General features: G+C 63.7%; 52 protein-coding genes (1 of these 52 running past the window's edge). 30 read left to right on the plus strand and 22 right to left on the minus strand.

All coding sequences use genetic code 11. The features are described 5' to 3' along the window. From purD to E5221_RS25080, 3 genes are all read left to right on the plus strand, one after another. A protein-coding gene (gene purD / locus E5221_RS25070; RefSeq protein ID WP_075046492.1) for a phosphoribosylamine--glycine ligase crosses the window boundary here: on the plus strand, positions 1 to 935 show its 3' portion. It extends 361 nt beyond the left edge of the window; the window shows 935 of its 1,296 coding nt (coding positions 362-1,296); the start codon falls outside the window, past its left edge; the stop codon is at positions 933 to 935. Positions 936 to 1,079: 144 nt separating this feature from the next. Beyond that, positions 1,080 to 3,851, plus strand: a complete 2,772-nt coding sequence (locus E5221_RS25075) for a hybrid sensor histidine kinase/response regulator (protein ID WP_247846601.1) — start codon at positions 1,080 to 1,082, stop codon at positions 3,849 to 3,851. 177 nt (positions 3,852 to 4,028) lie between these two features. Further along, positions 4,029 to 4,625, plus strand: coding sequence for a MarC family protein (locus tag E5221_RS25080; RefSeq protein ID WP_013974374.1), 597 nt, complete (start codon positions 4,029 to 4,031; stop codon positions 4,623 to 4,625). 7 nt (positions 4,626 to 4,632) lie between these two features. Here the strand turns inward: E5221_RS25080 and E5221_RS25085 are convergent, their stop codons facing one another. The 6 genes from E5221_RS25085 to cobG form a co-directional block, all read right to left on the minus strand. Then, positions 4,633 to 5,286, minus strand: a complete 654-nt coding sequence (locus tag E5221_RS25085; protein WP_247846602.1) for a hypothetical protein — start codon at positions 5,284 to 5,286, stop codon at positions 4,633 to 4,635. Between the two features lie 59 nt (positions 5,287 to 5,345). After that, complete coding sequence (locus E5221_RS25090) at positions 5,346 to 6,026, minus strand: hypothetical protein (RefSeq protein ID WP_023662437.1); 681 nt, start codon at positions 6,024 to 6,026, stop codon at positions 5,346 to 5,348. A gap of 93 nt (positions 6,027 to 6,119) precedes the next feature. Further along, positions 6,120 to 7,817, minus strand: a complete 1,698-nt coding sequence (cobJ, locus tag E5221_RS25095; protein WP_247846603.1) for a precorrin-3B C(17)-methyltransferase — start codon at positions 7,815 to 7,817, stop codon at positions 6,120 to 6,122. Continuing rightward, a complete protein-coding gene (locus E5221_RS25100) occupies positions 7,805 to 8,539 on the minus strand; it encodes a precorrin-2 C(20)-methyltransferase (protein WP_247846604.1) in 735 nt (244 codons plus the stop codon). Before E5221_RS25100 ends, cobJ begins: the two co-directional genes overlap by 13 nt. Continuing rightward, positions 8,536 to 9,162, minus strand: a complete 627-nt coding sequence (locus tag E5221_RS25105; RefSeq protein WP_039613543.1) for a precorrin-8X methylmutase — start codon at positions 9,160 to 9,162, stop codon at positions 8,536 to 8,538. The genes E5221_RS25100 and E5221_RS25105 overlap by 4 nt, the downstream gene beginning before the upstream one ends. Beyond that, positions 9,155 to 10,486, minus strand: coding sequence for a precorrin-3B synthase (gene cobG / locus E5221_RS25110; protein ID WP_282189719.1), 1,332 nt, complete (start codon positions 10,484 to 10,486; stop codon positions 9,155 to 9,157). Before cobG ends, E5221_RS25105 begins: the two co-directional genes overlap by 8 nt. Before the next feature lie 245 nt (positions 10,487 to 10,731). Here cobG and E5221_RS25115 point away from each other — a divergent pair, with 245 nt between their 5' ends. The 17 genes from E5221_RS25115 (at position 10,732) to E5221_RS25195 (ending at position 28,802) form a co-directional block, all read left to right on the plus strand. Continuing rightward, entirely contained in the window at positions 10,732 to 11,943 is a 1,212-nt protein-coding gene (locus E5221_RS25115; protein ID WP_039613541.1) for a bifunctional cobalt-precorrin-7 (C(5))-methyltransferase/cobalt-precorrin-6B (C(15))-methyltransferase, read from the plus strand. Beyond that, positions 11,936 to 13,030 (plus strand): cobalt-precorrin-5B (C(1))-methyltransferase, encoded by a 1,095-nt coding sequence (locus E5221_RS25120; protein WP_013974382.1) that lies wholly within the window; start codon positions 11,936 to 11,938, stop codon positions 13,028 to 13,030. Before E5221_RS25115 ends, E5221_RS25120 begins: the two co-directional genes overlap by 8 nt. Further along, positions 13,027 to 13,752, plus strand: a complete 726-nt coding sequence (locus E5221_RS25125) for a cobalt-precorrin-6A reductase (protein WP_123084733.1) — start codon at positions 13,027 to 13,029, stop codon at positions 13,750 to 13,752. Before E5221_RS25120 ends, E5221_RS25125 begins: the two co-directional genes overlap by 4 nt. A 253-nt stretch (positions 13,753 to 14,005) precedes the next feature. Continuing rightward, positions 14,006 to 14,443 carry an NfeD family protein gene (locus tag E5221_RS25130; protein ID WP_085720934.1) on the plus strand — a complete coding sequence of 146 codons (438 nt, stop codon included), beginning with the start codon at positions 14,006 to 14,008 and terminating at the stop codon, positions 14,441 to 14,443. Positions 14,444 to 14,469: 26 nt separating this feature from the next. Next, positions 14,470 to 15,324 carry an SPFH domain-containing protein gene (locus E5221_RS25135; protein ID WP_085720933.1) on the plus strand — a complete coding sequence of 285 codons (855 nt, stop codon included), beginning with the start codon at positions 14,470 to 14,472 and terminating at the stop codon, positions 15,322 to 15,324. A 213-nt stretch (positions 15,325 to 15,537) separates the two neighbouring features. Next, complete coding sequence (locus E5221_RS25140; RefSeq protein WP_024087799.1) at positions 15,538 to 15,927, plus strand: DUF2946 domain-containing protein; 390 nt, start codon at positions 15,538 to 15,540, stop codon at positions 15,925 to 15,927. Between the two features lie 47 nt (positions 15,928 to 15,974). Next, a complete protein-coding gene (locus E5221_RS25145; protein WP_003257539.1) occupies positions 15,975 to 16,460 on the plus strand; it encodes a copper chaperone PCu(A)C in 486 nt (161 codons plus the stop codon). Positions 16,461 to 16,483: 23 nt separating this feature from the next. Further along, on the plus strand, positions 16,484 to 16,915 hold the full coding sequence (locus E5221_RS25150; RefSeq protein ID WP_061550627.1) for a DUF2946 domain-containing protein: 432 nt from the start codon (positions 16,484 to 16,486) through the stop codon (positions 16,913 to 16,915). 68 nt (positions 16,916 to 16,983) lie between these two features. After that, complete coding sequence (locus E5221_RS25155) at positions 16,984 to 19,035, plus strand: TonB-dependent copper receptor (protein ID WP_123084734.1); 2,052 nt, start codon at positions 16,984 to 16,986, stop codon at positions 19,033 to 19,035. Between the two features lie 58 nt (positions 19,036 to 19,093). Further along, positions 19,094 to 20,461 carry a PepSY domain-containing protein gene (locus E5221_RS25160; protein ID WP_247846606.1) on the plus strand — a complete coding sequence of 456 codons (1,368 nt, stop codon included), beginning with the start codon at positions 19,094 to 19,096 and terminating at the stop codon, positions 20,459 to 20,461. A 237-nt stretch (positions 20,462 to 20,698) separates the two neighbouring features. Continuing rightward, a complete protein-coding gene (gene cycA, locus E5221_RS25165; protein WP_247846607.1) occupies positions 20,699 to 22,105 on the plus strand; it encodes a D-serine/D-alanine/glycine transporter in 1,407 nt (468 codons plus the stop codon). Between the two features lie 487 nt (positions 22,106 to 22,592). After that, on the plus strand, positions 22,593 to 23,858 hold the full coding sequence (gene urtA / locus E5221_RS25170; protein ID WP_013974390.1) for an urea ABC transporter substrate-binding protein: 1,266 nt from the start codon (positions 22,593 to 22,595) through the stop codon (positions 23,856 to 23,858). A 173-nt stretch (positions 23,859 to 24,031) separates the two neighbouring features. Then, positions 24,032 to 25,486 (plus strand): urea ABC transporter permease subunit UrtB, encoded by a 1,455-nt coding sequence (urtB, locus tag E5221_RS25175; protein WP_247847766.1) that lies wholly within the window; start codon positions 24,032 to 24,034, stop codon positions 25,484 to 25,486. Continuing rightward, positions 25,486 to 26,565 carry an urea ABC transporter permease subunit UrtC gene (gene urtC, locus E5221_RS25180; RefSeq protein WP_025340800.1) on the plus strand — a complete coding sequence of 360 codons (1,080 nt, stop codon included), beginning with the start codon at positions 25,486 to 25,488 and terminating at the stop codon, positions 26,563 to 26,565. The genes urtB and urtC overlap by 1 nt, the downstream gene beginning before the upstream one ends. Continuing rightward, positions 26,562 to 27,419 (plus strand): urea ABC transporter ATP-binding protein UrtD, encoded by an 858-nt coding sequence (gene urtD, locus E5221_RS25185; RefSeq protein ID WP_023660839.1) that lies wholly within the window; start codon positions 26,562 to 26,564, stop codon positions 27,417 to 27,419. Before urtC ends, urtD begins: the two co-directional genes overlap by 4 nt. Positions 27,420 to 27,556: 137 nt before the next feature. Continuing rightward, the gene (gene urtE, locus E5221_RS25190; RefSeq protein ID WP_023660838.1) at positions 27,557 to 28,255 is read left to right on the plus strand and encodes an urea ABC transporter ATP-binding subunit UrtE; all 699 of its coding nucleotides are present in this window, start codon (positions 27,557 to 27,559) and stop codon (positions 28,253 to 28,255) included. A gap of 31 nt (positions 28,256 to 28,286) precedes the next feature. Further along, entirely contained in the window at positions 28,287 to 28,802 is a 516-nt protein-coding gene (locus E5221_RS25195) for a GNAT family N-acetyltransferase (RefSeq protein ID WP_247846608.1), read from the plus strand. Positions 28,803 to 28,928: 126 nt separating this feature from the next. Here the strand turns inward: E5221_RS25195 and E5221_RS25200 are convergent, their stop codons facing one another. Both E5221_RS25200 and cbpA read right to left on the minus strand, forming a co-directional pair. Then, on the minus strand, positions 28,929 to 29,234 hold the full coding sequence (locus tag E5221_RS25200; protein ID WP_015271974.1) for a chaperone modulator CbpM: 306 nt from the start codon (positions 29,232 to 29,234) through the stop codon (positions 28,929 to 28,931). A 2-nt stretch (positions 29,235 to 29,236) separates the two neighbouring features. Further along, positions 29,237 to 30,190, minus strand: coding sequence for a curved DNA-binding protein (gene cbpA, locus E5221_RS25205; protein WP_013974397.1), 954 nt, complete (start codon positions 30,188 to 30,190; stop codon positions 29,237 to 29,239). Between the two features lie 164 nt (positions 30,191 to 30,354). On the opposite strand from cbpA, the gene E5221_RS25210 reads away from it, so the two are divergent. After that, positions 30,355 to 31,626 (plus strand): Hsp70 family protein, encoded by a 1,272-nt coding sequence (locus E5221_RS25210; protein WP_013974398.1) that lies wholly within the window; start codon positions 30,355 to 30,357, stop codon positions 31,624 to 31,626. Between the two features lie 134 nt (positions 31,627 to 31,760). Here the strand turns inward: E5221_RS25210 and E5221_RS25215 are convergent, their stop codons facing one another. The 3 genes from E5221_RS25215 to E5221_RS25225 all read right to left on the minus strand — a co-directional run bounded on the left by E5221_RS25215 (position 31,761) and on the right by E5221_RS25225 (position 33,978). Next, a complete protein-coding gene (locus E5221_RS25215; RefSeq protein WP_015271976.1) occupies positions 31,761 to 32,768 on the minus strand; it encodes a hypothetical protein in 1,008 nt (335 codons plus the stop codon). Positions 32,769 to 32,839: 71 nt separating this feature from the next. Continuing rightward, positions 32,840 to 33,127, minus strand: coding sequence for a PsiF family protein (locus tag E5221_RS25220; protein ID WP_003258250.1), 288 nt, complete (start codon positions 33,125 to 33,127; stop codon positions 32,840 to 32,842). A gap of 62 nt (positions 33,128 to 33,189) precedes the next feature. Further along, on the minus strand, positions 33,190 to 33,978 hold the full coding sequence (locus E5221_RS25225) for a helix-turn-helix transcriptional regulator (protein ID WP_013974400.1): 789 nt from the start codon (positions 33,976 to 33,978) through the stop codon (positions 33,190 to 33,192). Positions 33,979 to 34,192: 214 nt separating this feature from the next. Between E5221_RS25225 and E5221_RS25230 the strand changes: the two genes are divergently transcribed. Further along, on the plus strand, positions 34,193 to 35,065 hold the full coding sequence (locus tag E5221_RS25230; RefSeq protein ID WP_039613530.1) for a DMT family transporter: 873 nt from the start codon (positions 34,193 to 34,195) through the stop codon (positions 35,063 to 35,065). Here the strand turns inward: E5221_RS25230 and E5221_RS25235 are convergent. Then, a complete protein-coding gene (locus E5221_RS25235) occupies positions 35,062 to 35,952 on the minus strand; it encodes a triacylglycerol lipase (RefSeq protein WP_015271979.1) in 891 nt (296 codons plus the stop codon). The two genes, E5221_RS25230 and E5221_RS25235, sit on opposite strands and share 4 nt — an antisense overlap. 123 nt (positions 35,953 to 36,075) lie before the next feature. Between E5221_RS25235 and osmE the strand changes: the two genes are divergently transcribed. Next, the gene (gene osmE, locus E5221_RS25240) at positions 36,076 to 36,417 is read left to right on the plus strand and encodes an osmotically-inducible lipoprotein OsmE (protein WP_003258245.1); all 342 of its coding nucleotides are present in this window, start codon (positions 36,076 to 36,078) and stop codon (positions 36,415 to 36,417) included. Between the two features lie 48 nt (positions 36,418 to 36,465). Next, entirely contained in the window at positions 36,466 to 36,996 is a 531-nt protein-coding gene (locus tag E5221_RS25245; RefSeq protein ID WP_015271981.1) for a ferritin-like domain-containing protein, read from the plus strand. 26 nt (positions 36,997 to 37,022) lie between these two features. Here E5221_RS25245 and E5221_RS25250 read toward each other — a convergent pair whose 3' ends face one another. Next, a complete protein-coding gene (locus E5221_RS25250; protein ID WP_247846609.1) occupies positions 37,023 to 39,089 on the minus strand; it encodes an AsmA family protein in 2,067 nt (688 codons plus the stop codon). 341 nt (positions 39,090 to 39,430) lie between these two features. On the opposite strand from E5221_RS25250, the gene E5221_RS25255 reads away from it, so the two are divergent. The 3 genes from E5221_RS25255 to E5221_RS25265 all read left to right on the plus strand — a co-directional run bounded on the left by E5221_RS25255 (position 39,431) and on the right by E5221_RS25265 (position 42,001). Continuing rightward, a complete protein-coding gene (locus E5221_RS25255; RefSeq protein ID WP_247846610.1) occupies positions 39,431 to 39,973 on the plus strand; it encodes a phage infection protein in 543 nt (180 codons plus the stop codon). A gap of 122 nt (positions 39,974 to 40,095) precedes the next feature. Further along, positions 40,096 to 40,728, plus strand: coding sequence for a TetR family transcriptional regulator (locus E5221_RS25260; RefSeq protein WP_247846611.1), 633 nt, complete (start codon positions 40,096 to 40,098; stop codon positions 40,726 to 40,728). Between the two features lie 175 nt (positions 40,729 to 40,903). Then, on the plus strand, positions 40,904 to 42,001 hold the full coding sequence (locus E5221_RS25265; RefSeq protein WP_247846612.1) for an AGE family epimerase/isomerase: 1,098 nt from the start codon (positions 40,904 to 40,906) through the stop codon (positions 41,999 to 42,001). 116 nt (positions 42,002 to 42,117) lie between these two features. On the opposite strand, the gene E5221_RS25270 is transcribed toward E5221_RS25265, so the two are convergent. From E5221_RS25270 to E5221_RS25295, 6 genes are all read right to left on the minus strand, one after another. After that, complete coding sequence (locus E5221_RS25270) at positions 42,118 to 42,885, minus strand: SDR family oxidoreductase (protein ID WP_061550614.1); 768 nt, start codon at positions 42,883 to 42,885, stop codon at positions 42,118 to 42,120. A gap of 595 nt (positions 42,886 to 43,480) precedes the next feature. Further along, complete coding sequence (locus E5221_RS25275; protein ID WP_015271986.1) at positions 43,481 to 44,197, minus strand: ABC transporter ATP-binding protein; 717 nt, start codon at positions 44,195 to 44,197, stop codon at positions 43,481 to 43,483. After that, the gene (locus tag E5221_RS25280) at positions 44,194 to 45,069 is read right to left on the minus strand and encodes an ATP-binding cassette domain-containing protein (RefSeq protein WP_010955466.1); all 876 of its coding nucleotides are present in this window, start codon (positions 45,067 to 45,069) and stop codon (positions 44,194 to 44,196) included. Before E5221_RS25280 ends, E5221_RS25275 begins: the two co-directional genes overlap by 4 nt. After that, entirely contained in the window at positions 45,066 to 46,367 is a 1,302-nt protein-coding gene (gene livM, locus E5221_RS25285; RefSeq protein WP_061550613.1) for a high-affinity branched-chain amino acid ABC transporter permease LivM, read from the minus strand. The genes E5221_RS25280 and livM overlap by 4 nt, the downstream gene beginning before the upstream one ends. Positions 46,368 to 46,369: 2 nt before the next feature. Beyond that, complete coding sequence (locus E5221_RS25290) at positions 46,370 to 47,284, minus strand: branched-chain amino acid ABC transporter permease (RefSeq protein ID WP_013974411.1); 915 nt, start codon at positions 47,282 to 47,284, stop codon at positions 46,370 to 46,372. Between the two features lie 156 nt (positions 47,285 to 47,440). Beyond that, positions 47,441 to 48,577: a branched-chain amino acid ABC transporter substrate-binding protein gene (locus E5221_RS25295; RefSeq protein ID WP_013974412.1), complete on the minus strand. Its 1,137-nt coding sequence runs from the start codon at positions 48,575 to 48,577 to the stop codon at positions 47,441 to 47,443. 468 nt (positions 48,578 to 49,045) lie between these two features. On the opposite strand from E5221_RS25295, the gene pncB reads away from it, so the two are divergent. Further along, positions 49,046 to 50,251: a nicotinate phosphoribosyltransferase gene (gene pncB / locus E5221_RS25300; protein ID WP_013974413.1), complete on the plus strand. Its 1,206-nt coding sequence runs from the start codon at positions 49,046 to 49,048 to the stop codon at positions 50,249 to 50,251. Positions 50,252 to 50,254: 3 nt separating this feature from the next. Next, positions 50,255 to 51,082, plus strand: a complete 828-nt coding sequence (gene nadE, locus E5221_RS25305) for an ammonia-dependent NAD(+) synthetase (RefSeq protein WP_013974414.1) — start codon at positions 50,255 to 50,257, stop codon at positions 51,080 to 51,082. 141 nt (positions 51,083 to 51,223) lie between these two features. Here nadE and azu read toward each other — a convergent pair whose 3' ends face one another. Continuing rightward, positions 51,224 to 51,673 (minus strand): azurin, encoded by a 450-nt coding sequence (gene azu / locus E5221_RS25310; protein WP_015271990.1) that lies wholly within the window; start codon positions 51,671 to 51,673, stop codon positions 51,224 to 51,226. Positions 51,674 to 52,022: 349 nt separating this feature from the next. Here azu and E5221_RS25315 point away from each other — a divergent pair, with 349 nt between their 5' ends. Continuing rightward, complete coding sequence (locus E5221_RS25315; RefSeq protein ID WP_023660590.1) at positions 52,023 to 52,610, plus strand: TIGR00730 family Rossman fold protein; 588 nt, start codon at positions 52,023 to 52,025, stop codon at positions 52,608 to 52,610. Between the two features lie 135 nt (positions 52,611 to 52,745). Here E5221_RS25315 and E5221_RS25320 read toward each other — a convergent pair whose 3' ends face one another. Both E5221_RS25320 and dnaB read right to left on the minus strand, forming a co-directional pair. After that, complete coding sequence (locus E5221_RS25320) at positions 52,746 to 55,046, minus strand: YgiQ family radical SAM protein (protein ID WP_013974417.1); 2,301 nt, start codon at positions 55,044 to 55,046, stop codon at positions 52,746 to 52,748. A gap of 116 nt (positions 55,047 to 55,162) precedes the next feature. Continuing rightward, the gene (dnaB, locus tag E5221_RS25325; protein WP_247846613.1) at positions 55,163 to 56,560 is read right to left on the minus strand and encodes a replicative DNA helicase; all 1,398 of its coding nucleotides are present in this window, start codon (positions 56,558 to 56,560) and stop codon (positions 55,163 to 55,165) included. Between the last annotated feature and the right edge of the window lie 17 nt (positions 56,561 to 56,577).

Consider the following 56,577-nt stretch of genomic DNA (forward strand, 5'->3'; position numbering starts at 1 on the left):
ACCAGAACTTCACCGAAATCGAGCCGGCGCTGGCCTACCTGCAGGAAAAAGGCGCGCCGATCGTGATCAAGGCCGACGGCCTGGCCGCGGGCAAGGGCGTGATCGTCGCCATGACCCTGGAAGAAGCCGAAGCCGCCGTGCGTGACATGCTGGCCGGCAACGCCTTCGGCGATGCGGGCTCCCGCGTGGTGATCGAGGAGTTCCTCGACGGCGAGGAGGCCAGCTTCATCGTCATGGTCGACGGCCAGAACGTGCTGCCCATGGCCACCAGCCAGGACCACAAGCGCGTCGGCGACCAGGACACCGGCCCGAACACCGGCGGCATGGGTGCCTACTCCCCTGCCCCGGTAGTCACCGCCGAAGTTCACCAGCGCGTGATGGACCAGGTGATCTGGCCGACCGTGCGCGGCATGGCCGAGGAAGGCAACGTCTACACCGGTTTCCTCTACGCCGGCCTGATGATCGACAAGGCGGGCAACCCCAAGGTCATCGAGTTCAACTGCCGCTTCGGCGACCCAGAAACCCAGCCGGTCATGCTGCGCCTGGAGTCGAGCCTGGTACTGCTGGTAGAGGCCGCCTTCGCCAAGGCGCTGGACAAGGTAGAAGCACAGTGGGATCCGCGCCCGAGCCTGGGCGTGGTACTGGCTGCCGGCGGCTACCCGGGCGACTACGCCAAGGGTGACGTGATCAACGGCCTGGACGCTGCCGCGAAGATCGAAGGCAAGGTGTTCCACGCCGGTACCGCACTCAAGGATGGCAAGGTGACCACCAACGGCGGGCGCGTGCTGTGTGCCACCGCCATGGGCAGCACCGTTGCCGACGCGCAGCAGCAGGCTTACCGCCTGGCCAAGGAAGTAAGCTGGAACGGCAGTTTCTACCGCACCGATATCGGCTACCGGGCCATCGCCCGCGAACGCGGTGAGCACCAGCAGTAAGTTGTACCGGACGTCCGCAGCGCGCCCCAGCACCTTGCGCCTGCGGCATCCGGCTCGTCGACAGGGCCCCAAGGGGCCTTGCCTTCGACTTGGCGCGCCGCGCATAGTTAATACCCGGCACCTAGGCTAAGAAGGGATTTCGTAGTGCGTCGGCTTCGGATTGCCTCAGCTCTGATCGTCAGCTTGCTGACCTTGCTCTGCATGTTCCCGGCGGCGGCCGAACATGACGGAGGCTGGGCCGTTATGCTCGACGAACAGGCCAACCTGCAACTGAGCGACGTGCGCTCCGAACGTTACCGCAACCAGTTCAGCCCGCTGGTACTTGCCGACCTGGATGCCGCTCCTGCGGAACAGGCCCTGTGGCTGCACTACCGCCTGGAGCCCGGCGAGCAGGAAAAACTGCTGCGGGTTTTCGCCCCAGACCTTTCTGGCCTGGACCTCTACGCCCTCGAGGGCGACAAGCTTCTGCGTCAGCTGCACCACGGGCGCCAGGCAGGCAATGCCAGCCCGACCCTACGTGGCAGCGACCATGTACTACCCCTGCCCAACAGCAAGCAACCCCTGGATATCTACCTGCGCCTGGTTTCCGAGCACCAGTTGCGCCCGGCCATCAGCCTGGAGCCTGCGGCCGTGGCAGCCTCCGACCAGCGCCAGCCACTGCTGTTCGGCATGCTGTTCGGCGGCTTGGTGATGCTGATCATGCACAACCTGATCCGCTTCATCTACAGCCGCTCCAGCACTACCCTGATCCTGGCGCTGTACCACGGCCTGATGCTGCTCAGCGGCCTGATCCTGCTGAACCTCAGCGGCCCCTGGTGGCACGTTTGGCATAGCGCGCAAACACCCGCCGCATACCTGACGCTGGTCCTGGCCGGCCTGGCGGGGCTGGGTTTCACCCAGCATTTCTTCTCGCCATGCAACTCGCCACGGCTAAACCGCCTGCTGCAGGGCGAGATGCTGCTGGTCGGGGTGAGCGGGTTGGTGCTGCTGTTCGTCGACACCCTGCCCCTCAACCTGATGACCTACGCCCTGATGGCCCTGGGCAGCGTGAGCATGCTGCTGGTCAGCAGCTACCATTGGTACAAGGGCTATGCGCCCGCACGTCTGTTCAGCCTGGCCATGGTGGTGTTCAACCTCGGTGGCCTGGTGCTGCTGCCAGCGCTACTGGGCCTGACCCGTACCTCGACGCCCTGGCTGCTGTGCATCCTGCTGGGCCTGACCGTGGCCAGCGGCCTGCTGCTCAACCTGGCCGTCAGTGAACGCCTGCGGCGCATTAGCGAGGAGCGCTTCAGCGCCAGCCGCGCACTGGCCGCCAGCGATGCCGAAATCAACGCCAAGGCCGAGTTCCTGGCCAAGATCAGCCACGAAATCCGTACCCCCATGAACGGTGTGCTGGGCATGACCGAGCTGCTTCTGGGCACGCCGCTGTCGGTCAAGCAACGCGACTACGTGCAGACCATTCACAGCGCCGGCAACGAACTGCTGACGCTGATCAACGAGATTCTCGACATTTCCAAGCTGGAATCCCGGCAGATCGAACTCGATGACGTGCAGTTCGACCTCAACGCGCTGATCGAAGATTGCCTGAACATCTTCCGCGCCAAGGCCGAACAGCAGAACATCGAACTGATCAGCTTCACCCAACCACAGGTACCACGGGTGATCAGCGGCGACCCGACGCGCCTGCGCCAGGCCTTGTCGAGCCTGTTGGAGAATGCCCTGAAAAACACCGACCAGGGCGAGATCCTGCTGGTAGTGGCGCTGGACCAGCGCGGCGAGGTACCGCGCCTGCGCATCGCCGTTCAGGACAGCGGCGAACCGTTGCCGGCCGCTGACCGCGAAGCCTTGCTGCAGGCCGAGTTGCACAGCCACCACTTCCTGTCCAGCAACAAGCTGGGCGGCCACCTGGGGCTGGTCATCGCCAAGCAGCTGATCGGGCTGATGCAGGGCGAGTTCGGCATCAAGAGCAGCACCGGCATGGGCAATACCCTGTGGCTGACCCTGCCGCTGGACCCTTCGCGCCTGGAACAGCCACCGGCCGACCTCGACAGCCCGCTGCGTGATGCTCGCGTACTGGTGGTGGACGACAACGACACCTGCCGCAAGGTGCTGGTACAGCAGTGCAGCGCCTGGGGCATGAACGTCAGCGCGGTCCCGTCGGGCAAGGAAGCACTGGCCCTGCTGCGCACCAAGGCCCACCTGCGCGACTACTTCGATGCCGTGCTGCTGGACCAGAACATGCCAGGCATGACCGGCATGCAGCTGGCCGCCAAGATCAAGGAAGACCCGAGCCTGAACCACGACATCCTGGTGGTGATGCTCACCGGCATCAGCAACGCGCCGAGCAAGGTCATTGCGCGCAACGCCGGGGTCAAGCGGATCCTCGCCAAGCCGGTGGCCGGCTACACGCTGAAAACCACCCTGGCCGAAGAACTGGCCCAGCGCGGCCGCGAGCAAGCCGTACCAGCCAGTTTGCCCGGCATCCCCCAGGCACTGGACCTGCCCGGCGATTTCCGCGTGCTGGTCGCCGAGGACAACAGCATCTCGACCAAGGTGATCCGCGGTATGCTTGGCAAGCTCAACCTCGAGCCCGACACCGCCAGCAATGGTGAAGAGGCCTTGCAGGCGATGAAGGCGCAGCGCTATGACCTGGTGCTGATGGACTGCGAAATGCCGATACTTGACGGTTTCTCGGCCACCCAGCAGCTGCGCGCCTGGGAAGCCGCCAACCAGCGCCAGCGCACCCCGGTGGTGGCGCTGACCGCGCACATACTTGCCGAACACAAGGAACGCGCCCGCCTGGCGGGCATGGACGGGCACATGGCCAAACCGGTGGAACTGTCGCAGTTGCGAGAGCTGATCCAGTACTGGGCCAACCCCCGGGAAGCCAAGGTGGATCCGGTGCATAGTTCCTGATCTGAGGCGCCTGTGCCCGCCTTTTCGCGGGTGAACCCGCTCCCACAGGTACTGCATAAGGCCTGAAGGCAATGCTATCCCTGTGGGAGCGGGTTCACCCGCGAAAAGGCCGGTACAGGCTATCAACAGAATCTGCTGATAAACTCTGCCCAGCCATAACTGCCTGGACTAGCCCCCATGCTCCATGAGTTGTTCAGCGTCTACCTGAAAATGCTCGTGCTCTACAGCCCGTTCTTCGTGCTGTCGTGCTTCATCAGCCTTACCCGCGGCCACTCCAGCAAGGAGCGCAAGCAGCTGGCATGGAAGGTGGCCATCGCCGCACTCATCGCCAGTGTCCTGCTGTACCTGTTCGGTCGGGCGATCTTCGGCATCTTCGGCATCACCGCCGATGCCTTCCGCATCGGCGCTGGGAGTGTGCTGTTCATTTCGGCACTGGGCATGGCCCAAGGCAAGTCTGCGGTACAGGCCGACAACGTGCAGCAGGATGTCACCATCGTGCCGCTGACCATCCCGCTCACCGTCGGCCCGGGCACCATCGGTGCACTGCTGGTAATGGGCGTCGGCCACCCGCACTGGGACGACAAGCTGTTGGCCATCATCAGCATCGCCCTGGCCAGTTTTACCGTCGGCCTGGTGCTGTACCTGTCACACCGTATCGAGCGCATCCTCGGCGACCAGGGCCTGCAGATCGTCAGCCGGCTGATGGGGCTGTTCGTCTGCGCCCTGGCTGCGCAAATCATCTTTACCGGTATCAAAGGCTACCTGGCGCCATAGCCATTGCCTAATGCAGGTCGAACCGATACTCCCCTTGTGCATCCTTGGTTTTCATCAATGCCTCCAGCTCATCTCGCTGGTGTTGGAAACGCCCGTTATCCAGCTGCAAGGAAACGCCATTGAACCCGGCTTCACCCTCCAGCGCCTTTTCGACCAGCAGCATGTCCTGGGGTATGCCGGCGATCGGTGCGTCGAATTGGAAGGTGATACTGCAAAGATCGAGGGTCGGGCCCGGCTTGAGCAAGCCAAGCTCGATCACCAGTTGCGAACCCTGCGTGCTGAACTTCAGCTGGTGACGAAAACCTTCGATCGATCGGCCCAGGCCACTTCTTACTGCAGCCAGCACAGCCTCATGACGGATCGAGCGCATCTTCAGCCACGCCTCGAGTGGCTGTATCTGCGCGCTGCGCGCGGGCTGCCCCAGCTGTTTCAAGTCATGCGTACTGGCCAGCTTGATCCAGCCCAGTTGCCGGTATGCCTCGCGATAGGCGTCATACCAGGCTTCATAGTTGTCAAAGCGTGACCCCGCATTCCTGTTGGCCACCAACTGGGCGTAAAGGATGGAGTCGAAAGCAGCCTGGCGTTGAATCTGGCCAGCGTCCGCGCGATACAGTAATGCAGTCCCGCCAATCAACATCAGTTGTTCAGCTGTTCTGTCCATTGCATTGCCTCGTCACAAAGAGCCGAACAAGGCGGCGTTGCAACAACGCCGCCCTGCAATCAGAAGTCGTACTGGAGAACGTTCTCGACGCTGCGCACGCCGAGTTTGTTTTCCACGGTTTCGCGGACCTTGTCGTAGACGAAAGTGTTGAGGGTGAGCACAGCCATGCCGGCGTAGTACTCGGTCTTTTCCAGCTTCCACTGGATACCCAGGATGTCATCCTCCAGTTTGGGGGCAGAGGCCTGGATGCAGCTCACCACCATGACCACATCGTTGTTGTCGGTTTCGACGCAGGCGGCCATCCCGACCATGCCCCTGACCTTGTTCTTGCGCTTGTGATCGACCACCTTGACGTCATTTTCGACGGTGGTGAGTTTGTCGAAAGCCGCCTTGGCCAGCACACCCAACTTGGTACCACCCAGCACTGCATTGCCGACCGCACCGATCGCCCGTATAGCGACAGCGCCCACGGTGACAGACAACTCGGCAGAGGTTTCCAGCTCGAAGGTGCGACGAGGGATGGTAAAGCCAAGATCACGCATGACATCGATGAACCGGTCGTACCACTCCCTGCTCTGTTTTTCGGCATCGAAGGACTTGTCAGCCACCAAGGTGGCAAAGTGGAAGGCGTTCTTTACGTCATGACGGCTTTGCGAAGACATGCCTGCGCCGCAGGCCAGCAGGTTGCCTTCGACCAGGATGGCTGTGTCGGTCGCAGTGACTTGTGTTTCTGTGGACATGTGGAAACTCCTAGATGGTTGCCCCCCGAGTCAGGGGCGACCACCTTAGCCAGCACGCCCAGGATGCAGCGCGCTGAAGGGTTTCCGGTGCAACTAGTCAGCCGACGGGTACCAACGCGGGGTGTAGGCCCACACCCCGCCCGACAAGCGAGGAAACACGCAGGTTGTAGATGAGCCGACAAGCACCATGGTGCGCATGTCGACCATTTCCGGCAGCAGCTCGGCCAATGTGACGACCGTCAGCGTCTGCCCCGGCCTACCGATGTCACGGCCAAGGACTACAGGCGTGTTACCCTCGCGGTGCCGACGCACGACCTCCAGCGCTACCCCAAGCTGGTGCGGCCTGGACTTGGAAATCGGGTTGTAGAATGCCAGCACCAGGTCGGCCTGGGCCGCCAGGTCCAGGCGCTTTTCAATGATCGACCACGGCTTGAGGTTGTCGGACAGCGACATCACACAGAAGTCATGCCCCAGCGGCGCGCCCGCCTGGGCGGCCGTCGCGAGCGAGGCCGACACCCCTGGCAGGATCTCGAGATCCACCCGGTGCCAAGCCGGGTCCGTGGACTCGTGCAGCGCTTCAAGTACCGCAGCCGCCATGGCGAACACCCCCGGGTCGCCCGACGAAACCACCACCACCGAACGGCCCTGAGCCGCGAGTTCGAAGGCATGCCGGGCACGCTGCATCTCTTCACGGTTGTCGGTGCAGTGCAGTACCTGGTCGTCACGGAACGGGCCGGCCATGCGCACGTAGGTTTCGTAACCGAGCACATCCTCGGCCCGCGCAAGCTCGGCCTTGACCGCCGGCACCATCAGCTCGGCTGCACCCGGCCCCAGGCCGATGACCGCCAAACGACCCCGACGACGACCGATCTGCGCCACTTCGACCGGGGCAGGCGCCACCGCGATGACCACGTCTGCCACCTCGATCAGCTGCGCAGCAGGCAATGCCGCGGCAACCATGCTGGCGAGATCATGCGTCCTGGCAGCAAAGCGCAAGGCAACCCCCAGGGCCTGTGCGGCCTCGTACAGGGCGCTATCGGCCATGGCTTGCTCGTCGGCCAGCAGGCAGGCCACTGCCGGCTCGGCGATGCCGGCCTGCTGCAATGCCGACCGGATACTGGCCAGGCTACCGCCAGCAACACCCACCACCACCGAACGCGGGTGGATCAGCAGCTCGTCGCGGCTGGCCGGGCGCGCCTGGTGCCCCACATGGATGGTACGCCGGGCCGCCTCGCTGGCAGGCAGCTGCGCCTGCTGCAGCCACGGCGCGTCACCTTCGATGCGCACCGCCTCGCCAGCCAGCAGGTCGGAGACGAAGCGCTTGCCTTGCTCGATATCCGCCAACGCGTAACCTTGCGGTGGGTTCAGCAGACAGGTGCCGAAACGCAACTCGCCGCTGGTGGTAATCGCCGCAGCAACGCCCAGTGCTTCAGCGATTTCGCGCGCCATCACGTTCACACCGCCAAGGCCACCGAGCAACGGCACTACCGCGCTGCCGTCTTCGGCCACGGCCAGTACCGGCGGCTCGACACCTTTCTCGCTGAGCAGGCTGGCGAGGCTGCGGATGACGATACCCGCCGCGCACAAGGCAATGATCGGAGTGTTCTGCTGGTACAGCCCACGCAGGGTATCGCCGAACGCGGTGTAGCAAAGGTCGGCACCCTCGACCCGTCCTTCCAGCCCATGGATCGATGCTTGTGGATAACACTGCTGGATACGCTGCGCCGTGGCCAGGCTGCCCTGGCCAAGGATGACGATCGCCGGTGCCTGGTGCATGTTCAGCCCTGCCATTTTTCACCCGGCACGATAATCAGCGAGAAGTACGGCGACGACTGTGGGTCGACCTGGTCCAGCGGCACGATTTTCTGGTTGGCCATGGTCGCCCGCTCCACATACAGCGCGCGCCCGTCCAGGCCCAGTTCGGCCAGCACTTCGCGCACCTTGGGGAAGTTGCGGCCAAGCTTCATGATCACCGCCGCGTCGGCATCGGCCAGGCGACGCTTGAGCTCTTCGGCCGGCAACACGCCAGACAGCACCGACAGACTCTGGTTGCGGTACACCAGCGGCGCGCCCAGTACCGAGGCGCCACCGAGCATCGAGCAGACGCCGGGGATCACTTCGGCCTCGTAGCGCTGCGCCAGGCGGTCGTGCAGGTACATGTAGGAACCATAGAAGAACGGGTCGCCTTCACAGATAACCGCCACGTCGCGGCCGGCATCCAGGTGCTCGGCCACCTGCACGCTGGCCTCGTCGTAGAAGTCGCTGATCACCTGTTCATAGGACAGCGGCGCTGGCAGCGCTTCGGTGGTTACCGGGTAGACCAGCGGCAGCAGGATCTGCTCGGGCTGCAGGTGCGCCTCGATGATGCCGAAGGCGTTGCCGCGCTTGCCCTTGGCCACGAAGTAGCCAACCACAGGCGCTTCACGCAGCAGGCGCAGGGCCTTGAGGGTAATCAGTTCTGGGTCGCCAGGGCCCACACCCAGGCCCAGCAGACGTCCACGCGGCGCCATCATTCCACCTCCGTGGCCAAGGCGTTGACCGCAGCTGCGGCCATCGCGCTACCGCCCAGGCGGCCCTGCATGATCACGAACGGCACGCCACGGCTGTCGGCGGCGAGCATCGCCTTGGACTCGGCGGCACCGACAAAGCCGACCGGGAAGCCGAGGATAAGTGCTGGTTTCGGGGCGCCGGCGTCGAGCATTTCCAGCAGGTAGAACAGTGCGGTAGGCGCATTGCCGATCACCACCACACTGCCTTCCAGGTACGGTCGCCACAGCTCCAGGGCCACGGCGGAACGGGTGTTGCCGGCGTCTTTCGCCAGGCCCGGTACGCTCGGGTCGCGCAGGGTGCAGATGACCTTGTTGTCGGCGGGCAGGCGGGCGCGGGTAATGCCTTCGGCGACCATGTGCGCATCGCACAGAATCGGCGCGCCGTTCAGCAACGCCTCGCGCCCGGCCCGGCCGGCGCCTTCGGAGAACTGCAGGCCATCGATGGCGTCGACCATGCCACAGGCGTGGATCACGCGCACGGCGAGCTTTTCGAGGTCTGCGGGGATCCGCTCGAGTCGGGCTTCCTCGCGGATGATCCGGAAGGAATTGCGATAGATCTCCTGACCATCGCGGATGTAGTCAATCATCAAGGTGCTCCGTCGGCAGGTCGAGCATGGCGCCTGCTTCATTCAAGGTAAGGTCGGTGGCGCGCAGGGCGCCGAAGCCCGGCTGGCGCGCATCACGCAGGTACAGGTCGTAACGGCCCGGCGCGCGCGCCAGCAGGGTGGCCGGGGCAACATGGGCCACGGCGCAGGATCGGGGGCAACCGGAGAGGTGCACGCTGCCGGGCACGCCAGGGCCGAGCAGTGCAGCCAGGGTGACGGCGTCGGCCTTGGTCTCGCCCAGGGCCTTGGCACAGCCACTGGCGCCGGTACAGGCGCTTATGCGGGCCAGTGGCTCATGGTCATGGCATAGCAGGCCCAGTGCGGACAACCCGGCCTGGGCGTGATCGATGTGTTGCGCTTGCAGGTTGGTCAGCACCAGGCTTTGCCAGGGGCTCAGGCGCAGGCTGCCATCGCCATGTTCACGGGCAACGCGCGCAGCGCCACGCAGCATGGCCGGGGTCAGGCGCCCCTGCGGCGGGGCAACGCCCAAGGCGATGCCCTGCGCCTGGGGCAGAACGCCCAGCCACGAGGCGCTGCGCGGTTCACGTCGCCATGCGAGCACGGCGGCATCGCGGCGGATGGCCAGGCCGAGCCCGTCGATGAAATCGGTTGCCGAACATACCTCGAGCAACTGGCGCATGCGCGACTGTGCCGGGGTGGTCAGGTCGAGAAAGCGCTCCAGCACCGCACGCACCAGCACCAGGCCTTGGTCCGCCGGCACCGCGCCGAGCACCTGGCCGTCTGCCGGGCAACCTGCCAGGCCAAACGCCAGCCAGGTCTGCTGCCCCAGGCGCAGGGCAGACAGCCACAGGTCATGGGGGTGTTCGAGCATGGCCAGGTTTTCGCCGGCATCCAGCTGCACGGCGAACTTGGCCGACAACTGGTGAAAACGCGGGGTGCCCTCCAGCAGGTCGAGGATCTGCCCGGCCAACGGTCGAGCGTCCAGCAGCATCGCCGGGTCATGCCCGGCCAGCGGGCTGAGCATCAGGTTGCGTACATCGTCACCGGCGGCATCACGTGGGCCCAGGCCGGCAGCGAGCAGTGTCTCGACCAGGCCGCGATGGTCGCTGCCGATGCCGCGAATCTGCAGGTTGCCGCGGTTGGTGGCCTCGATCACGCCACCGGCGAAACGCTCGGCAGCCGCCGCCACTGCGTCGGCCTGGTCGGCCAGCAGCAGGCCGCCCGGCAGCTTGATGCGGCAGATGCCGCCATCACGGGCACTGACGATGCGCCACAACCCCGGGCAGGCCGAGGGACGGGGCGATACATGGGAGGCATGGGCCTGGGTCAAAGGGGCGTCCGGCAATCTGTGAAAATGCGCTTGAGTGTAGAAGGCGCGGTATTATGCCTGCTTTGTCCGGCGGCATGAAAAGCCGGTGGTCGAGCATCATCGACGATCGAGTAGAAATTAAGGACCGCGTCGCCTTCCTTCGCGGGCATACCCGCTCCCACAGGATCACCGCTGCCCTCAACGGCTGCGCTGTACCTGTGGGAGCGGGCGAGCCCGCGAAGGGGGGCGCAGCGGCCCCAAAAAATGGCGGAATGGAATACATGGCACCCTGGCTGACAGTAGTAGGTATCGGCGAAGACGGCTTCAGCGGCCTGGGCAAGCAGGCCCGGCGCGCGCTGCTGGGCGCTGCGCGGATCTTCGGCAGCCCGCGCCAGCTGGCCTTGCTGCCACGCTGCGTGGCCGGCGAACGGCTGGGCTGGCCAAGCCCGTTCTCGCTGGCCCCGGTCCTGGCCCTGCGCGGTGAGCCAGTATGCGTGCTGGCCAGCGGCGACCCGATGTTCTACGGCGTCGGCGCCAGCCTGGCGCGCCAACTGCCGGCTGCTGAAATACGCGTGCTGTCGATGCCCTCCTCCTGCGCCCTGGCCGCCGCCCGCCTGGGCTGGCCACTGCAGGACGTGCAGGTGGTATCGCTGGTCGCTCGGCCCCTGGCAGCGCTCAATGCCCATCTGCACAGCGGTGTGCGCCTGCTGGTGCTGAGCAACGACGGCGACAGCCCGGCAGCAATTGCTACGCAGCTGCGCGAGCGGGGCTTCGGGCCAAGCCGCCTGCGAGTCTTCGAACACTTGGGTGGCGTGGACGAACGTGAGTTGGCCGGCACCGCCCAGGACTGGCCGCACAGCGACGTCGCCGCGCTCAACCTGGTAGCCATCGAGTGCCTGGCCACGCCCGAGGCGCCGCGCCTGCACCGGCTGGCCGGGCTGCCGGACAGCGCCTTCCGGCATGACGGCCAGCTGACCAAGCGCGACGTCCGCGCCATTACCCTGGCCCGCCTGGCACCACAGCCCGGCGAACTGCTGTGGGACGTGGGCGCCGGCTGCGGCTCGATCGGCATCGAATGGATGCGCGCCCACCCGGCCTGCCGCGCCTTGGCCATCGAGGCCGACGAAGGCCGCCAGGGCTTCATCGAACACAACCGCGATGCGTTGGGTGTACCCGGCCTGCAACTGGTCCGCGGCAAGGCACCAGCGGCGCTGGAGGGCCTGGAGCAACCGGATGCTGTCTTCATCGGTGGCGGCGTCACCCGCGAAGGTGTGCTCGACCTGTGCTGGGCAAACCTGCGCCCCGGCGGCCGGCTGGTAGCCAATGCGGTGACCCTGCAAAGCGAACTGGCCCTGGCGCATTTCCGTGAACGCCACGGCGGCGAGCTGACCCGCATCCATGTCGCCCATGCCCAGCCATTGGGCGCGTTCGACACTTGGCGCCAGGCGCTGCCGATCACCTTGCTGGACGTGGTGAAACCCGCCGATGCGTGAAGAAACCCGCGAACAGCCCGCCCCCCTGCGCAGCGGCCTGACCACCGGCAGCTGCGCCACTGCCACCAGCCTGGCGGCAGCACGCTTGCTGCTCGGTGGCGAGAGCAACGACGCCGTCAGCATCACCCTGCCCAAGGGCAAGGTGGTGCAGATGCGCCTGGAGTTCTGCCGCCTAACCAGCCAAGGTGCCGAAGCGGGCACGCTCAAGGACGCCGGCGACGACCCGGACGTGACCCACGGCGCCCTGCTCTATAGCCAGGTTCGCCTGCTGGCCGAACCTGGCATCCGTTTTGTCGCCGGCACCGGCGTCGGCACCGTGACCCGCCCGGGGCTGGTGCTGGCGGTGGGTGAGCCGGCCATCAACCCGGTGCCACGGCGCATGATCAGCGAACACCTGCAACGCCTGGCGGACGAATGCAGCTATCCCGGCGGCTTCGAGGTGACGGTCAATGTGCAGGGCGGCGAGCAACTGGCCCTGAAGACCATGAACCCGCGCCTGGGCATTCTCGGCGGTCTGTCGATCCTCGGCACCAGCGGCATCGTGCGGCCGTTTTCCTGCGCGGCCTACATTGCCTCGATCCACCAAGGCATCGATGTCGCCCACACCAACGGCTACACGCATATCGCTGCATGCACCGGCAACGCCAGCGAAGACACCATGCGCCGCGTCTATGGCCTGCCGGAAATAGCCCTGATCGAAATGGGCGACTTCGTCGGTGCGGTGCTCAAGCACCTGCGCAAAGTACCGGTGCCACGCCTGACCCTGTGCGGCGGTTTCGGCAAGATCAGCAAGCTGGCTGCCGGGCACATGGACCTGCACAGCCGTCATTCCAGCATCGACCTGCCGCAACTGGCCGGCTGGGCGGCGGACATCGGCGCCGACGCTGCGCTGCAGGCATCGATCATTACTGCCAACACCAGCCAACAGGCCCTGGCACTGGCCCATGCAGCCGGCATTCCCTTGGGTGACGCGGTGTGCGCCCACGCCCTGGCCTTCGCCCGCAGCGTGGTGCCGGCGCAGGTGCAGGTGGAGGTGTTCGCCATCGATCGCCAGGGTGGCATCGTCGGCCGGGCGGGTGTGCAATGAACGGGCGCATCCTGCTGCTGGGCGGCGTCACCGAAGCCCTGGCCATCGCTCGCCGCCTGGGCCCGCAGCATGTCTACAGCCTGGCGGGCATCGGCCGGGTGCCGCAGGACCTGCAATGCCAGGTTCGGGTCGGCGGCTTTGGCGGCACCGAGGGCCTGGCCGACTACCTGCTCGAGGCGGGTATCACGTTGCTGATCGACGCCACCCATCCCTATGCCGCACAGATCAGCCGCAATGCGGCCAACGCCGCACGCATGGCTGGTATCCCGTGCTGGGCCTTGCACCGCCCGGCCTGGCAGACACAAGCGGGGGACGACTGGCGCGAGGTCGAGGACTGGGCGGGGTTGATCGAGGCACTCAAGCCGTTTCGCAGGCCATTGTTCACGCTGGGGCGTGAGCCGCTGCAACATCTGGACGAGATACCGCTGGAGCAGTTCTGGACCTTGCGTGCGTTGGAAACGTGCCCTGGCAACGATCGCTGCGAAGTGATTGGCGCGCGCGGGCCGTTCCATATCGAGGATGAGCGGGCGTTGTTCCAGCGCCGCAAGATCGATGTGCTGATCAGCAAGAACAGCGGCAGCGTAGCGACCGAACCGAAGCTGGAGGTGGCGCGGGAGCTGGGGATACCTGTGCTGATCCTGAAGCGACCGGCTTTGCCGGATGTGGACCGGACATTCGATTCGCCAGCCGACCTGGCTGCAGCACTCGACCTGCGCGGATGACAAACTCCGCAAGCGCACCGCAGATTCCTGTGGGAGCGGGTTTACCCGCGAAGAAATCAACGCGGTGCATGGCACCGGCTTCGCCGGTGTTCGCGGGTGAACCCGCTCCCACAGGGGACGCGGCAACTTTCATGTATTTGCACAAGACAGTTGCTCCTACAGCCATTTCGGACTTTTCTTGCAAACCATGAAGTGGCCATGTGCCGCACTGCTACCTTAAACTCGGCACTCCCCCCCGGAAGGCGCTACCCATATGGAAATGCAATGGTGGATCTGGCTGGTCTTCGGCATCGCGCTGATCCTGCTCGAACTGGTCCTGCCGACGTTCTTCATCCTCTGGTTCGGCATCGGCGCCGTGCTGGTGTCGCTCATTTCACTGGCCGCCCCCAGCCTGCAACTGGACATGCAGGTGCTGCTGTGGGTGCTGATGTCGTCAGTCACCACGGCACTGTGGTTCAAGCTGTTCCGGCGCAAGCAACCAGACGTGCGCTGGACCGCCGAAAGCGTGATCGGTGAAATGGGGCTGCTGACTGCTGGTGTATCGGAGTTCCAGAAAGGCCGTGTGCGCTTCCAGAAGCCTATCCTCGGCAACGAGGAATGGACCTGCATCGCCGACAGCGAGATCGCGGCCGGCGAGCGGGTACGCCTGACCGCCATCGAAGGGAACATCGCCCGGGTCATCCGGGCCTGAGTCCGCACTAAAAGGAATTTCGCACCATGACCAGCCTCATCGTCGTCGCCGCCATTGCCCTGTTCGTCCTGATCACCGTGTTCAAGGGGGTACGCATCGTGCCCCAGGGCGAGGAATGGATCGTCGAGCGCCTGGGCCGCTACCACAGCACGCTCAAGCCCGGCCTGAACATCGTCATCCCGTACATGGATGTGGTCGCCTACCGCCTGCCGACCAAGGACATCATCCTCGATGTACAGCAGCAGGAAATCATCACCAGGGACAACGCGGTGATCGTGGCCAACGCCCTGTGCTTCGCCAAGGTGGTCGACCCGCAGAAAGCCTCCTACGGTGTGCAGGACTTCTCGTTCGCCGTCACCAGCCTGACCATGACCTCGCTGCGCGCCATCGTCGGCGCCATGGACCTTGACGAAGCGCTGTCCAGCCGCGAGCAGATCAAGGCGCGCCTGCGCGAGGCGATGTCCGAGCAGACCGAAGACTGGGGCGTGACCGTACGCTCGGTGGAAATCCAGGACATCAAACCCTCGGAGAACATGCAACTGGCCATGGAGCGCCAGGCTGCAGCAGAGCGTGAACGAAAGGCCGATGTGACCCGTGCCGAAGGGGCCAAGCAGGCGGCGATCCTGGAAGCAGAAGCACGCTTGCAGGCTGCCAGGCTGGATGCCGAAGCGCAGATCAGCCTGGCCGAGGCCTCGGCACGGGCGATTTCGCTGGTCAAGGACGCGGTCGGCAACGAGACCGTGCCGGCGATGTACCTGTTGGGCGAGCGCTATGTGGGGGCCATGGAGAACCTGGCGGGCAGCAGCAATGCCAAGGTGGTGGTGCTGCCGGCGGACCTGCAGGAGACCGTGCGAGGGTTGATGGGCCGCAACAAGGCTTGAGGGTACTTTGATCTTCATCGCCGGCAAGCCAGCTCCCACAGGTTTACCACAGGTCCTGAAATCTGTGCGGTCCCCGTGGGAGCTGGCTTGCCGGCGATTGGGCTGCAAAGCTGCCCCTCGAAGGGCCCGGCCTGCGTCACTTCACCGCACCCCGCCATTTTTACCTATACTCCGCCTTACAATACCCACCACGATTCCTGACCGGATCTCTCCATGCCCCCACGTCGGCACATCGCCTGGATAGCCTGCCTTGCAGTGCTGTTCAACCTGCTGGCCATGCCGCTGTCTTCCGCCGCGCCCAAGGGCCCGGCCGAGCAGCTGCTGTGGGGGGCCTTCTGTTCCAGCATGGCCAACAAGGCCAAGGTCGACGTCCAGGCCCTGGCCAAGATCGACCTCGGCCCGCAAAGCGACGACAGCGCCAGCATGATGAATTGCTGGTGCTGCTCCGGTGCCGCGCCACTGCTGGCCTTGCCCGGCTACCCGCCGCAGCTGCACAACCCGCCGATACTGCTGGCCGGCCTGCTGCCGCCACCCGCCGACTACCACGCCACGCCGCGCCAACTCTGGCCGGCGCTCAACCCCCGTGCCTCTCCGCTGGCCTGAGTTCATCACGCTGTCTGCCTGAACCTGAACAGAAACGGAGATTCACCATGCTCAAGCACGCCCTCGTCATGGCCGCCCTGTTGCTGCCCGGCGCCTTTGCCAATGCCCATGAATACAGCGTGGGTGACCTGCACATCGCCCACCCCTGGTCACTGCAGCTGCCCCCCAACGCCCCCAACGTCGCGGCGTATTTCGTGGTGCACAACAATGGCCAGGCCGACGACCGCCTGCTCGGTGTCGACAGCCCCATCAGCGATGACGCACAACTGCACGAGCATGCCATGAGCGCCAGCGGTGCCATGAAGATGCAGCAGGTACCCAGCGTGGTGGTGCCCGCCGGCAAGGACCTGACCTTCGCCCCCAGCGCCTACCATGTGATGCTGATGCAGCCCAAGGACCGCAGCCTGCTCAGCGACGGCAAGCGCTTCCCGTTGACCCTGCACTTCGAAAAGGCCGGCGATATCACCGTCGATGTGGCCGTGCAGAAGCAGGCGCCGACGGACCAGCCGCAAGCCCACGAACACGCGCACTGATCACCCGCTGAAAGGCACTCGTCATGAGCCTGCCGCGCAACAGCATCAGCCGTACCACCCGCCCTGACCGCAGGCGCGCCGGTGGCGGATGGCTGAGCCTGTTCGCCATGTGGATGATCTTCATCGGCCCGCTGATTTCCCAGTCGATGCCGATGGACCACCACGCCGGCATGAGCATGCCGATGGACATGCCGATGGCCACCGCCCATCAGCATGGCGGCGACGCCCATCACGGCCAGACTGGCGATGGCCAGCTGCATGTGATGTGGGAAAAGTGCGGTTACTGCAGCCTGTTGTTCAACTGCCCGGCCCTGCCCCAGGCCCTCAGCCCGCTCAGTGCCAGCAGCGTCGTACCCACCACCCACCTGTTCGCACCCACGCGCCAGGGCCATGCCCGGCAGGCTGTATTCCCCGGCGCGCGCAGCCGCGCCCCACCTTCCTCGATCAACGTCTGAACCCACATTTTTTGCGCACGGAGCCAGGAGGCTTCGCGCTGACCCATGACTGATCGACTGGAATCATTATGTCCGGCTGCACCCCTGTTTTTGCCTTGTCCCTGCGTGGGACCATCGCCGCCGTGTGCGGCTCGCTGCTCGCGCCCGTGGCCCTGGCCACCGACCCAGGCCATGAAGGCCATGCACACGACGCCCCCGAGCTGAGCCCGACGGTGATCACCGCCGTGGCCCCGAGCTCGCCGCTGACCGTGGTCACCAACCCGAAAGACCCGCGCCAGCCGGTGCCGGCCAGCGATGGCGCCGACTACCTGAAGACCATCCCCGGCTTCTCGGCCATCCGCGCCGGCGGCACCAACGGCGACCCTGTACTGCGCGGCATGTTCGGCTCGCGCCTGAACATCCTCACCAATGGCGGCCTGATGCTGGGCGCCTGCCCCAACCGCATGGATGCCCCTACGTCGTACATTTCGCCGGAAACCTACGACCGCCTGACCGTGATCAAAGGCCCGCAAAGCGTGATCTGGGGCCCGGGCGGCTCGGCGGGCACCATCCTCTTCGAGCGCGAGCCGGAGAAGTTCGGCACCCTCGGCAGCCGGGTCAACGCCAGCCTGCTGGCCGGTTCCAACGGCCGATTCGACAAGGTGCTGGACGCCGCCGCCGGCAACAACCTGGGCTACGCCCGTTTCGTCGGCAACCAGTCGCGCTCGGACGACTACCATGACGGCAGCGACAACACCGTGCCGTCACGCTGGGACAAATGGAACGGCGATGTCGCCCTCGGCTGGACGCCCGACCAGGACACCTTGCTGGAACTCACCGCCGGCAAGGGCGATGGCGAGGCCCGCTATGCCGGGCGCGGCATGGACGGCTCGCAGTTCAAGCGCGAAAGCCTGGGCCTGCGGTTTGAAAAGTCCAACCTCGGCGAGGTGCTCGACAAGGTCGAGGCGCAGGTCTACTACAACTACGCCGACCACGTGATGGACAACTACAGCCTGCGCACGCCTTCGGGCAGCGGCATGATGGGCATGCCGATGGTCAGCAACGTCGACCGCCGCACCATGGGCGCGCGCATCAAGGCCACCTGGCGCTGGGCCGATGTGCAACTGATCGGCGGCATCGACGCGCAGACCAACGAACATCGCAAACGCGGCGGCATGGGTGTGGACGCGCACAAGGGCCAGGCCTGGACCAAGGACGCCGACTTCCACAACTACGGTGCCTTCGGCGAGCTGACCTGGTACGTCAGCGGTGAGGACCGCATGATTACCGGTGCCCGCCTGGACCGCGCCTCGGCCCGCGACTTCCGCGCAACCAGCGCCACCAACGGCGACACCCGCGCCGATACCCTGCCCAGCGGTTTCGTCCGCTACGAGCACGACCTGGCAGCCATCCCGGCCACCACGTACATCGGCCTTGGTCATGCCCAGCGTTTCCCCGACTACTGGGAGCTGTTCTCGCCCAAGCTGGCACCACCCGGTGCGGCCAATGCTTTCGACGGTATCAAACCAGAGAAGACCACCCAGCTCGACTTCGGTGTCCAGTACCGCGACGAGCGCATGGAAGCCTGGGCGTCTGGCTACATCGGGCAGATCCGCGACTACATCCTGTTCGACTACCAGGGAATGAGCTCCCAGGCTCGCAACATCGACGCCCGCATCATGGGCGGCGAACTGGGCGCGGCCTACCAGCTGACGGAAAACTGGAAGGCCGACGCCACGCTGGCCTACGCCTGGGGCAAGAACAGCAGTGACGGCACAGCACTGCCGCAAATGCCGCCTCTGGAAAGCCGCCTGGGCCTGACCTACAGCCGCGATGCATGGAGCGTCGGCGCACTGTGGCGGCTGGTGGCGGCGCAGAACCGCATCGCCGAGAACCAGGGCAACGTGGTCGGCAAGGACTACGACAACAGCGCCGGCTTCGGCGTGTTCTCGCTCAATGGCGCCTACAAGGTAAGCAACCACCTCAAGCTCAGCGCGGGGGTCGACAACCTGTTCGACAAGACCTACGCCGAGCACTTGAACCTGGCCGGGAACGCCGGGTTCGGCTACCCGGCTAGCGATCCACAGCCGGTCAACGAGCCAGGCAGGACCTTCTGGACCAAGGTCGACTTCAGCTTCTGACAACAACAACGGGCGCGGCGCAGGTCGCGCCCATCTGCTGGTCAAACAGGAGGTTCCCATGAGAGGAACACGCGTCAACTTCTACAACCTGGCCTGGCGTTGGCACTTCTATGCGGGGCTGTTCGTGGCCCCGTTCATGATCCTGCTGGCAATCACCGGGATCATCTACCTGTTCAAACCGCAGCTCGACCCGCTGCTGTACCGCGAGCTGATGGTGGTCGAAGCCGGCCACCACCGACAGGGCGCGGACACGATGCTGGCCGAAGTGCGCAAGGCCTACCCCGAAGGCCACGTTGGCCAGTACCTGCCGCCGCTGGACGCCGAACGCAGCGCACAATTCGTGGTGCATGACGCCGGGCGCGAACTGAACGTGTTCGTCGACCCCTACAGCGGCAAAGTCCTCGGCGAACAGGATGGCAAGCAGAACCTGCAGGCCATCGCCCGCGCCCTGCATGGCGAACTGATGGTCGGCACGGTCGGTGACCGCCTGGTAGAACTGGCCGCGGGCTGGGGCATCGTGCTGGTGGTGTCGGGCCTGTACTTGTGGTGGCCACGCGGGCGCAATGGCGCTGGCGTGCTGTGGCCACGGCTCTCGGCACGCGGCCGACTGTTCTGGCGCGACCTGCATGCGGTAACCGGCTTCTGGGGCTCGGCCTTGTTGCTGCTGATGCTGCTCAGCGGCATGACCTGGACCGGCCTGTGGGGCAAGCAGTACGCCGACTTGTGGAACCGCTTTCCGGCGGCCATGTGGAACGACGTGCCCAAATCGGACCAGCAGGCGGGTGAACTCAACAGCGCACACCGCCAGACCGTGCCGTGGGCGATGGAAAACACGCCGATGCCACAGTCCGGTGCACACGCCGAACATGCCGGGCATCACATGACGTCGAGCGCGCCCGCAGCGCCACAGGTAAGCCTGCAGCAAGTCGAAGACATCGCAACCGCGCGCCAGGTCGAGCCGGGTTACAGCATTACCGCGCCGACCACGGCCGATGGCGTGTTCACCATTGCGGTGTTCGCCGACGACCCACGCAACGACGCCACCCTGCATGTGGAACAGTACACCGGCAAGGTGCTGGCCGATGTGCGCTGGCAGGACTACAGCCCGGTGGCGCGCGCTACCGAACTGGGTGTGATGCTGCATGAAGGCAAGATGTTCGGGGCGTTCAACCAGATCATCATCCTGCTGGTGTGCCTGATGATCCTGCTGGGCTCGGTGAGCGGGCTGGTGATGTGGTGGAAGCGCAGGCCGGCCGGCGGGCTGGGCGTGCCGCCGCTGCGCCATGACCTGCCGCGCTGGAAGGCGGCGGTGGGGGTGATGCTGGTGCTGGGGTTGATGTTCCCGCTGGTGGGGGTGTCGATGGTGGTGATGTGGCTGGTGGATAGCCTGGTGGTCAGGCGCGGCCGGGTGCTGGCCAGCGCTTGAGCCTTGCTTTGTCTGTGCCGGCCCTTTCGCGGGTAAAGCCGCTCCCACAGGTTCTGCGCCAGGCCTGAGGGCAGCGCGGTCCCTGTAGGAGCGGGTTCACCCGCGAAGAGGCCGGCACAGGCATGAGACTGCTACCCAAAAGTCGAGTCGATCTGTCGCGCCCCGAACTGGAACGCGCGTGTTAGCCTAGCCGGCTACCTCTGACAAGACGACCGACCGTCCAACGGAATGCAGCCTATGACGCAAACCTCACCCACAGCGCCAGATGAACAGCATCTGCAGCGCAACCTGACCAACCGCCACATCCAGCTGATCGCCATTGGCGGCGCAATCGGTACCGGCCTGTTCATGGGCTCGGGCAAGACCATCAGCCTGGCCGGGCCGTCGATCATCTTCGTCTACATGATCATCGGCTTCATGCTGTTCTTCGTCATGCGCGCCATGGGCGAACTGCTGCTGTCGAACCTCAACTACAAGTCGTTCATCGATTTTTCCGCCGACCTGCTCGGCCCCTGGGCAGGCTACTTCACCGGCTGGACCTACTGGTTCTGCTGGGTGGTCACCGGCATCGCCGACGTGGTCGCGATCGCGGCCTATACGCAGTTCTGGTTCCCCGAACTGCCGCAGTGGATACCGGCGCTGACCTGCGTAGGGCTGCTGCTGTCGCTGAACCTGGTGACGGTGAAGATGTTCGGTGAAATGGAGTTCTGGTTCGCCCTGATCAAGATTGTCGCCATCATCGGCCTGGTCGCCACCGGCCTGTACATGGTCATCACCGGCTTCACCTCGCCCAGCGGGCGCACCGCGCAACTGGCCAACCTGTGGAATGACGGCGGCATGTTCCCCAATGGCCTGATGGGCTTCTTCGCCGGCTTCCAGATCGCCGTGTTCGCTTTCGTCGGCATCGAGTTGGTGGGTACAACCGCCGCCGAAGCGAAGAACCCGGAGCGCACCCTGCCGCGGGCGATCAACTCGATCCCGGTACGCATCATCGTGTTCTATGTGCTGGCGCTGATCGCGATCATGGCCGTGACCCCATGGCGCGACGTGGTGCCGGGCAAGAGCCCGTTCGTGGAGTTGTTCGTGCTGGCCGGCCTGCCGGCGGCGGCGAGCATCATCAACTTCGTGGTGCTGACCTCGGCGGCCTCCTCTGCCAACAGCGGCGTTTTCTCCACCAGCCGCATGCTCTACGGCCTGAGCCAGGAGGGTGACGCACCCAAGGCATTCGAGAAACTGTCGAGCCGCTCGGTACCTGCCAACGGCTTGTACTTCTCCTGCACCTGCCTGCTGCTGGGCGCAGTGCTGATCTACCTGGTGCCGAACGTGGTCGAGGCATTCACCCTGGTCACCACCGTTTCGGCGGTGCTGTTCATGTTCGTCTGGACACTGATCCTGCTGTCGTACCTGAAGTACCGCAAACACCGCGCGGCACTGCACCAGGCCTCGGAGTACAAGATGCCAGGCGGGCGCTTCATGTGCTACGTGTGCCTGGTGTTCTTTGCCTTCATCCTGGTGTTGCTGAGCCTGGAGGACGATACCCGTGCGGCGTTGCTGGTGACGCCGATCTGGTTTGTGCTGCTGGCGGTGACCTATCAGGGGGTGCGCAGCAAGCGCCATCCGCGCACGGCAGTGCGTAACGGCTGATGACCCTGGGGGTTGCTCTGCAGCCCTTTCGCCGGCAAGCCAGCTCTCATAGAACAACACATGACTCATTGGTTCGGCGAGGTCCTGTAGGAGCAGCCTTGTGCTGCGAAGAGGCCGGGGCTGACAAAGCCTGTCTATTGGCTGTACCGGCCTCTTCGCAGCACAAGGCTGCTCCTACAAAGGACGCGTCAGACGAGCGATATTGGTTCTCTGCGCGACAGCGCAGCCCAAAGGGCTGGGCAATCTCCCACAGGGACAGCGCATGGCTCAAGGCCGATGCGGTCGAGGTGGGAGCTGGCTTGCCGGCGATGGGCCGCACAACGGCCCCAATCCTGTGCACACAAATCCATCAGGCACCAACCTGGATCCAACCAACGCCCCAACACCTCGCACAACCCCTCTATTGCGCACCTTCCGCCGTTAGGCACACCCCTTGCAACACCCCTCCCCGCTTGCCCAACACATAAAAACTCAGCGGAGAGAGCACATGAAGCGACGCAGTCTGATCAAGGCCTTCACCCTTAGCGCATCGATTGCCGCAATGGGCCTGAGCTGGAGCATCCAGGCCGCCGAAACCATCAAGGTCGGCATCCTGCATTCGCTGTCGGGGACCATGGCCATTTCCGAGACTTCGCTCAAGGACATGGCGCTGATGACCATCGAGCAGATCAACGCCAAGGGCGGCGTGAACGGCAAGCTGCTCGAGCCGGTGGTGGTCGACCCGGCCTCCAACTGGCCGCTGTTCGCCGAAAAGAGCCGCCAGCTACTGACCCAGGACAAGGTGGCAGTGGTGTTCGGCTGCTGGACCTCGGTATCGCGCAAGTCGGTATTGCCAGTGTTCGAGGAACTGAACGGCCTTCTGTTCTACCCGGTGCAGTACGAAGGTGAAGAGATGTCGCCAAACGTGTTCTACACCGGCGCCGCGCCCAACCAGCAGGCGATCCCGGCCGTGGAGTACCTGATGAGCGAGGACGGCGGCAGCGCCAAGCGCTTCTTCCTGCTGGGCACCGACTACGTCTACCCGCGCACCACCAACAAGATCCTGCGCGCCTTCCTGCATAGCAAGGGCGTGGCCGACAAGGACATCGAAGAGGTGTACACCCCGTTCGGCCACAGCGATTACCAGACCATCGTCGCCAACATCAAGAAGTTCTCTGCTGGCGGCAAGACAGCCGTCATTTCCACCGTCAACGGCGATTCCAATGTGCCGTTCTACAAGGAGCTGGCCAACCAGGGCCTGAAGGCCACCGATGTGCCAGTGGTGGCTTTCTCGGTGGGCGAGGAAGAACTGCGCGGCATCGACACCAAGCCTCTGGTGGGCCATCTGGCGGCGTGGAACTACTTCGAGTCTGTGGATAACCCGGTCAACCAGAAGTTCGTCGCCGACTGGAAGGCCTACGCCAAGGCCAAGGGCCTGCCAGGCGCCGACAAGGCGGTGACCAACGACCCGATGGAGGCCACCTACGTGGGCATCCACATGTGGGCGCAGGCAGTGGAAAAAGCTAAGTCCACCGATGTCGACAAGGTGCGCGAGGCACTGGCCGGGCAAAGTTTCGAGGCGCCGTCCGGCTTCACCCTGACCATGGACAAGACCAACCACCACCTGCACAAGCCGGTGATGATCGGCGAGATCCAGGATGACGGGCAGTTCAGCGTGGTGTGGGAGACCGAGCAACCGCTGCGGGCGCAGCCATGGAGCCCGTTCATTCCCGGCAACGACAAGCGCCCTGATTACGCCGTGAAAGGTAACTGAGAGCCGTTAGGGCCGCCTTGCGGCCCATTCGCGGGTGAACCCGCTCCCACAGGTTCGGTGCAAGGTTCGAAACCTGTGCGGTCCCTGTGGGAGCGGGTTTACCCGCGAAGAATCCACCGCTGTATTCCAGGATTGCTCGCATGCTTAGACTCCTGCTAACTCTTCTCCTGCTGATGCCCTTGGCAACCCAGGCCAGCGAGGGCGAATTCTTCCTCGCTGCCAAGCCCGCCGAGCAAGCCCGCCTGCTCGAAGGCTGGGCCGCACAACCCGATACCGCGCGCCTGGCGCTGCTGGACAACCTGCGCCAGGGCCGCATCGCCGCCGACGACACGCGCAAGGTGCGCCTGAACAACCGCCTGCGTGGCCTGATCGACAATGCCTTGGCTAGCCACCAGTTGCTCAGCGACAACAGCGACATCCGCCTGGCCGCTGCCCAACAACTACAGAAAAGCGCGCAACCGGCGCAAATGGCTTTCCTCGACCGGCGCTTCGCCAGCGAACCGGATGCCGCCGTGCACGCCGCCCTCGGCCTTGCCCTGGCCAACCTGCAACTAGGTGCCAGCGAGCCGGCAGTACGTTTGGCCGCCGTTCGCCTGCTCGGCGAAACCGGTGACCCGCTGGCCCGCACCCGCCTCGAAGCCTTGCTGCAACCCAACGCGGAAACCGACCCGGGCGTGCGCACCGCCGCCGAAACCAGCCTGGCCCAGGTGCAGCGCAAGCTGCTGGCCGGCGAACTGCTCGGCCAGGCCTTCAGCGGCCTGTCGCTGGGCTCGATCCTGCTGCTGGCAGCCCTTGGCCTGGCCATCACCTTCGGCCTGCTCGGGGTGATCAACATGGCCCACGGCGAAATGCTGATGCTCGGCGCCTACAGCACCTACATGGTCCAGGTACTGCTGCAGCGCTACGCCCCTGGCGCCATCGAGTTCTACCCACTGATCGCCCTGCCGGTGGCCTTCACCGTCAGTGCCGGCGTCGGCATGGCGCTGGAGCGCACGGTAATCCGCCACCTGTATGGCCGCCCTCTGGAAACCCTGCTGGCGACCTGGGGCATCAGCCTGATCCTGATCCAGACCATCCGCCTGCTGTTCGGCGCGCAGAACGTCGAAGTCAGCAACCCGGCCTGGCTGTCGGGTGGCATCCAGCTGCTGCCCAATCTGGTACTGCCGTACAACCGCCTGGTGATCATCGGCTTCGCCCTGGCCGTGGTACTGCTCACCTGGCTGCTGCTCAACCGCACGCGGCTGGGCCTGAACGTGCGCGCGGTCACCCAGAACCGCAACATGGCCGCCTGCTGCGGCGTGTCCACCGGGCGCGTCGACATGCTCGCCTTCGGCCTCGGCTCGGGCATCGCCGGGCTAGGCGGCGTGGCCCTGAGCCAGGTCGGCAACGTCGGCCCGGACCTGGGCCAGAGCTACATCATCGACTCGTTCCTGGTGGTGGTGCTCGGCGGCGTCGGCCAATTGGCCGGCAGCCTGTGGGCAGCCTTCGGCCTTGGCATCGCCAACAAGCTGCTGGAGCCGCAGATCGGCGCCGTGCTCGGCAAGATCCTCATCCTTGCGTTGATCATTCTGTTCATCCAGAAGCGCCCGCAAGGCCTGTTCGCCCTCAAGGGACGGGTAATCGACTGATGAACCAGCCACTGCTTGTCACCGCTACGCAAAAGGCCGGGCCACGCCTGACCCTGGCCATCGGCGCCGTCGTCGTCCTGTTGCTTGTGGCCCTGCCGCTGCTGTCGCTGCTGCCGGCGGACCATGCCCTGCAGGTGTCGGCCTACACCCTGACCCTGGTCGGCAAGATCCTCTGCTACGCCATCGTCGCCCTGGCCCTGGACCTGGTCTGGGGCTACGCCGGGCTGCTGTCGCTGGGCCACGGGCTGTTCTTCGCCCTCGGTGGCTACGCCATGGGCATGTACCTGATGCGCCAGGCCGCCGGTGACGGCCTGCCAGGGTTCATGACCTTCCTGTCGTGGAGCGAGCTGCCGTGGTACTGGGCTGGCACCCAGCATTTCGCCTGGGCCCTGTGCCTGGTGGTGCTGGCGCCCGGGCTGCTGGCGCTGGTGTTCGGCTGGTTCGCCTTTCGCTCGCGGATCAAGGGCGTGTACTTCTCGATCATGACCCAGGCGCTGACCTTCGCCGGCATGTTGCTGTTCTTCCGCAACGAAACCGGCTTTGGCGGCAACAACGGCTTTACCAGCTTCCGCACCATCCTTGGCTTCGACATCGCCGCCCAAGGCACCCGCGCGGTGCTGTTCCTGCTCACCGTCGGCCTGCTGCTGGCCAGCCTGTACCTGTGCTGGCGCCTGACCCGCAGCAAGTTCGGCCGCCTGCTCACCGCCGTGCGCGACGCCGAAAACCGGCTGATGTTCTGTGGCTACGACCCGCGTGGTTTCAAGTTGCTGGTGTGGGTGCTCAGCGCCGTACTGTGCGGCCTGGCCGGTGCGCTGTACGTACCGCAGGTAGGCATCATCAACCCCAGCGAGATGTCGCCGACCAACTCCATCGAAGCCGCCGTGTGGGTGGCCCTGGGCGGGCGCGGCACCTTGATCGGCCCGCTGCTCGGCGCCGGCCTGGTCAATGGCATGAAAAGCTGGTTCACCGTGGCCTTCCCGGAGTTCTGGCTGTTCTTCCTCGGTGCGCTGTTCATCCTCGTCACTCTGTACCTGCCCAAGGGCGTGGTCGGCCTGTTGAAGAAAAGGAGCCAGCCATGAGAGGCGTGCCCCCGGTACACCCGGAATTCATGCTCGAACCGGTGTTCGACAACCTCGGCGCCAGCCGCGACGCCATCGGCCTGGGCCAAAGCCGCAAGACCGGCCTCGACACCCGCCACGGTACGGTGCTGAGCCTGGAAGACATCAGCGTCAGCTTCGATGGCTTCAAGGCACTGAACGCGCTGAACCTGTACATCGGCGTGGGCGAGCTGCGTTGCATCATCGGCCCCAACGGTGCCGGCAAGACCACGATGATGGATGTGATCACTGGCAAGACCAGGCCCGACAGCGGTACGGCCTATTTTGGCGACACCCTCGACCTGACCCGCATGAGCGAATACCAGATCGCCCAGGCCGGCATAGGCCGCAAGTTCCAGAAGCCCACGGTGTTCGAGGCGCTGACGGTGTTCGAAAACCTGGAGCTGGCGCTGAAGACCGACAAGTCGGTATGGGCCAGCCTGGCAGCGCGCTTGGGTGGGGAGCAGCGCCAGCGCATCGAGGAGGTTTTGGGCACCTTGCGCCTGCTGCCGCTGGCCCAGCGCCAGGCGGGCTTGCTGTCGCATGGGCAGAAGCAGTTCCTGGAGATCGGCATGCTGCTGGTGCAGGAGCCGCAACTGCTGTTGTTGGACGAGCCGGTAGCGGGCATGACCGATGCCGAGACCGAGTTCACCGCCGAGCTGTTCAAGGGGCTGGCTGGCAAGCATTCGCTGATGGTGGTGGAGCACGACATGGGGTTTGTCGGCAGCATTGCCGACCATGTGACCGTGCTGCACCAGGGCAGCGTGCTGGCGGAAGGGTCGCTGGAACAGGTGCAGGCGGATGAGCGGGTGGTCGAGGTGTATCTGGGCCGCTAGACATTGAAACCTGTGCCGGCCTCTTCGCGGGTAAACCCGCTCCCACACAGGCCTGAAGAGCTGCGCGGTCCTTGTGGGAGCGGGTTTACCCGCGAAAGGGCCGGCACAGGCACAGCAACAATTTCAGGAATACACACATGCTCAAGATCGACACCCTGCACCAGTATTACGGCGGCAGCCACATCCTCCGGGGCCTGTCCTTCGAGGCCAAGGTTGGCGAAGTCACCTGCCTGCTGGGCCGCAACGGCGTGGGCAAGACCACCCTGCTGCGCTGCCTGATGGGGCTGGTACCCGCTCGCGACGGCAGCATCGAATGGGAAGGCAAGCCGATCACCAGCCTCAAGCCCCAGCAACGGGTCCACGCCGGCATCGCCTACGTGCCCCAGGGCCGCGAGATCTTCCCCCGCCTCACTGTCGAGGAAAACCTGCTGATGGGCCTGTCGCGCTTTCCCGCCCGTGAAGCGCGCGAAGTACCATCCTTCATCTACGAACTGTTTCCCGTGCTGGAACAGATGAAGCAACGCCGTGGCGGTGACCTGTCCGGCGGCCAGCAGCAACAGCTGGCCATCGGCCGCGCCCTGGCCAGCCGCCCGCGGCTGCTAATCCTCGACGAGCCCACCGAGGGCATCCAGCCTTCGGTGATCAAGGAGATAGGCGCAGTCATCCGCCGCCTGGCCGAGCGTGGCGACATGGCAATCCTGCTGGTGGAGCAGTTCTACGACTTCGCCGAGGAGCTGGCCGACCAGTACCTGGTGATGGCCCGTGGCGAGATCATCCAGCGGGGCCGCGGCGAAAACATGCAGGCCGAAGGTGTGCGCGGGCTGGTAACCATTTAATCTGCAAGCAACGACCCTGCGAGACGCTGTCATGAGTCATGAAATCCGCGACGCCCTGCCTTCCGACGTGCCGGGCATCCTCGACATCTACAACGACGCGGTGCGCAACACCACGGCGATCTGGAACGAAACCCCGGTGGACCTGGCCAACCGCCTGGCCTGGTTTGCCGCACGTGCGCAGCAGGGTTACCCGATCCTGGTGGCGGTGGATGAGAGCGGTGTGCTGGGCTATGCGTCGTTTGGCGACTGGCGGCCGTTCGAGGGCTTTCGCCTTACCGTTGAGCATTCGGTGTATATCCGCGGCGACCAGCGAGGCAAGGGGCTGGGGCCGGTGCTGATGGCAGCGCTGGTCGAGCGTGCGCGCGAGTGTGGCAAGCATGTGATGGTGGCGGCCATCGAGAGCGGCAATGGAGCGTCGGTGCGCCTGCACGAGCGGCTGGGCTTCGTGGTGACCGGGCAGATGCCGCAGGTGGGGGTGAAGTTTGGCCGGTGGCTGGACTTGACCTTCATGCAGCTGGTGCTGAACCCGGGGGCAGAACCAAGCTGAATTTGATTTCGCCTGTACTGGCCTCTTCGCGGGTGAACCCGCTCCCACAGGTACTGCACACATCTCAGGAATCGTGCGATCCCTGTGGGAGCGGGTTCACCCGCGAAGAGGCCGGGCCTGCAAACCTCACATCTGGGTAAACCTGCCCAACCGCTGCCTCAGCATGCTGTTCTCGCTGCGCAGTTGCCGCACTTCCTGCAGCAGCTCCAGCGCCAGCGCCACCCCTTCCCACTCCAGTTCCAGCTCCTGATGCAGCTTCGCCGCGCGTTTGGCCAGCAACGGCGCCTGATCGTCGAACAACCAGTCCTCCGGCGTTCGCCCGGAAGGTTCGACAATGCCGTGCTCGACGATTTCGATCACGCAGTCAGCCGTGAGATCGGCCTCCTGACACAAGGTACGCATGTCCAGTTGAACGATCAGGGTGCTGCTCATGATCACTTACTCCATTGTGTCCTCGGGTTGAACGCAGCCTTCTCGGAAAGCTTGGTCCACAGTTCGCGGGCAGACTCGTCGGATGCTGGTGGCATGACCACTTTCAGTTGCGCGTAAAGGTTGCCACGCTCGCCACTCTTGTTGGCCAGGCCCTTGCCCGGTACGCGCAGGCGCTGGCCGCTCTGGCTGTCGGGGCGGATGGTGAGGTTGATCTTGCCGTCCAGGGTCGGCACGGCCACCTTGGCGCCCAGTGCTGCCTCCCACGGTGCCAGCGGCACGGTGATGATCAGGTCATGACCTTCGACATCGAACAGCGGGTGCGGTGCCATGCGAATGGTCAGGAACAGGTCGCCATTGGCCCCGCCACCACTGCCCGGCGCGCCCTGGCCCTTTAGGCGGATACGCTCGCCGTCGGTCACACCGGCCGGGATCTTCACGTTCAGAGTCTTGGTAGTGAAGCCGGTGCGCTGGCCCATGGCATTGGTCTGCGGCACCTGGAAGCTGATCTGCTTGGACTCCTTGCTCAGGGTCTCTTCAAGGAATACCGCCAGTTCTAGCTCCACGTCCTGCCCCCGCCTGCCGGCGCTGCGTTGCTGCTGCCGGGCACCACCGAACGGGTTGCCCCCCCGGCCACCAAAGATCGAGCTGAAAAAGTCGGAGAAATCACCGCCTTCGAAGCCGCCACCACCGCCACGGTTCTCCCAGCCCGGTGGCGCCTGGAACGGCCGGCCATGCTGGCCACCGTACTTGCGGATTTCATCGTACTCGGCACGTTTCTGCGCGTCGCCCAGTACTTCGTAGGCCTCGTTGGCCTCCTTGAATTTTTCCTCGGCGTCGCGCTCCTTGCTGACATCGGGGTGATACTTGCGCGCCAGCTTGCGGTACGCGGCCTTGATCGCCTTTTCGTCCGCCGCGGGCTCTACGCCGAGTATCTTGTAATAGTCTTTGAAGTCCATCTATGGATCACCAATGTGAATGTGCGTGTTGCAAGAGAAGATAGGGGTCAAGCATAGCCTTTCAAGACCACCTTGGGGTTGCTCCATGGCAGACGATCGGTCTTGATTCTGTAGCCAACTGGCATACACTGCGCGGCCGTTTTGCCTCCGGAAGCTCATTCCCCATGTCTGACGTATCCCCGGCCCGCGCCCTGGGCATCGACTTTGGCACCTCCAACTCCACGGTCGGCTGGCACCGCCCAGGCGCCGAGTCGCTGATTGCCCTGGAAGACGGCAAGATCACGTTGCCCTCTGTGGTGTTCTTCAACATCGAGGAGCGTCGCCCGGTATATGGCCGCCTGGCACTGCACGAGTACCTGGAAGGCTACGAAGGCCGCCTGATGCGTTCGCTGAAAAGCCTGCTGGGCTCCAAGCTGATCAAGCACGATACCAGCGTGCTGGGCAGCGCCCTGCCGTTCAAGGACCTGCTGGGCATGTTCATCGGCGAGCTGAAAAAACGCGCAGAGGCCGCTGCCGGGCGGGAGTTCGAGCAGGTGGTGCTGGGCCGTCCGGTGTTCTTCGTCGACGAAGACCCTGCCGCCGACCAGGAGGCCGAGGACACCCTGGCCGAAGTGGCGCGCAAGATCGGCTTCAAGGATGTTTCCTTCCAGTACGAGCCGATTGCCGCGGCCTTCGACTACGAGTCGAGCATCAGCCGCGAAGAACTGGTGCTGATCGTCGACATCGGCGGTGGTACCTCGGACTTCACCCTGATCCGCCTGTCGCCCGAGCGCCACCTGGTCGCCGAGCGCCAGAGCGACATCCTCGCCACCGGCGGTGTGCACATTGGCGGTACCGACTTCGACAAGCAGCTGAGCCTGCAGGGCGTGATGCCGCTGTTCGGCTACGGCAGCCGCATGAAGAGCGGCGCGCTGATGCCAACCAGCTATCACCTCAATCTCGCCACCTGGCACACCATCAACGCCCTGTACTCGCAGAAGTCTCAGCTGGCGCTGGGCAGCATGCGCTATGACATCGAGGACACGTTGGGCATCGACCGCCTGTTCAAACTGATCGAAGAGCGTGCCGGCCACTGGTTGGCGATGGAAGTGGAGGCCAGCAAGATCGAGCTGACCGAACAGCAGAGCCGCCACGTCGACCTAGGCCGCATCGAGCGCGATCTGGGCGTGGACCTGTCTCGAGCGCTGTTCGAGGGGGCTATCGAAGGGTTGCTGGAGCGGGTGCGTGGTAGCGTGAGCGAACTGCTGGCCAAGGCTGGAGTGAGCGAGACCCAGGTCGATACGGTGTTCTTCACCGGCGGTTCCAGCGGGATTCCGGCGTTGCGCAACAGCGTGTCGGCGATGCTGCCGAATGCGCGGCATGTGGAAGGCAACATCTTTGGCAGCATTGGTAGCGGGTTGGCCATCGAGGCGCGCAAGCGCTACGGCGTAGCCTGAGCCATCCCTTTCCCCTGTGCCGGCCTCTTCGCGGGTAAACCCGCTCCCACAGGGTCCCCGCAAGTCTTGAGAGAAGTGGCATACCTGTGGGAGCGGGTTTACCCGCGAAGAGGCCGGTACTGGTCAATAAAGAATCAGACCAGTTCGGCCCGCTTCAGCTCACTCTTCAGGTAGGCATAGTAGATCGGCCCCGCCACCACCCCAGGCAGCCCGAATGCCGCTTCGAACACCAGCATCGCCAGCAGCAGCTCCCAAGACTTGGCACTGATCTGCCCGCCCACGATCCGCGCGTTGAGGAAGTACTCGACCTTGTGGATGACGATCAGGTAACCCAGCGCCGCCGCCGCCACCCAGATCGACAGCGACAGGCCGACGATAGTGATCAGGGTATTCGACATCAGGTTGCCGATCACCGGCAGCAGGCCCAGCAGGAAGGTCAGCACGATCAGCGTCTTGGTCAGCGGCAGGTGCACGTCGAACATCGGCAGCACCACGGCCAGGAAGATACCCGTGAACGTAGTGTTGAGCAGCGAAATCTTGATCTGCGCGAAGACGATGTTGCGAAACGCCTTCACCAGCAGGCTCAGGCGCTCGAACAGCGCCGCTGCCAGCGGCTTGCGCCGGGATATGTCGGGGATGCGCTGCAAGGCGACGATGGCACCGAGGATCATGCCGATCAACAAGGTGACGAACATGTGCGCCATACCCTTGCCCACCAGCTGCAGGTCGCTCAGGTGGCTCTTGATCCAGTCACCGATGGCCACCTTGAACTCCGCCGCACTGGCCGGCAGGTAGCCTTCGATGAACGGCGGCAGCTGGCTACGGGCGCGCTCCACCAGGGCCATGAACTTGTCCAGCGAGGCCCCGGGGTTTTCCGCCTCGTGCAGCAAAAAGCTGAAGGCACCGGCAAACAGCAAGGTCAGGGTACTGACAACCAGCGTGCCTAGCAGCGCCACAGCCAGCCACCGGGCGCGCTGCCCGGCGAGCAGCGGCTGCAGCCGCGGCGTGAGCATGTTGACCAGCTCGAACACCAGCAGGCCGGCCAGCAGGCTTGGCAGCAATTTCAGGGGCAACGCCAGCAACAGGCCGGCAAATACGATGATCCAGCTGGCCAGGGTGACCTGGCGGGGGGTGAAGGTCATACAGCCTCAACGGCAGACAACGGGAAAGACCCGCAGTCTGCCAGCCTTACGTCTGCAGGCATAGGCGCAGGTCATTTCTTCTTCAGGCAGTCGCTCATGAACGCTTTGCGTTCGTCACCCTTGAGGGCCTTGGTGGTGGCGTCGGCGTTGCAGGTTTTCATCTTCTCTTGCTGGGTTTGTGGCACATCCTTCTTCAGGCAGGTGCTCATGAAAGCTTTGCGCTCATCGCCCTTGAGGGCCTTGGCGGTGGCGTCGGCGTTGCAGGTTTTCATCTTTTCCTGCTGCGCGGTATTGGCGGCGAAGCCTTGTGCGCTGAACAACACCGCCAATACCAGTAAGGGGATTTGCAGCACTTTCATGGAGTATCTCCTTGGCTCCGCGCCCGATGCACGGGGGTCGAGCTGAGTGTAGCCAAGAATTCTCAACGCCCTGCCCGTGCCTGGCGACGGTATTGCTCGGGCGTGCACTGGGCCTGGCGCTGGAACATGGCGATGAACGCCGAGGCGCTGCTGTAGCCGAGGTCGAAGGCGATGGCCTGGATCGGCTGGCCGGCTTCAAGCGCCTCGATGGCGCGCAAAAAGCGCAGGCGCAGCCGCCATTCACCAAAACTGATGCCCAGCTCGCGCAGGAACTGCCGGGCCAAAGTACGTTCGCTGACATGAATCTGGGCGGCCCATTCGCCCAGCGGGCGGTTGTCGCCCGGCTCGGCACCAAGGGCATCGAGCACCTGGCGCAAGCCCTCGCTGTGGGCAAACGGCAGGTAGCAAGCCTGAGTTGGCGCCAGCAGCAGCTGGTCGAGCAGCACCTGCGCCAGGCGCTGGTCGCGCTCGCCCTCGGCCACCCGCAGGTCGCGCCGGGCGAAGTCGGCGAGGATGGCCTTGAGGATGTCGCTGATCATCAGGCTGCACGGTTGCTGCGGCAGTGCGGCGCACAGGCTGCGGTCCAGGTAGACCGAACGGTAGACGATGGCCTGCGGGTTGTAGCAACCATGCTCGGTGTCGGGCGGCACCCACACGGCGTATTGCGGCGGCGACAGGAAGTGCTGGCCAGCTACCTCCAGGTGCATCACGCCGTGGGCGGTGTAGTTGAGCTGGCCCCAGGCGTGGCGATGCAGGGCGCTGCGGGTGTCGGCACCGAACTCGTCGTGGCGGAAGTACACCGCGGCCGGGAGCCGGGTGAACTGGGGAATATCGAGGTATTTGCGCGGCATGCTGTCTGCTTTGCGGGGTGGGTTGTCTGGATAGGAGTATAGGCTTGTGGACAGACAGTTGATAATGGCTGCCATCGGGGCCTGCTGCGCAGGCCATCGCGACACAAGGCCGCTCCTACAGGGACCCGCGTTGCCTTCCGGGCCTGTGCGATACCTGTATGTCGCGATGGGCTGCAAAGCAGCCCCAATCAGTCCAAAACGAGTAAGCCGCTACATGAACTACCTGTTCCCCCTGACCGCCATCCTGATATGGGCCGGCAACACCGTGGTCACCAAGATGTCCGCCGGCGCCATCCACCCCGCCGAGATCGGCTTCTACCGCTGGCTGCTGGCCGCGCTGTTGTTCACCCCGTTCCTGCTGCCCGCCGTGTGGCGCAATCGCGCGGCCATTCGCCCGCACCTGGGCAAGGTTTTCGTGCTGGGCGTGCTGGGCATGGCGCTGTACCAGAGCCTGGCCTACTTTGCCGCCGGCATCACCAGCGCCACCAACATGGGCATCATCCTTTCGCTGATGCCACTGATGTCATTGGCATTGTCCATCGCCTGGCTGGGCCAGCGCCTGAGCTACGGTGCCCTGCTGGGCGCGCTGGTGTCATTTTTCGGCGTGCTTGAAGTGGTCAGCGCCGGCCACCCCGCCAGCCTGCTGCAACAAGGCTTGAACAGCGGCGACCTGCTGATGCTGGTGGCCACACTGGCCTACGCGCTGTACAGCTTCCTGCTGAAGAAATGGCAGCTGCGCCTGCCGCCGATGCAGCTGCTGTACCTGCAGGTGCTGGTAGCCATCGTCGTGTTGCTGCCGCTGTTCGTGCTGTCGGACAAGACTGGCCTGAACAGCCGCAACGTAGGCCTGGTGCTGTACGCCTGCGTGCTGGCCTCGATGATCGCGCCCCTGGTGTGGATGCAGGCCGTGCACCGCCTGGGGCCCAGCCGCACCACGCTGTTCTTCAACCTGCTGCCGCTGGTCACGGCACTGATCGCCGCCGTGGTGCTCGATGAGCAGCTGGCCCGCTATCACCTGGTCGGCGGCCTGCTGACCCTGGCGGGCGTGGTGCTGGCCGAGCGCTGGACCACACCGATCCGTCGCTAGAGCCCTGCCGCCTTGAGCCGGGCGGCATGTTCGGTGAAAAGCCGCACCGGTTCGGCACCCTTGCCCACCGCACCAAGCGACTGGTTGACGATATCCAGGTGGTCGAGCGGGTAATCATCGCCGATCACCTGCCCCAGGTGCGAACTGAAGCGCCCGACCATTCCGTCGCAATAGCCCTTTTCCTTGACGAAACTGCGCGCGAACAGGCGGCAGAAGTGGCTGCTGCCGTCGAAACGGTTGCGCCGCTGGTCGGTCAGGCCGGGCTGCAAGGTGCCGGACCAGGAGTAATAACGCACGCCATCGACCTCATAGGCCCCCTCCCCGCCCCAGGTGTCTGGCAACCCCTGTGGATAAGCCTGGTTGAACAGCGCCACACCTGCACTGGTCAGTGACTGGTGCGAGGCGTGTACATCCACCGGCAACGGGTCACGGCGCCAGCCGGTTTCCAGCCACACCAGCAGCACGGCCAAGCCATGCAGCACGGCCTTCAGGATGCGCCCCTGCGGGGAATCGCCCGGTGCCGTGCGTTCCAGGTAGTCGGCCAGTTCCGAGCCATGGTTGGGCCCTGCCACCGAAGTGACCGAAGCCACCCGCCCAGGCCGCCTGGCAGCCGCGTAGCGCGCGCTCAGGGCGCCCTGGCTGTGGCCGATGAGGTTGACCTTTTCCGCTCCGGTACGCAGGCAGATGTCTTCGATGATCGCCAGCAACTGCTCGCCGCGCACCTCGCTGGAATGCAGTGGCGAAACCTGCACCGGGAACACCTGCGCCCCGCCCTGGCGCAGGGCCGGCACGATGCCGAACCAGTAGGGGTAGAGCACTACCCGGACAAAACCGAGCATGCCCGGCACCAGCACCAACGGGTATCGCGTGGCCAATTCCTGCTGCATTGCCCCAGCCCCTTTCCGTGGACGACCGGCCAACACTACAGCGGCCTTGATGACCATCGCAATCGAACTCCCGCCGCGCGCTGCGGTTCCAAACCACACAGACCCTTTGCAAGGAGCGGGACCATGTACAAGCAGACCCTGGCAATCCTTCTGGCAAGCGCCACCCTCGTCGCCTGCGGCAGCCGCCCGGAAAACCCGGTGGACTACGTCACCTACCGCGACGAACCGCTGGTCAAGCAGGTGGAAAAAGGCATGACCATGCAGAAAGTCATCGCCATCGGCGGCAGCCCGTCCAACGTCATCGACCTCCCCCATGGCGGCACCTGCAACGACTACATCCTCAACCACGATGGCCACCAGCAGCCCTACTACGTGCGCTTCGACGCCACCGGCCATGTCGACGCCAAGGGCTTCAAGACTTGCAAACAACGCGAAGAAGACAGCGACGCCGTCCACGGCGCCTAAGCCTTCCAGGCCATATCCATGACCACCCTGATGTTCCAGGAGATGAACATGAATGCGAATGAACTGACCGATGTACAAACCCTGCGCGAACGTGCCCGTCAGCATGTCGAGCAAGGTGCGGTGACCGAGGGTTACGATGCTGATCGCCAACAGATCCTGCGCCTGCTCAATGATTCACTGGCCACAGAGCTGGTCTGCGTGCTGCGCTACAAGCGTCACTACTTCATGGCCAGCGGCATCAAGGCCAGCGTGGCTGCCGATGAATTCCTCGAGCATGCCAACCAGGAAGCCGAACACGCCGACAAGCTTGCCGAACGGATCGTGCAGTTGGGTGGAGAGCCGGATTTCAACCCGGACAATTTGAGCAAGCGGTCCCATGCCCAATATGTGGCGGGCACTTCATTGAAGGAGATGGTGCTGGAAGACCTGGTGGCGGAGCGGATCGCCATCGATAGCTATCGCGAGATCATTCGGTACATCGGGGATAAAGATCCGACTACGCGGCGGATTTTTGAAGACATCCTCGCGCAGGAAGAAGAGCACGCGGACGATATGTCCGACCTGTTGCAAGGGTTGTAAGCGCAGGGGGCCGCGTTGCGGCCCCATCATTTCTTGCTTTTCACCACCGCCGGCGCCTTGCCCGCCTTCATCTGCTGCAACAGCGGCGTGCACTGGTTGGGATCATCCCCGCTGCTAGGCGCAATCAGCGCCAGCAACCCCGCCGCCGGCCCGGCAACCACGCCCAACGCCACCATTCCCGCTCCGCGTAATGCCAGCGGCACCGCCTGCACCCCGGCACTGGGCTTGGCGAACGGCCCGCGCACATACAGCGGCGAGCGCAGCGAGAACAGCCGCAACCCTTTCGACTCGGGGGTAATTTTCAGGTCCAGCTGCTCCGTGGCGAAATTGGCCGTGCCGTTGATGTAGATGATCGCGTTCTCGGTATCGAAGATGAACAGGCGCGTGGTCGCCAGGCCATCCTTGATACCCACGTCAGCCGCTGCGCAGTTGATCTTCACATCCTCATCGCCAAACAGCTTGCCGACCACATAGTTGCCCACGTTCAACCCGGCAATCTCCATCAGGCTGCGGCTGATGGCACCATCGTTGATCAGCATGCGCAGGTCGCCATTGGCGGTGCCCAGCAAGGCGGCTACCGAGTTGCCCCGGCCGGTGATATCGGCATCGCCATTCAACTCACCGAAGCTGGTCTGCATCGGCGCAAAGGAGGGGAACAACTGCTTGAGCTTGAAGCCCCGCGCCGTCAGCCGGGCACGCCCCTGCAACGGTACGTTGCGGCCATCCAGGCGAATCCTGGAAGCCAGGTTGCCGCCAGCCACGCCAAAACGCAGGGGCTCCAGGCGCAGCAGGCCGTCCTCCAGGATCACGTGGGCCGACAGGTCGTTGAACGGCAGTTGCGCGCTGTGCACGATGCGCTTGCCAGCGAAGGTGACGTCGGCGTCCATCGCGCGCCAGCGCTCGGTGCGGAACTCTTCCACTGGCAGCACCTTGCCCTCCGGCTGCTTGCTGGCACCACCGCGGGCTTTCTGCTCGGCGTTGGAGTCGGCACCGATCAGCGGTGCCAGGTCCTTGAACAACAACTGGTTGGACACCAGGTTGCCGGACAGCTTGGGCCGTGGCTGGCTGGCAACGAAGGCCAGGTCGCCATGGATATCGCTGTCACCGATCTTGCCGTTGAAACCCTGGTAATTGAAGGTCGCACCCTGCGCCGCGTGGAGGTTGGCGCTGAGGTGGCCGTCGGTGGAATAGGCCGGGGTGTCGGGCAAGGTTACGCCGGTCAACGGGTAGAGGTTGCCCAGGCTGGCCCCGGACAGGCGCAGGCGCAGGTCGAGGGCGCCGAGGTTGCGCGGGTCGGTCAGGGTGCCGGCGAGCACCACATGGGTGTCGGCGATGCGCACGTCAGCCTGCAGCGGGAACGGCTGGCTGGCGTCCTGCAGGGCCAGCAGGCCGCCGATCTTGCCGGTGCCGGACACCGGCTGGCCTTTGTAGCGGCCCTGGGCCTTGAGCCCGAAAGCATAGTCCTGCGCGGCACCGGCCTTCTCGGCGCTGGCCTTGCCGACGATGTCGCTGAACGGGACAGGCTTGCCCAGCGGGTCGATCTGCACCTTCATGCTGGTTTTCAGGGTTTGGTCATCGAAGCTGACATTGCCCTGGTCGAAGCCGATGGCGCCAATGTCCAGCTGCCATTTGGAAGGCTCTGCGTTTTCATCCTTGGGGCCGAAGTCGAAGTTCCAGTTGGCGCGGCCGTCAGCCAGGCGGGTGAGACTGGCTGAAGGCTTGGTGAGGTCGATGCGCGGGATGCTGATCTGCTGGAACAGCAGCGGCAGCGGCGCCAGGCGGAACGCCACGCGCTCCAGGCCGACCATCTTCGGTTCCTTGAGCCACTCGGGGTTGCCCAGGGTCAGGTCTTCGGCAATGAAGTGCGGCCAGGGCACCCAGGCACGCCAGCCCCCCTCTTCTGGTTCGGTGCGCCAGTCCACGGCAAGGTTGCCATTGATCGCGAAGGGCCGCTGCAGGGCCTCGGAGACTTTCTCGTTGAGCAGGGGCTTGACGCGGTTCCAGTCGAAGGTGGCAATCACCACCACCAGGATCGCCAGCAGGGTCAGCAGGCTGGTGAAGGTCCAGACGAGGATTCTGGCGGGACGCGTCATTGCGTGATTCTCCTTGCGGTATGGCACAGAACAGGTGCAGCGGTGGCACTCAATATCTCGGACTGATGAAAACCCGTGGGGTTTTATCGATGGCGCCATGATAGCGATGTTTTTTCTGGCCTTTTGCTCAGCAAATCGTCGCGCCAGACCGTACGTGTTACCTGCAAAAAGCGCCATCAAATTGCCATCTAACGTTCTGTAAAGCGCTTTCTAGAGCAGTTTTAAATCTCTATCAATACGGTCGATTGTTACCATTACCCGTATGAACTTCTCTCTGGCGTTACGCGGCGTAGCATTGGCTCCGTACCCACTTTCCAGCCCCCGAGAGGAGCACCGAAATCATGAAACGCCATCTGCTGACCCTGACCCTGTCCATCCTGGCTGCCAACGCTTTTGCCTTACCAGCCGACGAGCAACACCTGACCGCCGAATCGCGCTCCAGCGCTGCTGAAATCGCCCAGCCGCTGAAGACCGTTGCTGAAGGTGGTGCTGATCGCCTGTTCGAACGTAGTGCCCGCGTTGCCGAAGGTGGCTCCGATCGCCTGATCGAACGTACTGGCCGCGTTGCCGAAGGTGGCTCCGATCGCCTGATCGAACGTACTGGCCGCGTCGCCGAGGGTGGTTCCGATCGCCTGATCGAACGTACTGGCCGCGTCGCCGAGGGTGGTTCCGATCGCCTGATCGAACGTACTGGCCGCGTCGCCGAGGGTGGTTCCGATCGCCTGATCGAACGTACTGGCCGCGTTGCCGAGGGTGGTTCCGATCGCCTGATCGAACGTACTGGCCGCGTTGCCGAAGGTGGCTCCGATCGCCTGATCGAACGTACTGGCCGTGTTGCCGAGGGTGGTTCCGATCGCCTGGTTGAAATCAGCCGTGTGAGCTGATCGCCATGACTGAAAAGAACAACCTATGTCACAACGCCAGCTCCCCTCCAGGCCCGGTCCATTGACCGGGCTTTGTTTTTTTAACTAGAGTGCCCAGCCTTACCGCCATAGAAGCCCGCACCATGCTGCCGCGCGCCGAACAGAAGCTACAGACCCGCCAGGCCCTGCTCGATGCTGCCTGCCAGCTCATGGAGAGTGGCCGTGGTTTCGGCAGTATCAGCCTGCGCGAAGTGGCAAAGACGGCCGGCATCGTACCCACCGGTTTTTACCGGCATTTTTCCGACATGGACGCCTTGGGCCTGGCCCTGGTTGCCGAGGTCGACACCACCTTCCGCCAGACCATCCGCCTGGTGCGCCACAACGAATTCGAACTGGGCGGCATCACCGACGCCTCGGTGCGCATCTTCCTTGACGTGGTCGCCGCCCACCGTGCGCAGTTCCTGTTCCTCGCCCGTGAGCAGTACGGCGGTTCGCAGGCCGTACGCCAGGCCATCGCCCGCCTGCGACAGGACATCAGCGACGACCTGGCCACCGACCTGGCGCGGATGAAGCGCTGGCAGCACCTGGACAGCGCCGCGCTGGCGGTGATGGCCGACCTGGTGGTGAAGACCGTGTTCGCCACCCTGCCCGAGCTTATCGACAGCCCCGAAGCGGGTTATCCACAGGCGCTGACGCCGCAGGAAAAGATCACCCAGCAGTTGCGCTTCATCTTCGTAGGGGCGCGGCAATGGCAGGGGCTTGGCAACCCGAGCTGATCGGTAGCCTGTACTGACCTCTTCGCGGGTGAACCCGCTCCCACAGGTATTGCGCTTCCCTCAGGTCCGGTGCCGTACTTGTGGGAGCGGGTTCACCCGCGAAGAGGCCGGCACAGGCTACCCACAACCCAGTTCTGCTACCATTGCGCCCTGCCCGACAGCGACGAGCGCCGAAATGTCCGACCCCCGCCCCACCCTGCCCGAACTGGCCCGCTTCAACCAGCACTTCGCCGAACGCATCGTGCCGTTGTGGCAAGGCCCGGGCTGGAACGCCGACATGGCCCTGCCTTACGAGGCACTGGACGCCCAACACCAGCCATTGCCGGTGCAGCGCTACCGGGCCATGGCCTGCGCGCGTCAGCTTTACCTGTTCAGCAGCCGCATCGGGCAACCGGGCGCAGCCGAGCGTGCGGCGGCCTTGTTCCGCTCGTTGCAGAAGCACTTCCACGACGCCGAACACGGCGGCTGGTTCTATAGCATCGACGCCCAGGGCAAACCGCTGGACCGGCGCAAGGACCTCTACACCCACGCGTTCATCGTCTTCGCCTGTGCGCACTACTGGGGCAAGGTGCGTGAAAACCTGGTGGAGTCCACGCTGAACGCCGCGCTGGACATCATCGACCAGCAGTTCGCCCGCGACGACGGCCTGTACGAAGCCAGCCTCGCTGAAGACTGGGCAGACCTTGGCAGCGGCCCGCTGCAAAACCCACAGATGCACCTGGCCGAAGCCTTCCTGCAGGTGCTGGCGGTGCGTGACGACAAGCATGTCCAGCAGTCGTTGCTGCACCTGTGCGGCGCGCTGCAGGAACACTTCATCGACCCCGCCCACGGCCTGATGCTGGAAAAGCCACGCGGCACTGTGGATAACTGGTTCGAGCCGGGGCACCAGTTCGAGTGGTTCTACCTCCTGCATACCTCGCCACTGCTGCGAGATACGCCGCTGCATGCGTCCATCGACCGGGCTTTCGGCTACGCCGAGCAATACGGGGTGAAGGATGCCGCTGTGCTGGCGATGCTGGATGTGGATGGCCAGGTGCTCGACGCCACCCAGCGGATCTGGGCGCAGGCAGAGTACCTGCGGGCGCTGGTGTTGCGGACAGGGGGCGAGAGCAAGCTTGCCGGGCAGTTGCAGGCTCTGGAAACGCGGTTCCTGCGTGAGGCGGGCTGGTATGAGTGCCGGGATGGGCAAGGCAGTGTCAGCCGGCATGATATGCCTTCGACTACGCCCTACCACTTGGCGACTTGCCTGGAAGGGTTGCAGCGCCTGGGCTGACGCTTTCGCAGCACAAGGCTGCTCCTACAGGGAAAGCGGCGCACCTGAAACCAGTGCCAATCCTGTAGGAGCAGCCTTGTGCTGCGAATGGGCCGCAAAGCGGCCCCGCCTTTTGATCAGGCCTTGGCCGACCGGTCGATCGAGAACCCTGCCCAGTCCTGGCTCACCGGCATCAGCTCGAGGCTGTTGATATTGATATGCGCCGGCTGGTTGAGGATCCAGAAGATGGTCTCGGCAATGTCCTGCGGCTGGATCGGCTCGGCACCGGCGTAGGTGGCGTCGTATTTGGCCTGGTCACCGCCAAAGCGCACCAGCGAGAACTCGCTCTCGCACAGGCCCGGCTCGATATTGCTCACGCGCACGCCCGTACCCCGCAGGTCGCAGCGCAGGCTCAACGAGAACTGGCCGACGAAGGCCTTGGTGCCGCCATACACGTTGCTGCCTGGGTACGGGTAGTTGCCCGCCACTGAACCTACGTTGAGGATCGACGCCCCACGGCCATGGGCGATCAGCCGTGGCAGCAGCAAGCGGGTGGTGTACATCAGGCCCTTGATGTTGGTGTCGACCATGGTTTCCCAGTCGTCCAGGCTGCAGTTCTGCGCCGCGTCCACCCCTAGCGCCAGGCCTGCGTTGTTGACCAGGCCGCGCAACTTGTCGAAGCCGGCCGGCAAGTTGGCGATGGCCCGCTCCATGGCCTTGCGGTCACGCACGTCGAGCACCAGGCCGTGTACTTCGGTTTTGGCCGACAGTTCTGCGCACAGGGCATCCAGGCGCTCCTTGCGGCGGCCAGTGAGCACCAGCTTCCAACCAGCTTCGGCAAAACGGCGGGCAGTGGCCTCACCAAAACCGGAAGTCGCGCCAGTGATGAATACGGTGGACGTCATGCTCTGTTCCTCACGGTGGATTGTCATCGGCAGTCTTGCAGCATGCCCGCGCCGCGTGCTTGCAGCAACCCGCCCGGGATACTGTTCATTTTTTGATCATATGTGGCAAACCCTTACAGTAGACGGCTCGGCACCAGCTATGCGCACGTTATCCACAAGGCTTTCCCCACGGATTGGGGGCAACTTGTCCACGGTACGGAACCCTTTCAGCGACTTATGGTCGGTGGATATCTTTTCGGTGATGGCGCAAGGCTTTCAAGCATGCCGTCTGCAGCGGTCTGTCCAAGGCTTTTTCACAGGGTTATCCACAGGCTTTTCGCAACGCCTGGAATGAATGCAGGGCTTTGAAAAACCTTGGAAAATAATCCACAAGGTGCAATTGATCAAAAAATGATCATTACTCTGCAGGGCTTGGTATCAAAGGGCTTGAGCGAGATGCCACCATGTTTTCCACAGGCAGCTCCACATTAACCGTGGAAAAAATGATCCTGTGGAAACAAGGGTTTGTGGTGGGGTTGTGGAGTAATTGGGGAGAGGTGTTCGAAAGGTTGTCCACATTGGCTTCGAGGGCCGCAAAGCGGCCCCCGAAAGCAACTCAATGCCCGCCGAGATAGGCGTTGCGCACTTCTTCGTTGACCAAAAGCTCCTGCCCCGTCCCGCTCATGCGAATCTGCCCGTTGACCATCACATAAGCCCGGTCCGACAGTTTCAGCGCATGGTTGGCGTTCTGCTCAACCAGGAAGATGGTCATGCCGGTCTTGGCCAGCTCACGCAGGGTCGAGAAGATCTGCTTGACCACGATCGGCGCCAGCCCCAGCGATGGCTCATCCAGCAGCAACAACTTTGGCCGGCTCATCAGCGCGCGGGCAATTGCCAGCATCTGCTGCTCGCCACCAGACATGGTCATGGCCCTCTGGTTACGCCGCTCTTTCAAGCGCGGGAACAGCTCGTACATGCGCTGCATGTCTTCGTCGGCATGCTTGTCACCGATGGGGATGGTACCCATCATCAGGTTCTCCTCGACCGTCATGTCGGGGAACACCCGGCGCCCTTCCGGCGACTGGGCGATGCCGTTGGAGGCAATGTAATGCGACGACTTGCGAGTGATGTCGGTGCCGCGGTACACGATATGCCCCGAAGCCGCCCGTGGCTGGCCGAAGATCGACATCAGCAGGGTCGACTTGCCAGCGCCGTTGGCGCCGATCAGGCTGACCGTCTCACCTTCATTGATGTGCATCGAGACTTTCTTCAGCGCCTGGATAGGGCCGTAGAACACGTCCAGGTCCTTCAATTCCAGAATGGGTGCACTCATACCAGTTCCTCTTCATCTGCACCCAGGTAGGCGGCGATCACCGTCGGGTTGTGGCGGATATCCTGCGGCGCGCCTTCGGCAATCACGTTGCCGTGGTCGAGCACCACGATATGATCGGAAATGCTCATGACCATGCCCATATCGTGTTCGATCAGCACCACGGTAATGTCGTGCTCGTCGCGCAGCACGCGGATCATGCGGCTGAGGGCCTCGGTTTCCTGTGGGTTCAGGCCAGCCGCCGGTTCGTCCAGGCAGATGATCTTCGGCCGCGTGCACATGGCCCGGGCGATTTCCAGGCGGCGCTGCTGGCCGTACGACAACTCGCCAGCCAGGCGGTTGGCGCAATCGACCAGGTCGACCACTTCCAGCCAGTAGAACGCGTGGTCCAGCGCGTCGCTCTCGGCCTTGCGGTAGGCCTTGGTGTTGAGTACCCCGGCCAGCAGGTTGCGGTTGACCCACATGTGCTGCGCCACCAGCAGGTTCTCCACCACCGACATTTCCTTGAACAGGCGAATGTTCTGGAAGGTGCGTGCCAGGCCGGCGCGGTTGACCAGGTGGGTACCGCCGAACATCTTGTAGTACATGCGGTTGGCGAAGCGCGCCGGGGAGACGAAGTCTGCCGCCTGGAAGCGCTCGCCGAGCAGCTGGATGACGTTGGTGTGGCTACCGCGCACGTTCAGCTCGATGCGCCCGCCACTGGCCTTGTAGAACCCGGTCAGGCAGTTGAACACGGTGGTCTTGCCCGCACCGTTGGGGCCGATCAAAGCGAAGATCTGGTTGCGCCGGACCTTCAGGCTGACATCGCTGAGCGCCTTGATGCCGCCAAACTGCATCATCAGGTTGTCGACCGAGAGAATGATATCGTCGCTCATGGCGCCACTCCTTTACGCGGGGTCACACCGGTACGGCTGATGCGGATCAGCCCACGCGGTCGCCAGATCATCATCAGCACCATCAACACACCGAACAGCAGCACGCGGTATTCGGAGAAGCTGCGCAGCAGCTCGGGTGCCACGGTCAGCACGAAGGCGGCGATCACCACGCCTACGGTCGAGCCCATACCACCGAGCACGACGATGGCGAGGATCAGCGCCGACTCGAAGAAGGTGAACGACGACGGGTTGACGAAGCCCTGATAGGTGGCAAAGAACACCCCGGCCAAGCCGGCGGTGGAGGCACCCAGGGTAAACGCCGAGAGCTTGACCAGTACGTGGTTCAGGCCCATCGAGCGGCAGGCGATCTCGTCTTCGCGTAGCGCTTCCCAGGCACGGCCGACCGGCATGCGGGTCAGGCGATGCTTGATGTAGAGCACTGCAAGCACGACGATGAACAGCACCGCGTAGATGAACACAAACTTGAGGTTGGCGTTGTAATCGAAGCCGAAGAACTCGTGGATCGGTACCCCACCGTCCTTGGCCCTACGGCCGAACTCCAGGCCGAAGAAGGTCGGCGCCGGTGCCGGCATGCCGTTGGGGCCGCCGGTGAACGACAACCAGTTGTTCAGCACCAGGCGGATAATCTCGCCGAAGCCCAGGGTCACGATCGCCAGGTAGTCGCCGTGCATCCGCAACACCGGGAAACCGAGTATGCACCCCGCCAGCGCCGCAGCTATGGCCGCCAGTGGCAGCACGCTCCAGAAGCCCAGGCCAAGGTACTGGTAACCCAGCGCCAGGCCGTACGCGCCGATGGCATAAAACGCCACGTAGCCCAGGTCGAGAAGGCCGGCCAGGCCGACCACGATGTTCAGCCCCAGGCCCAGCAGCACGTAGATCAGGCCGAGGATGACGACGGTCAGCAGGTACTTGTTGGCGAAAATCGGGAAGACGATGGCGATCACCACCAGCGCCGGGATGATATAGCGCAGCCGCGATACGTAGTTCGGCGCGCGCACATGCACGCCCGAGCCACCGCTTTCGAAGCCCTGGAGCATGCGCGTGCCGGCGGCCGTCTGCAGGTACAGGCTGAGCAGGAAGCGCCCCAGCATCACCCCGCCAACCAGCCAGGCCACACGCCGCGGCTCGGCGTTGAAGGTGTAGCCGTCGAGCACCACGCCAACGACAGGGCCGAACACGATGAGTGCCAGCAGGCCGGCGACGATGGTCTCCAGCAGGCTGCGTTTGATATCGAAACTTTTGGTTTCAGGAACAGAGGCAGTTTTGGCAATGGACATGTTCACACCTTAGCCACGAGCGGGCGACCCAGCAGGCCTTGTGGGCGGAAGATAAGGATCATCACCAGCAGCGAGAAGCTGAACACGTCCTTGTAGTCGGAGTTGATCAGGCCAGAGAACAGCGACTCGGAAATGCCCAGGATGATCCCGCCGAGCATGGCGCCAGGCAGCGAGCCGATACCGCCGAGCACCGCGGCGGTAAACGCCTTGATGCCGATGATGAAGCCGGCGTAGAAGTCGAAGGTGCCGTAGTTCATGGTGATCAGCACGCCGGCCAGGGCAGCCATAACCGCACCGATGACGAACACGTAGGAAATCACCCGGTCGGTGTTGATGCCCAGGATCGAGGCCATCTTGCGGTCTTGCTGGGTGGCACGGCACATGCGGCCGAGCTTGGTGTACTTGATCACATAGGTGAGCAGGCCCATGCCAACGAAGGCTGCCACCAGGATGAAGATCTTGGTGTAGGTAAGTTGCACGAAGCCGGTGCCCACTTCGACACGCCAGGCGCCTTCCAGCAGGGTTGGCACGCCTTGCTGGCGGGCGCCCTGGCTGATCTGCGCGTAGTTCTGCAGGATCAGCGAGATGCCGATGGCACTGATCAGTGGTGCCAGGCGGGTGGAGTTGCGCAGGGGTTTGTAGGCGATGCGTTCGATGGTGAAGCCGTACACGCCGGTGACGACGATGGTGAACAACAGGGTGCCCAGCATCAACAGGGGGAACGACTCGATACCGAAATAAGCCAGCAATGCCAGGCTGATCGCCGCGAGGTACGCGGAAATCATGTACACCTCGCCGTGCGCGAAGTTGATCATGCCGATGATGCCATAGACCATTGTGTAGCCGATGGCGATCAGGCCATAGACCGACCCGAGGGTCAGGCCGTTGACCAGTTGCTGCAGGAAAATACCATCCATAACGCAATCTCACCTGATTGAGATTGCACGAGCGCCGACCACGGCGGGCCTGGAACAGGCGGCCCTCGCAGCGCAGTACTGTGCAGATCTACGGATAAAGACAGGTACCGCGGGGCTTTGGCCCGGGGGCTGACGCGCCCGGGCCGTGGGCCGTTGTTATTTTTGTTTTTCCAGCTGGTGGTACTTGCCTTGGGCATCCCACTGGTAGACCACGTAGTCGGACACGGTCAGGTCACCCTTCGAGTCCCACTTTTTCTCGCCCATGACGGTCTTCACCGGGTTGGCCTTGAGCCACTTGGCAGCGTCTTCGCCCTTGTTCGACTTGGCGCCGTTGAACGCGGCAGCCAGGGCCTGCAGCGAGGCGTAGGCGTACAGGGTGTAGCCTTCAGGTTCGGTACCGGCCTTGCGGAACTCCTCCACCACCGCCTTGCTGTCCGGCAGCAGGCGCGGGTCGGCGCCGAAGGTCATGTACACGCCATCGACGTATTGCGCGCCGCCAGCGGTGGACACCAGTTCGTCGGTGACGATGCCGTCATCGGACATGAACTTGACGTCCTTCAGGCCCTGCTCGCGCAGCTGGCGTACCAGCGGGCCGGCTTCCGGGTGCAGGCCGCCGAAGTAGACAACGTCGGCACCGGTGGAACGGATCTTGGTGACCACGGCACTGAAGTCCTTCTCGCCGCGGGTCAGGCCTTCGTACAGCACCGGCTTGACGCCGCGTTTTTCCAGCTGTGCCTTGGTCGCGTCGGCCAGGCCTTGGCCGTAGGTGTCCTTGTCGTGCAGCACCGCGACTTTCTTGCCCTTGAGCACGTCGACGATGTAGTCGCCGGCGACGATGCCCTGCTGGTCGTCACGGCCGCACATGCGGAACATGGCGCCCAGGCCGCGCTCGGTGACCTGTGGGTTGGTGGAGCCCGGGGTGATGGCGATGACGCCAGCCTCGTCATACACCTCGGAGGCCGGGATGGTGTTGGAGGAACAGAAGTGGCCGACCACGCCGATCACCTTGTCCTGGTCGACCAGGCGGTTGGCCACGGCCACGGCCTGTTTCGGCTCGCAGGCGTCATCGCCCTTGACCAGTACGATTTTCTCGCCATTCACGCCACCGGCGGCGTTGATCTTGTCGGCCGCTGCCTGCGCACCTTTCATGTACTGCTCGCCAAACGCTGCGTTAGCCCCAGTCATCGGGCCCGCTACACCGATCTTGACGTCGGCCTGAACATACGAAGAAACACCCAGTGCCGTAGCTACGGCCAGAGCCAGGAAACCTTTCTTGTAAAACGTCTGCGACATGAGGTGGTGCTCCTAGAGTTTTTTTGGTTGGCACTACAACTTCTCAGCCCTGTGCTCAGAGCAAGGGCCGTGCCATAGGTTTTGTCTTCCGGCAAAACACACTGCGCAGGTTGCCTGCAGGCGACCGACGGCCTTTTCTTTATTGAGCGTGCAACCGTCTGCCACGCGGCAGGCGCCACCACACGTACAGACAAGGAGCAACCGTCGAGTGCCATCATTGCAACCCTGGCAAGTGTTTACGTGCAACCGCCCTGTAACAGCGGACGTCACCGAACTGCACACAGCTGGTGCGCGACTGCTACAGGCGGCACCGTTTCAAGGCTAGCTGGTGCGCGAAAAAACACCTCTGTTTTGGCAGATACGCGGCCCTGTGGGAGCGGGTTCACCCGCGAAGAGGCCAGCCCAGACACAACAAGGCCGAAAAGGCTGGCACAATGTCCGCCATTCGCCGCTTCCGGAGCCCCATTGATGAGCGAGAGCGCATTCGCCGAGCGCATCGTGCACAACCTGCTCGACACCGACTTCTACAAACTCACCATGATGCAGGGCGTGCTGCACAACTACCCGGACGCCGACGTCGAATGGGAATTCCGCTGCCGCAACGGCGAGGACCTGCGCCCCTACCTCGGCGAGATCCGCAACCAGCTCGAACTGCTCAGCGACCTCACCCTGGATGACGGCCAGCTGGCCTTTCTCGAACGCATCAGCTTTCTCAAGCCAGATTTCCTGCGCTTTCTGCGCCTGTTCCGCTTCAACCTGCGCTACGTACGCCTGGGGATAGAAAACGACCAGCTGTTCCTGCGCCTGAAAGGCCCGTGGCTGCATGTGATCCTGTTCGAAGTGCCGCTGCTGGCGATCATCAGCGAAGTGCGCAACCGCCATCTGCACCCGCGCATGCGCCTGGCCGAGGCCCGCGACCAGCTATACCGCAAGTTCGACTGGCTGCGCGCGCATGCCAACGAAGAGGAACTGGCCGAACTGCAAGTGGCCGACTTCGGCACCCGCCGGCGTTTTTCCAGCCGTGTGCAGGAAGAAGTGGTGCGCGTGCTGCGCGACGATTTCCCGGGCCGCTTCGTCGGTACCAGCAACGTCGACCTGGCATGGAAACTGGATATCAAGCCGCTGGGTACCATGGCTCATGAATGGATCATGGCCCACCAGCAACTCGGCCCGCGACTGATCGACAGCCAGATCGCCGCGCTGGACTGCTGGGTGCGCGAGTACCGCGGCCTGCTCGGTATCGCCCTGACCGACTGCATCACCATGGATGCCTTCCTCGGCGATTTCGACCTGTACTTCGCCAAGCTGTTCGACGGCCTGCGCCACGACTCGGGCGAACCGGTGGCATGGGCGGAAAAAGCCATTGCCCATTACCAGAAACTGGGTATCGACCCGATGACCAAGACCCTGGTGTTTTCCGACGGTCTCAACCTGACCCGCTCGCTGGAAATCTTCCGAGCCCTGCGCGGTCGCATCAACGTCAGCTTTGGCATCGGCACCAACCTGACTTGCGACATCCCGGGTGTGGCCCCGATGAGCATCGTGCTTAAAATGACCGACTGCAACGGCGCGCCGGTAGCGAAGATTTCGGACGAAGCCGCCAAGACCCAATGCCGCGACGAGAACTTCGTCGCCTATATGCGCCATGTATTCAAAGTCCCCAGCAAGGAGTAACCCATGCAAGCGGTTCAGCAAGAGATTGCCCAGGCGCTGAAGGTACAGCCGCCGTTCGCCGACGCCGCCGCGCTCGAGGCCGAAGTGGCCCGGCGCGTGGCGTTCATCAAGGATTGCCTGGCCAACGCCCGGCTCAAGACCCTGGTGCTGGGCATCAGCGGCGGCGTCGACTCGCTGACCGCCGCCCTGCTCGCCCAACGCGCCATCAACGAGCTGCGCGCCGAAACCGGCGACAAGGCCTACACCTTCATCGCCGTGCGCCTGCCTTACCAGGTCCAGCATGACGAGCATGACGCCCAGGCGTGCCTGGAAGTGATCAAGGCCGACGAAGTGCACACCGTAGATATCGCCCCGGCAGTACGGGCGCTTGCGGCTGAAGTGGTGGAGTTGAAGAACGGCTCGCCGACGCTGGTGGACTTCGTGGTCGGCAACGTCAAGGCGCGTACCCGCATGGTCGCCCAGTACACCATCGCCGGTGCCCGCGCGGGCCTGGTGATCGGTACCGACCACGCCGCCGAGGCGGTGATGGGCTTCTTTACCAAGTTCGGTGATGGTGCCTGCGATCTGGCGCCGCTGAGCGGGCTGGTGAAGAACCAGGTGCGGGCGATTGCGCGCAGCTTCGGTGCGCCGGAGTCACTGGTGGAGAAGGTGCCGACTGCGGACCTGGAAGACCTGGCACCGGGCAAGCCGGACGAAGCCTCCCATGGCGTGACCTACCAGCAGATCGATGCCTTCCTGCATGGGCAGCCGGTTGACCAGGAAGCGTTCGATATCATCGTCGCTACCTACCGCAAGACCCAGCACAAGCGCGAACTGCCGTTCGCCCCTTGATCAGGCTGTAGAAAGACCTGTGGGAGCGGGTTCATCGGGGCGCCGAACCGCCGCGAATATGTCGGTGGGCTCACCATTGCATTCGCGGCGGTTCGGCGTCCCGATGAACCCGCTCCCACAGGGTTCACCGTCAGCTTTTGATTACTTGACGACGACCTTGCCCTTCATCATCGAGATGTGGCCCGGGAAGGTGCAGAAGAAGCTGTAGTCGCCACCGGCTTCCAGCTTGGTAGCATCGAACTTCACCTCGGTCTCCTTCTCAGGAGCACCAATCATCTTGGTGTGGGCGATGATCGCGGCGTTGTCAGCCTTGATGTAGTCCTTTTCCAGACCCTGGCTCATGCCTTCGGTGGCAATGCCCTGCATGTCGGCAGTCTTGCTGATCACCAGATTGTGGCCCATGACGTTCTTCGGCAGGTTGCCGGAGTGGGTCAGTTTGACGGTGAATTCCTTGCAGCTCTTGTCGACGGTGATTTCCTTGGTGTTGTAGGACATCTGGTCGGTGGAGTCGACAGTCACCGAGCACTCGGCTGCGAAGACAGAAGCGCTGGCGAGGGTCAGCAGGGATACCGCTACAGCTTTCGCAAACATCATGAATCTCCTTGGCAGGGTTTTATCAATTGCGAGACTGCCTGAAACCGTTCAGCCCCTTGCTGATATGGGTCAAGGGGCTGTCAAGAGGCCAGCCAGTAGAATTGTTCAATGGATTGTATACAACCAATTCAAGGGCACATCATGCCCTTTTATTGGACGATGGGACAACCTCTCATTTAGGAGCAATACGAAATGACCCTTGGTAGCCTGATGAACAGCCTGCTGGCGGCCTACGCCCATGGAGCGACCGGCGCCATCTGCGAATTCTCCCGACCGGAGTGAAACCAGCCTTGGAACTGTAGGACATGGGCCTTACCCTGTCAGCCTGAGTGACTGGAGATGAGCAATGCCCGTACGTTCCGTTTGTGTATTCTGCGGCGCCAGCATTGGTGCCAACCCCGCTTACCGTGAAGCAGCCATCGCGCTGGGCCAGGCGATAGCCCGTCGCGGCCTGACCCTGGTCTATGGCGGCGGCGCAGTTGGCCTGATGGGCACCGTCGCTGACGCGGCCATGGCGGCCGGTGGCGAAGTGATCGGAATCATCCCCGAGAGCCTGATGAATGCCGAAATCGGCCACAAGGGCCTCAGCCGCCTGGAAGTGGTCGACGGCATGCACGCGCGCAAGGCACGCATGGCCGAACTGAGCGACGCCTTTATCGCCCTGCCCGGTGGGCTGGGTACGCTGGAGGAGTTGTTCGAGGTATGGACCTGGGGGCAATTGGGCTATCACGCCAAGCCGCTGGGGCTGCTGGATGTGAACGGTTTCTACGAGAAGCTGGGCGGGTTCCTCGACCATATCGTCGAAGAAGGCTTCGTGCGGCCGCAGCATCGGGCGATGTTGCTGCTGGGGCAGCAGCCCGATGAGCTGCTGGACGGGATGGACAGCTTTGTTGCGCCTGTGGCGCCGAAGTGGGTCGACAAGAAGCCTGACTGATTTCCAGATTTCGGGGCTGCTTTGCAGCCCTTTCGCGACACAAGGCCGCTCCCACAACAGCACTTCGTACGCCGATCGATGTGGGAGCGGCCTTGTGTCGCGAAAGGACCGCAAAGCGGTCCCGATATGGATCAGTTAGCGCGGAATGACCGGCTGGCGCGGCTTCTTGTTGCCTTTGCCACCCTTGGCCGCTTCCTTGCGCTCCTTGGCCGCCTGCTGGTTACGCGCAAACGCTTCGGCCTTGGCTTTTTCACGCTTGTCCCACGGTTTGCTGCCATCACTGCCACGCGGCGGCAGGCCGGTGTGCTGGGTAAGGACCTTCTGCTCCTTGCCCACCTTGTGGCTACCCGCCGGGGTCGAGTTCTTGCGGCGAGCACTCTGGTAGGTATCGGTCTGCGGCTGGTGCAGCGGGATCAGCTGGTGCTTGCCCGGCCCGATCAGGTCGGCACGGCCCATGCGCTGCAGCGCCTCACGCAGCATCGGCCAGCCCTTCGGATCGTGGTAACGCAAGAACGCCTTGTGCAGACGACGCTGCTCCTCGCTCTTGACGATCTCCACACCTTCGCTCTTGTAGGTCACCTTGCGCAGCGGGTTCTTGCCCGAGTGGTACATGGCCGTGGCCGAAGCCATCGGCGACGGGTAAAACGCCTGCACCTGGTCGGCACGGAAGCCGTTGCCCTTCAGCCACAGGGCCAGGTTCATCATGTCTTCGTCGGTGGTGCCCGGGTGCGCGGCGATGAAGTACGGGATCAGATACTGCTCCTTGCCCGCCTCTTTCGAGAACTTCTCGAACATGCGCTTGAAGCGGTCATAGGTGCCAATACCCGGCTTCATCATCTTGTCCAACGGGCCACGCTCGGTGTGCTCCGGGGCAATCTTCAGGTAACCGCCGACATGGTGGGTGACCAGCTCCTTGACGTACTCCGGCGACTCCACCGCCAGGTCATAACGCAGGCCAGAGGCAATCAGGATCTTCTTCACACCCGGCAGGGCACGAGCCTTGCGGTACAGCTCGATCAGCGAGCTGTGGTCGGTGTTGAGGTTTTCGCAGATGCCCGGGAATACGCACGACGGCTTGCGGCAGTGCTTCTCGATGTCATGGCTCTTGCAGGCGATGCGGTACATGTTGGCAGTCGGGCCGCCAAGGTCGGAGACCACGCCGGTGAAGCCCGGCACCTTGTCACGCATCTCTTCGATTTCGTGCAGGATCGACTCGTGCGAGCGGTTCTGGATGATGCGGCCTTCGTGCTCGGTGATCGAGCAGAAGGTGCAGCCACCGAAGCAGCCACGCATGATGTTCACCGAGAAGCGGATCATCTCGTAGGCCGGGATGCGCTCCTTGCCGTAGGCCGGGTGCGGCACACGGGCATAGGGCATGCCGAACACGTAGTCCATTTCCTCGGTGCTCATGGGGATGGGTGGCGGGTTGAACCACACATCCACTTCGCCATGCTTCTGCACCAGGGCGCGGGCGTTGCCCGGGTTGGTCTCCAGGTGCAGCACCCGGTTGGCATGGGCATAGAGTACCGGGTCGTTACGCACCTTCTCGAACGACGGCAGGCGGATCACCGACTTTTCCCGGGTCATGCTCGGGCTGTCGAGAATCTGCACGACCTTGGCTTCGTTCGGGTCCTCCTGGTCGCCCTTGGCCTGCTCGATGGCACAGGCCTGGGTGTCCTGGGTATTCACGTACGGGTTGATGATCTTGTCGACGCGACCCGGGCGGTCGATGCGGGTCGAATCGATCTCGTACCAGCCCTGAGGCGTGTCACGACGCACGAAAGCAGTGCCGCGCACATCGGTGATGGTCTCGATCTTCTCGCCGTTGGACAGGCGCTGGGCCACCTCGACCACCGCGCGCTCGGCGTTGCCGAACAGCAGGATGTCGGCGCTGGCGTCGATCAGGATCGAGTGACGGACCTTGTCCTGCCAGTAGTCGTAGTGGGCGATGCGGCGCAGCGAAGCCTCGATGCCGCCCAGTACGATCGGCACGTGCTTGTAGGCTTCCTTGCAACGCTGGCTGTACACCAGGCTGGCACGGTCCGGACGCTTGCCGGCCAGGCCACCAGGGGTGTAGGCGTCGTCAGAACGGATCTTCTTGTCCGCGGTGTAGCGGTTGATCATCGAGTCCATGTTGCCCGCGGCCACACCGAAGAACAGGTTCGGCTCGCCGAGCTTCATGAAGTCGTCTTTCGACTGCCAGTTCGGCTGGGCGATGATGCCTACGCGGAAGCCCTGTGCCTCCAGCAGGCGGCCGATGATGGCCATGCCGAACGACGGGTGGTCGACGTAGGCATCACCGGTCACGATGATGATGTCGCAGGAATCCCAGCCGAGCAGATCCATCTCCTCCCTGCTCATCGGCAGGAAAGGTGCTGGCCCGAAGCATTCGGCCCAGTACTTGGGATAGTCGTAGAGTGGTTTGGCTGCTTGCATGTCAGTGACCGGTTCTGGTGTGCAGGGAAATCGCGGGCGCGGAGGATAGCACAAATTTTGACCAAATCCGACGATGGTTGTCGGATTCATGGCTTGCCGGCGATGAGGCCGGTGGCTTATTCGTCGTCGTCGAAGTTGTACATGCCCGGCGCAAGGTTCTCGAAGCGGGTGTACTTGCCGATGAACGCCAGGCGCACGAAGCCGATGGGGCCGTTACGCTGTTTACCGATGATGATTTCCGCCACGCCCTTGTGCTCGGTCTCGGGGTGGTACACCTCGTCGCGGTACACGAACATGATCACGTCGGCGTCCTGCTCGATCGCACCGGATTCACGCAAGTCGGAGTTCACCGGGCGTTTGTTCGGGCGTTGTTCCAGGGAGCGGTTCAGCTGCGACAGGGCGATGACCGGGCAGTTGAATTCCTTGGCAAGGGCCTTGAGCGAGCGGGAGATCTCGGAAATTTCGTTGGTCCGGTTGTCGCCGGCCGAACCCGGGATCTGCATCAGCTGCAGGTAGTCGACCATGATCATGGCGATTTCGCCATGCTCGCGGGCCAGGCGGCGGGTACGGGCGCGCATTTCCGAGGGGCTGATGCCGGCGGTATCGTCGATGAACAGCTTGCGGTCGTTGAGCAGGTTCACAGCCGAGGTCAGGCGCGGCCAGTCATCGTCGTCCAACTGGCCGGAACGCACTTTGGTCTGGTCGATACGGCCAAGGGACGAGAGCATACGCATGATCAGCGATTCACCTGGCATCTCGAGGGAGAACACCAGTACCGCCTTGTCGGTACGCAGTACGGCGTTTTCCACCAGGTTCATGGCGAAAGTGGTCTTACCCATCGACGGTCGGCCGGCGACGATGATCAGGTCGGCTGGCTGCAGGCCGCTGGTCTTCTCGTCGAGGTCGGTGAAGCCGGTGGATACGCCGGTGATGTCACTGTCGGAGTTGAACAGCGTGTCGATGCGGTCGATGGCCATGGTCAACAGTTCGTTGACCCCAACCGGGCCGCCGGTTTTCGGGCGAGCCTCGGCGATCTGGAAGATCTGCCGCTCGGCGTCGTCGAGAATTTCTTCGGCGTTGCGCCCTTGCGGGTTGAACGCATTGTCGGCGATATCGGTACTGATGCTGATCAGCTGGCGCAGGGTGGCACGCTCGCGAATGATCGCGGCATAGGCCTTGATGTTGGCTACCGACGGGGTGTTCTTGGCCAGCTCGGCCAGGTAAGCCAACCCACCGATTTGCGAAGAAAGGCCTTCCTTGTCCAACTGCTCGTGCAGGGTCACCACGTCGAATGGCTGGTTGGCGTCGGCCAACTTGTGCACGGCACGGAAGATCAGGCGGTGGTCATGCCGGTAGAAGTCGCCATCCGATACCTGGTCCAGCACCCGCTCCCAGGCGTTGTTGTCCAGCATCAGGCCACCGAGCACGGCCTGTTCGGCCTCGATGGAATGCGGCGGCACCTTCAGGGCTGCGGTTTGCAGGTCAAGCTGTTCGGAAGTGGTGATCTCGTTCATGGCCACGAAAGAATTCT

Origin of the sequence: Pseudomonas sp. A2 (assembly GCF_023100865.1) — a bacterium.
GTDB classification, from domain to species: Bacteria; Pseudomonadota; Gammaproteobacteria; order Pseudomonadales; family Pseudomonadaceae; genus Aquipseudomonas; species Aquipseudomonas asiatica.

Bases quoted from the DNA above. Each gene is read 5' to 3' on its own strand.
- E5221_RS25080 (WP_013974374.1), top strand. From the start codon at position 4,029: ATGCTCCATGAGTTGTTCAGCGTCTACCTGAAAATGCTCGTGCTCTAC.
- E5221_RS25085 (WP_247846602.1), bottom strand. From the start codon at position 5,286: ATGGACAGAACAGCTGAACAACTGATGTTGATTGGCGGGACTGCATTA.
- E5221_RS25090 (WP_023662437.1), bottom strand. From the start codon at position 6,026: ATGTCCACAGAAACACAAGTCACTGCGACCGACACAGCCATCCTGGTC.
- cobJ (WP_247846603.1), bottom strand. From the start codon at position 7,817: ATGGCAGGGCTGAACATGCACCAGGCACCGGCGATCGTCATCCTTGGC.
- E5221_RS25100 (WP_247846604.1), bottom strand. From the start codon at position 8,539: ATGATGGCGCCGCGTGGACGTCTGCTGGGCCTGGGTGTGGGCCCTGGC.
- E5221_RS25105 (WP_039613543.1), bottom strand. From the start codon at position 9,162: ATGATTGACTACATCCGCGATGGTCAGGAGATCTATCGCAATTCCTTC.
- E5221_RS25115 (WP_039613541.1), top strand. From the start codon at position 10,732: ATGGCACCCTGGCTGACAGTAGTAGGTATCGGCGAAGACGGCTTCAGC.
- E5221_RS25120 (WP_013974382.1), top strand. From the start codon at position 11,936: ATGCGTGAAGAAACCCGCGAACAGCCCGCCCCCCTGCGCAGCGGCCTG.
- E5221_RS25125 (WP_123084733.1), top strand. From the start codon at position 13,027: ATGAACGGGCGCATCCTGCTGCTGGGCGGCGTCACCGAAGCCCTGGCC.
- E5221_RS25130 (WP_085720934.1), top strand. From the start codon at position 14,006: ATGGAAATGCAATGGTGGATCTGGCTGGTCTTCGGCATCGCGCTGATC.
- E5221_RS25135 (WP_085720933.1), top strand. From the start codon at position 14,470: ATGACCAGCCTCATCGTCGTCGCCGCCATTGCCCTGTTCGTCCTGATC.
- E5221_RS25140 (WP_024087799.1), top strand. From the start codon at position 15,538: ATGCCCCCACGTCGGCACATCGCCTGGATAGCCTGCCTTGCAGTGCTG.
- E5221_RS25145 (WP_003257539.1), top strand. From the start codon at position 15,975: ATGCTCAAGCACGCCCTCGTCATGGCCGCCCTGTTGCTGCCCGGCGCC.
- E5221_RS25150 (WP_061550627.1), top strand. From the start codon at position 16,484: ATGAGCCTGCCGCGCAACAGCATCAGCCGTACCACCCGCCCTGACCGC.
- E5221_RS25155 (WP_123084734.1), top strand. From the start codon at position 16,984: ATGTCCGGCTGCACCCCTGTTTTTGCCTTGTCCCTGCGTGGGACCATC.
- E5221_RS25160 (WP_247846606.1), top strand. From the start codon at position 19,094: ATGAGAGGAACACGCGTCAACTTCTACAACCTGGCCTGGCGTTGGCAC.
- cycA (WP_247846607.1), top strand. From the start codon at position 20,699: ATGACGCAAACCTCACCCACAGCGCCAGATGAACAGCATCTGCAGCGC.
- urtA (WP_013974390.1), top strand. From the start codon at position 22,593: ATGAAGCGACGCAGTCTGATCAAGGCCTTCACCCTTAGCGCATCGATT.
- urtB (WP_247847766.1), top strand. From the start codon at position 24,032: ATGCCCTTGGCAACCCAGGCCAGCGAGGGCGAATTCTTCCTCGCTGCC.
- urtC (WP_025340800.1), top strand. From the start codon at position 25,486: ATGAACCAGCCACTGCTTGTCACCGCTACGCAAAAGGCCGGGCCACGC.
- urtD (WP_023660839.1), top strand. From the start codon at position 26,562: ATGAGAGGCGTGCCCCCGGTACACCCGGAATTCATGCTCGAACCGGTG.
- urtE (WP_023660838.1), top strand. From the start codon at position 27,557: ATGCTCAAGATCGACACCCTGCACCAGTATTACGGCGGCAGCCACATC.
- E5221_RS25195 (WP_247846608.1), top strand. From the start codon at position 28,287: ATGAGTCATGAAATCCGCGACGCCCTGCCTTCCGACGTGCCGGGCATC.
- E5221_RS25200 (WP_015271974.1), bottom strand. From the start codon at position 29,234: ATGAGCAGCACCCTGATCGTTCAACTGGACATGCGTACCTTGTGTCAG.
- cbpA (WP_013974397.1), bottom strand. From the start codon at position 30,190: ATGGACTTCAAAGACTATTACAAGATACTCGGCGTAGAGCCCGCGGCG.
- E5221_RS25210 (WP_013974398.1), top strand. From the start codon at position 30,355: ATGTCTGACGTATCCCCGGCCCGCGCCCTGGGCATCGACTTTGGCACC.
- E5221_RS25215 (WP_015271976.1), bottom strand. From the start codon at position 32,768: ATGACCTTCACCCCCCGCCAGGTCACCCTGGCCAGCTGGATCATCGTA.
- E5221_RS25220 (WP_003258250.1), bottom strand. From the start codon at position 33,127: ATGAAAGTGCTGCAAATCCCCTTACTGGTATTGGCGGTGTTGTTCAGC.
- E5221_RS25225 (WP_013974400.1), bottom strand. From the start codon at position 33,978: ATGCCGCGCAAATACCTCGATATTCCCCAGTTCACCCGGCTCCCGGCC.
- E5221_RS25230 (WP_039613530.1), top strand. From the start codon at position 34,193: ATGAACTACCTGTTCCCCCTGACCGCCATCCTGATATGGGCCGGCAAC.
- E5221_RS25235 (WP_015271979.1), bottom strand. From the start codon at position 35,952: ATGCAGCAGGAATTGGCCACGCGATACCCGTTGGTGCTGGTGCCGGGC.
- osmE (WP_003258245.1), top strand. From the start codon at position 36,076: ATGTACAAGCAGACCCTGGCAATCCTTCTGGCAAGCGCCACCCTCGTC.
- E5221_RS25245 (WP_015271981.1), top strand. From the start codon at position 36,466: ATGAATGCGAATGAACTGACCGATGTACAAACCCTGCGCGAACGTGCC.
- E5221_RS25250 (WP_247846609.1), bottom strand. From the start codon at position 39,089: ATGACGCGTCCCGCCAGAATCCTCGTCTGGACCTTCACCAGCCTGCTG.
- E5221_RS25255 (WP_247846610.1), top strand. From the start codon at position 39,431: ATGAAACGCCATCTGCTGACCCTGACCCTGTCCATCCTGGCTGCCAAC.
- E5221_RS25260 (WP_247846611.1), top strand. From the start codon at position 40,096: ATGCTGCCGCGCGCCGAACAGAAGCTACAGACCCGCCAGGCCCTGCTC.
- E5221_RS25265 (WP_247846612.1), top strand. From the start codon at position 40,904: ATGTCCGACCCCCGCCCCACCCTGCCCGAACTGGCCCGCTTCAACCAG.
- E5221_RS25270 (WP_061550614.1), bottom strand. From the start codon at position 42,885: ATGACGTCCACCGTATTCATCACTGGCGCGACTTCCGGTTTTGGTGAG.
- E5221_RS25275 (WP_015271986.1), bottom strand. From the start codon at position 44,197: ATGAGTGCACCCATTCTGGAATTGAAGGACCTGGACGTGTTCTACGGC.
- E5221_RS25280 (WP_010955466.1), bottom strand. From the start codon at position 45,069: ATGAGCGACGATATCATTCTCTCGGTCGACAACCTGATGATGCAGTTT.
- livM (WP_061550613.1), bottom strand. From the start codon at position 46,367: ATGTCCATTGCCAAAACTGCCTCTGTTCCTGAAACCAAAAGTTTCGAT.
- E5221_RS25290 (WP_013974411.1), bottom strand. From the start codon at position 47,284: ATGGATGGTATTTTCCTGCAGCAACTGGTCAACGGCCTGACCCTCGGG.
- E5221_RS25295 (WP_013974412.1), bottom strand. From the start codon at position 48,577: ATGTCGCAGACGTTTTACAAGAAAGGTTTCCTGGCTCTGGCCGTAGCT.
- pncB (WP_013974413.1), top strand. From the start codon at position 49,046: ATGAGCGAGAGCGCATTCGCCGAGCGCATCGTGCACAACCTGCTCGAC.
- nadE (WP_013974414.1), top strand. From the start codon at position 50,255: ATGCAAGCGGTTCAGCAAGAGATTGCCCAGGCGCTGAAGGTACAGCCG.
- azu (WP_015271990.1), bottom strand. From the start codon at position 51,673: ATGTTTGCGAAAGCTGTAGCGGTATCCCTGCTGACCCTCGCCAGCGCT.
- E5221_RS25315 (WP_023660590.1), top strand. From the start codon at position 52,023: ATGCCCGTACGTTCCGTTTGTGTATTCTGCGGCGCCAGCATTGGTGCC.
- E5221_RS25320 (WP_013974417.1), bottom strand. From the start codon at position 55,046: ATGCAAGCAGCCAAACCACTCTACGACTATCCCAAGTACTGGGCCGAA.
- dnaB (WP_247846613.1), bottom strand. From the start codon at position 56,560: ATGAACGAGATCACCACTTCCGAACAGCTTGACCTGCAAACCGCAGCC.